Origin of the sequence: Streptomyces sp. NPDC087310 (assembly GCF_044744405.1) — a bacterium.
In the GTDB taxonomy this organism is placed as follows: Bacteria; Actinomycetota; Actinomycetes; order Streptomycetales; family Streptomycetaceae; genus Streptomyces.
On the sequence record NZ_JBIUYF010000001.1, the window covers coordinates 1,300,010 to 1,354,616 of the forward strand.

Annotated in this window: 53 protein-coding genes, 1 tRNA gene, 1 pseudogene and 1 riboswitch (2 of these 56 cut by a window edge); of the genes and pseudogenes, 20 read left to right on the forward strand and 35 right to left on the reverse strand. The window is 71.6% G+C overall.

Features of this window, described 5'->3' with window-relative positions; genetic code table 11:
• A protein-coding gene (locus ACIO3P_RS05290; protein ID WP_329826913.1) for a helix-turn-helix domain-containing protein crosses the window boundary here: on the reverse strand, window positions 1-603 show its 5' portion. The gene continues 42 nt to the left of window position 1, outside the view; 603 of the gene's 645 nt are visible here — the first part of the coding sequence; the start codon lies at window positions 601-603; its stop codon lies off the left edge, out of view.
• Window positions 604-729: 126 nt separating this feature from the next.
• Between ACIO3P_RS05290 and ACIO3P_RS05295 the strand changes: the two genes are divergently transcribed.
• Complete coding sequence (locus ACIO3P_RS05295; RefSeq protein ID WP_401855127.1) at window positions 730-1,689, forward strand: NAD(P)-dependent alcohol dehydrogenase; 960 nt, start codon at window positions 730-732, stop codon at window positions 1,687-1,689.
• A 20-nt stretch (window positions 1,690-1,709) separates the two neighbouring features.
• Here ACIO3P_RS05295 and ACIO3P_RS05300 read toward each other — a convergent pair whose 3' ends face one another.
• From ACIO3P_RS05300 to ACIO3P_RS05330, 7 genes are all read right to left on the reverse strand, one after another.
• Window positions 1,710-2,378: a nucleoside/nucleotide kinase family protein gene (locus tag ACIO3P_RS05300; protein ID WP_401855295.1), complete on the reverse strand. Its 669-nt coding sequence runs from the start codon at window positions 2,376-2,378 to the stop codon at window positions 1,710-1,712.
• Between the two features lie 152 nt (window positions 2,379-2,530).
• Complete coding sequence (locus ACIO3P_RS05305) at window positions 2,531-3,634, reverse strand: glycoside hydrolase family 6 protein (protein WP_401855130.1); 1,104 nt, start codon at window positions 3,632-3,634, stop codon at window positions 2,531-2,533.
• Between the two features lie 180 nt (window positions 3,635-3,814).
• The gene (locus tag ACIO3P_RS05310) at window positions 3,815-4,450 is read right to left on the reverse strand and encodes a class F sortase (protein ID WP_329827412.1); all 636 of its coding nucleotides are present in this window, start codon (window positions 4,448-4,450) and stop codon (window positions 3,815-3,817) included.
• A 181-nt stretch (window positions 4,451-4,631) separates the two neighbouring features.
• Window positions 4,632-5,477 carry a hypothetical protein gene (locus tag ACIO3P_RS05315; protein ID WP_401855131.1) on the reverse strand — a complete coding sequence of 282 codons (846 nt, stop codon included), beginning with the start codon at window positions 5,475-5,477 and terminating at the stop codon, window positions 4,632-4,634.
• 93 nt (window positions 5,478-5,570) lie between these two features.
• Window positions 5,571-6,350: an HAD-IIA family hydrolase gene (locus ACIO3P_RS05320; protein ID WP_329826909.1), complete on the reverse strand. Its 780-nt coding sequence runs from the start codon at window positions 6,348-6,350 to the stop codon at window positions 5,571-5,573.
• A gap of 209 nt (window positions 6,351-6,559) precedes the next feature.
• Entirely contained in the window at window positions 6,560-7,465 is a 906-nt protein-coding gene (locus tag ACIO3P_RS05325) for a hypothetical protein (RefSeq protein WP_401855133.1), read from the reverse strand.
• Between the two features lie 157 nt (window positions 7,466-7,622).
• Window positions 7,623-8,918, reverse strand: a complete 1,296-nt coding sequence (locus ACIO3P_RS05330) for an ROK family protein (RefSeq protein ID WP_401855135.1) — start codon at window positions 8,916-8,918, stop codon at window positions 7,623-7,625.
• Between the two features lie 150 nt (window positions 8,919-9,068).
• Here ACIO3P_RS05330 and ACIO3P_RS05335 point away from each other — a divergent pair, with 150 nt between their 5' ends.
• Together ACIO3P_RS05335 and ACIO3P_RS05340 are read left to right on the forward strand one after the other, a co-directional pair.
• Window positions 9,069-10,166 (forward strand): Gfo/Idh/MocA family oxidoreductase, encoded by a 1,098-nt coding sequence (locus ACIO3P_RS05335; RefSeq protein ID WP_329826906.1) that lies wholly within the window; start codon window positions 9,069-9,071, stop codon window positions 10,164-10,166.
• The gene (locus ACIO3P_RS05340) at window positions 10,163-10,639 is read left to right on the forward strand and encodes a heme-degrading domain-containing protein (RefSeq protein ID WP_329826905.1); all 477 of its coding nucleotides are present in this window, start codon (window positions 10,163-10,165) and stop codon (window positions 10,637-10,639) included. Before ACIO3P_RS05335 ends, ACIO3P_RS05340 begins: the two co-directional genes overlap by 4 nt.
• Before the next feature lie 175 nt (window positions 10,640-10,814).
• Here ACIO3P_RS05340 and ACIO3P_RS05345 read toward each other — a convergent pair whose 3' ends face one another.
• From ACIO3P_RS05345 to ACIO3P_RS05355, 3 genes are all read right to left on the reverse strand, one after another.
• Window positions 10,815-11,675 carry a fumarylacetoacetate hydrolase family protein gene (locus ACIO3P_RS05345; RefSeq protein WP_401855138.1) on the reverse strand — a complete coding sequence of 287 codons (861 nt, stop codon included), beginning with the start codon at window positions 11,673-11,675 and terminating at the stop codon, window positions 10,815-10,817.
• 113 nt (window positions 11,676-11,788) lie between these two features.
• A complete protein-coding gene (locus ACIO3P_RS05350; RefSeq protein ID WP_401855140.1) occupies window positions 11,789-12,568 on the reverse strand; it encodes a YidC/Oxa1 family membrane protein insertase in 780 nt (259 codons plus the stop codon).
• 155 nt (window positions 12,569-12,723) lie between these two features.
• The gene (locus tag ACIO3P_RS05355; RefSeq protein ID WP_384996219.1) at window positions 12,724-13,044 is read right to left on the reverse strand and encodes a DUF6412 domain-containing protein; all 321 of its coding nucleotides are present in this window, start codon (window positions 13,042-13,044) and stop codon (window positions 12,724-12,726) included.
• A 239-nt stretch (window positions 13,045-13,283) separates the two neighbouring features.
• On the opposite strand from ACIO3P_RS05355, the pseudogene ACIO3P_RS05360 reads away from it, so the two are divergent.
• The 4 genes and pseudogenes from ACIO3P_RS05360 to ACIO3P_RS05375 form a co-directional block, all read left to right on the forward strand.
• Window positions 13,284-13,373 (forward strand): annotated as a pseudogene (locus tag ACIO3P_RS05360) (methyltransferase); the annotation flags it as partial.
• A gap of 45 nt (window positions 13,374-13,418) precedes the next feature.
• Window positions 13,419-13,544 carry a methyltransferase gene (locus tag ACIO3P_RS05365; protein WP_401855142.1) on the forward strand — a complete coding sequence of 42 codons (126 nt, stop codon included), beginning with the start codon at window positions 13,419-13,421 and terminating at the stop codon, window positions 13,542-13,544.
• Window positions 13,545-13,816: 272 nt separating this feature from the next.
• Window positions 13,817-14,821, forward strand: a complete 1,005-nt coding sequence (locus ACIO3P_RS05370; protein WP_401855144.1) for an SEC-C metal-binding domain-containing protein — start codon at window positions 13,817-13,819, stop codon at window positions 14,819-14,821.
• Between the two features lie 90 nt (window positions 14,822-14,911).
• Complete coding sequence (locus tag ACIO3P_RS05375; RefSeq protein WP_401855146.1) at window positions 14,912-15,838, forward strand: YDG/SRA domain-containing protein; 927 nt, start codon at window positions 14,912-14,914, stop codon at window positions 15,836-15,838.
• Between the two features lie 15 nt (window positions 15,839-15,853).
• On the opposite strand, the gene ACIO3P_RS05380 is transcribed toward ACIO3P_RS05375, so the two are convergent.
• Complete coding sequence (locus ACIO3P_RS05380; RefSeq protein ID WP_401855147.1) at window positions 15,854-16,513, reverse strand: ATP-binding protein; 660 nt, start codon at window positions 16,511-16,513, stop codon at window positions 15,854-15,856.
• Window positions 16,514-16,682: 169 nt separating this feature from the next.
• On the opposite strand from ACIO3P_RS05380, the gene ACIO3P_RS05385 reads away from it, so the two are divergent.
• Together ACIO3P_RS05385 and ACIO3P_RS05390 are read left to right on the forward strand one after the other, a co-directional pair.
• Window positions 16,683-17,531 (forward strand): helix-turn-helix domain-containing protein, encoded by an 849-nt coding sequence (locus ACIO3P_RS05385; RefSeq protein ID WP_401855150.1) that lies wholly within the window; start codon window positions 16,683-16,685, stop codon window positions 17,529-17,531.
• Entirely contained in the window at window positions 17,528-17,746 is a 219-nt protein-coding gene (locus ACIO3P_RS05390; RefSeq protein WP_401855152.1) for a DUF397 domain-containing protein, read from the forward strand. Before ACIO3P_RS05385 ends, ACIO3P_RS05390 begins: the two co-directional genes overlap by 4 nt.
• A gap of 900 nt (window positions 17,747-18,646) precedes the next feature.
• Here ACIO3P_RS05390 and ACIO3P_RS05395 read toward each other — a convergent pair.
• The 4 genes from ACIO3P_RS05395 to ACIO3P_RS05410 form a co-directional block, all read right to left on the reverse strand.
• Window positions 18,647-19,873 carry a hypothetical protein gene (locus ACIO3P_RS05395; protein WP_401855154.1) on the reverse strand — a complete coding sequence of 409 codons (1,227 nt, stop codon included), beginning with the start codon at window positions 19,871-19,873 and terminating at the stop codon, window positions 18,647-18,649.
• A gap of 67 nt (window positions 19,874-19,940) precedes the next feature.
• On the reverse strand, window positions 19,941-20,981 hold the full coding sequence (locus ACIO3P_RS05400; RefSeq protein ID WP_401855157.1) for an ABC transporter ATP-binding protein: 1,041 nt from the start codon (window positions 20,979-20,981) through the stop codon (window positions 19,941-19,943).
• Window positions 20,978-23,818 (reverse strand): ABC transporter permease, encoded by a 2,841-nt coding sequence (locus ACIO3P_RS05405; protein WP_401855159.1) that lies wholly within the window; start codon window positions 23,816-23,818, stop codon window positions 20,978-20,980. The genes ACIO3P_RS05400 and ACIO3P_RS05405 overlap by 4 nt, the downstream gene beginning before the upstream one ends.
• Window positions 23,819-23,966: 148 nt before the next feature.
• On the reverse strand, window positions 23,967-27,521 hold the full coding sequence (locus tag ACIO3P_RS05410) for an FtsX-like permease family protein (protein ID WP_401855161.1): 3,555 nt from the start codon (window positions 27,519-27,521) through the stop codon (window positions 23,967-23,969).
• Window positions 27,522-27,808: 287 nt separating this feature from the next.
• On the opposite strand from ACIO3P_RS05410, the gene ACIO3P_RS05415 reads away from it, so the two are divergent.
• Together ACIO3P_RS05415 and ACIO3P_RS05420 are read left to right on the forward strand one after the other, a co-directional pair.
• Window positions 27,809-28,477, forward strand: coding sequence for an ABC transporter ATP-binding protein (locus ACIO3P_RS05415; RefSeq protein WP_401794675.1), 669 nt, complete (start codon window positions 27,809-27,811; stop codon window positions 28,475-28,477).
• Window positions 28,478-28,564: 87 nt separating this feature from the next.
• Window positions 28,565-28,882: a hypothetical protein gene (locus ACIO3P_RS05420; RefSeq protein WP_329826890.1), complete on the forward strand. Its 318-nt coding sequence runs from the start codon at window positions 28,565-28,567 to the stop codon at window positions 28,880-28,882.
• Window positions 28,883-29,068: 186 nt separating this feature from the next.
• Here ACIO3P_RS05420 and ACIO3P_RS05425 read toward each other — a convergent pair whose 3' ends face one another.
• Window positions 29,069-30,529 carry a DUF445 domain-containing protein gene (locus tag ACIO3P_RS05425; protein WP_401855163.1) on the reverse strand — a complete coding sequence of 487 codons (1,461 nt, stop codon included), beginning with the start codon at window positions 30,527-30,529 and terminating at the stop codon, window positions 29,069-29,071.
• A gap of 143 nt (window positions 30,530-30,672) precedes the next feature.
• On the opposite strand from ACIO3P_RS05425, the gene ACIO3P_RS05430 reads away from it, so the two are divergent.
• Window positions 30,673-32,022: a GDSL-type esterase/lipase family protein gene (locus ACIO3P_RS05430; protein WP_401855166.1), complete on the forward strand. Its 1,350-nt coding sequence runs from the start codon at window positions 30,673-30,675 to the stop codon at window positions 32,020-32,022.
• 153 nt (window positions 32,023-32,175) lie between these two features.
• Here ACIO3P_RS05430 and ACIO3P_RS05435 read toward each other — a convergent pair whose 3' ends face one another.
• From ACIO3P_RS05435 to ACIO3P_RS05450, 4 genes are read right to left on the reverse strand one after another with little or no spacing between them, the layout of a single operon-like run.
• Window positions 32,176-32,889: a DUF1707 domain-containing protein gene (locus ACIO3P_RS05435; protein ID WP_329826886.1), complete on the reverse strand. Its 714-nt coding sequence runs from the start codon at window positions 32,887-32,889 to the stop codon at window positions 32,176-32,178.
• A gap of 49 nt (window positions 32,890-32,938) precedes the next feature.
• Complete coding sequence (locus ACIO3P_RS05440) at window positions 32,939-33,973, reverse strand: ATP-binding cassette domain-containing protein (RefSeq protein ID WP_401794437.1); 1,035 nt, start codon at window positions 33,971-33,973, stop codon at window positions 32,939-32,941.
• 58 nt (window positions 33,974-34,031) lie between these two features.
• A complete protein-coding gene (locus tag ACIO3P_RS05445) occupies window positions 34,032-34,868 on the reverse strand; it encodes an ABC transporter permease (RefSeq protein ID WP_329827409.1) in 837 nt (278 codons plus the stop codon).
• 49 nt (window positions 34,869-34,917) lie between these two features.
• On the reverse strand, window positions 34,918-35,718 hold the full coding sequence (locus ACIO3P_RS05450; RefSeq protein ID WP_329826884.1) for an ABC-2 family transporter protein: 801 nt from the start codon (window positions 35,716-35,718) through the stop codon (window positions 34,918-34,920).
• 344 nt (window positions 35,719-36,062) lie between these two features.
• Between ACIO3P_RS05450 and ACIO3P_RS05455 the strand changes: the two genes are divergently transcribed.
• The gene (locus tag ACIO3P_RS05455) at window positions 36,063-38,603 is read left to right on the forward strand and encodes a transglycosylase domain-containing protein (protein WP_401855169.1); all 2,541 of its coding nucleotides are present in this window, start codon (window positions 36,063-36,065) and stop codon (window positions 38,601-38,603) included.
• 16 nt (window positions 38,604-38,619) lie between these two features.
• On the opposite strand, the gene sugE is transcribed toward ACIO3P_RS05455, so the two are convergent.
• From sugE to ACIO3P_RS05470, 3 genes are all read right to left on the reverse strand, one after another.
• Window positions 38,620-38,940 (reverse strand): quaternary ammonium compound efflux SMR transporter SugE, encoded by a 321-nt coding sequence (sugE, locus tag ACIO3P_RS05460; protein ID WP_329826881.1) that lies wholly within the window; start codon window positions 38,938-38,940, stop codon window positions 38,620-38,622.
• A 34-nt stretch (window positions 38,941-38,974) separates the two neighbouring features.
• A riboswitch (guanidine-III (ykkC-III) riboswitch) is annotated at window positions 38,975-39,041 on the reverse strand.
• Window positions 39,042-39,073: 32 nt separating this feature from the next.
• Window positions 39,074-39,376 carry a co-chaperone GroES gene (locus ACIO3P_RS05465; protein WP_329827408.1) on the reverse strand — a complete coding sequence of 101 codons (303 nt, stop codon included), beginning with the start codon at window positions 39,374-39,376 and terminating at the stop codon, window positions 39,074-39,076.
• Window positions 39,377-39,491: 115 nt separating this feature from the next.
• Complete coding sequence (locus tag ACIO3P_RS05470) at window positions 39,492-39,839, reverse strand: DUF3618 domain-containing protein (protein WP_329826880.1); 348 nt, start codon at window positions 39,837-39,839, stop codon at window positions 39,492-39,494.
• A 135-nt stretch (window positions 39,840-39,974) separates the two neighbouring features.
• Between ACIO3P_RS05470 and bcp the strand changes: the two genes are divergently transcribed.
• The 4 genes from bcp (at window position 39,975) to ACIO3P_RS05490 (ending at window position 43,313) form a co-directional block, all read left to right on the forward strand.
• A complete protein-coding gene (bcp, locus tag ACIO3P_RS05475) occupies window positions 39,975-40,442 on the forward strand; it encodes a thioredoxin-dependent thiol peroxidase (RefSeq protein ID WP_401794448.1) in 468 nt (155 codons plus the stop codon).
• Window positions 40,443-40,560: 118 nt separating this feature from the next.
• Window positions 40,561-42,057 (forward strand): glycine betaine/L-proline transporter ProP, encoded by a 1,497-nt coding sequence (gene proP, locus ACIO3P_RS05480; protein ID WP_329826877.1) that lies wholly within the window; start codon window positions 40,561-40,563, stop codon window positions 42,055-42,057.
• Between the two features lie 116 nt (window positions 42,058-42,173).
• Window positions 42,174-43,214, forward strand: coding sequence for an HNH endonuclease signature motif containing protein (locus ACIO3P_RS05485; RefSeq protein WP_329826875.1), 1,041 nt, complete (start codon window positions 42,174-42,176; stop codon window positions 43,212-43,214).
• Between the two features lie 15 nt (window positions 43,215-43,229).
• Window positions 43,230-43,313 (forward strand) — tRNA-Leu (locus ACIO3P_RS05490).
• A 48-nt stretch (window positions 43,314-43,361) separates the two neighbouring features.
• On the opposite strand, the gene rdgB is transcribed toward ACIO3P_RS05490, so the two are convergent.
• The 3 genes from rdgB to ACIO3P_RS05505 all read right to left on the reverse strand — a co-directional run bounded on the left by rdgB (window position 43,362) and on the right by ACIO3P_RS05505 (window position 45,176).
• Complete coding sequence (gene rdgB, locus ACIO3P_RS05495) at window positions 43,362-43,964, reverse strand: RdgB/HAM1 family non-canonical purine NTP pyrophosphatase (protein ID WP_399299520.1); 603 nt, start codon at window positions 43,962-43,964, stop codon at window positions 43,362-43,364.
• Between the two features lie 59 nt (window positions 43,965-44,023).
• Window positions 44,024-44,755 (reverse strand): ribonuclease PH, encoded by a 732-nt coding sequence (rph, locus tag ACIO3P_RS05500; protein WP_329826873.1) that lies wholly within the window; start codon window positions 44,753-44,755, stop codon window positions 44,024-44,026.
• Window positions 44,756-44,915: 160 nt separating this feature from the next.
• Entirely contained in the window at window positions 44,916-45,176 is a 261-nt protein-coding gene (locus ACIO3P_RS05505; protein ID WP_329827407.1) for a PTS glucose/sucrose transporter subunit IIB, read from the reverse strand.
• A gap of 140 nt (window positions 45,177-45,316) precedes the next feature.
• Between ACIO3P_RS05505 and ACIO3P_RS05510 the strand changes: the two genes are divergently transcribed.
• Window positions 45,317-46,594 (forward strand): PTS transporter subunit EIIC, encoded by a 1,278-nt coding sequence (locus ACIO3P_RS05510; protein WP_329826871.1) that lies wholly within the window; start codon window positions 45,317-45,319, stop codon window positions 46,592-46,594.
• Window positions 46,595-46,720: 126 nt separating this feature from the next.
• Window positions 46,721-48,007, forward strand: a complete 1,287-nt coding sequence (locus ACIO3P_RS05515; protein WP_401794460.1) for a PTS transporter subunit EIIC — start codon at window positions 46,721-46,723, stop codon at window positions 48,005-48,007.
• A gap of 95 nt (window positions 48,008-48,102) precedes the next feature.
• On the opposite strand, the gene ACIO3P_RS05520 is transcribed toward ACIO3P_RS05515, so the two are convergent.
• From ACIO3P_RS05520 to clpS, 8 genes are all read right to left on the reverse strand, one after another.
• Window positions 48,103-48,861, reverse strand: a complete 759-nt coding sequence (locus ACIO3P_RS05520) for an MBL fold metallo-hydrolase (RefSeq protein WP_329826869.1) — start codon at window positions 48,859-48,861, stop codon at window positions 48,103-48,105.
• A gap of 232 nt (window positions 48,862-49,093) precedes the next feature.
• Window positions 49,094-50,044 carry a cysteine synthase gene (locus ACIO3P_RS05525; RefSeq protein WP_329826868.1) on the reverse strand — a complete coding sequence of 317 codons (951 nt, stop codon included), beginning with the start codon at window positions 50,042-50,044 and terminating at the stop codon, window positions 49,094-49,096.
• Window positions 50,044-50,349, reverse strand: a complete 306-nt coding sequence (locus ACIO3P_RS05530) for a MoaD/ThiS family protein (protein WP_329826867.1) — start codon at window positions 50,347-50,349, stop codon at window positions 50,044-50,046. The genes ACIO3P_RS05525 and ACIO3P_RS05530 overlap by 1 nt, the downstream gene beginning before the upstream one ends.
• Window positions 50,350-50,475: 126 nt before the next feature.
• Window positions 50,476-50,592 (reverse strand): putative leader peptide, encoded by a 117-nt coding sequence (locus ACIO3P_RS05535; protein ID WP_329826866.1) that lies wholly within the window; start codon window positions 50,590-50,592, stop codon window positions 50,476-50,478.
• Between the two features lie 111 nt (window positions 50,593-50,703).
• A complete protein-coding gene (locus tag ACIO3P_RS05540; RefSeq protein ID WP_329826865.1) occupies window positions 50,704-51,117 on the reverse strand; it encodes a M67 family metallopeptidase in 414 nt (137 codons plus the stop codon).
• 143 nt (window positions 51,118-51,260) lie between these two features.
• Complete coding sequence (locus tag ACIO3P_RS05545) at window positions 51,261-52,739, reverse strand: amino acid permease (RefSeq protein ID WP_401794682.1); 1,479 nt, start codon at window positions 52,737-52,739, stop codon at window positions 51,261-51,263.
• A 415-nt stretch (window positions 52,740-53,154) separates the two neighbouring features.
• Window positions 53,155-53,751, reverse strand: coding sequence for a DUF2017 domain-containing protein (locus ACIO3P_RS05550; protein ID WP_329826864.1), 597 nt, complete (start codon window positions 53,749-53,751; stop codon window positions 53,155-53,157).
• Entirely contained in the window at window positions 53,751-54,056 is a 306-nt protein-coding gene (gene clpS / locus ACIO3P_RS05555; RefSeq protein WP_329826863.1) for an ATP-dependent Clp protease adapter ClpS, read from the reverse strand. The genes ACIO3P_RS05550 and clpS overlap by 1 nt, the downstream gene beginning before the upstream one ends.
• A 144-nt stretch (window positions 54,057-54,200) precedes the next feature.
• On the opposite strand from clpS, the gene ACIO3P_RS05560 reads away from it, so the two are divergent.
• Window positions 54,201-54,607: the 5' portion of a nicotinate phosphoribosyltransferase gene (locus tag ACIO3P_RS05560; protein WP_329826861.1), read on the forward strand. The gene runs 922 nt beyond the window's last position; the window shows 407 of its 1,329 coding nt (coding positions 1-407); it begins with the start codon at window positions 54,201-54,203; its stop codon lies off the right edge, out of view.

Sequence of the window (54,607 nt, forward strand, 5' to 3'; positions counted from 1 at the left end):
GAGCGGGGGCGCCGGCGGCAGGGGCTCGGCGCCCTCGGCGCGGAACGCCTGGAGCAGATAGGCCACGAGCCGGCGGGACGCGGCCGGCGCGACCTGGTTCGACGGGGGGACGACCCCGCGGTTGGCCATGAGCAGCAGCGTGAGGTCTTCCATGGCGAAGTCGGCACGTAGCCGCCCCGTCTCCTTGGCCCGCCGCATCAGCTCGCCGAATCCCCGCTCGGCGCGCGCCCGTTCCCGGTCGAAGGCGACCGCGCCGGGGAAGGCCGAGAGGAACGCCGCGGAGAACCCCCTGTCGACGGCGTGCATGGCGCACACCTTCTCGATGACCGCGCAGAACCCGCGCCAGGGATCCGGGTCCGCGACGGCGTCGTCGACGACCGCCACACACGCCGCGAGCTGGTCGGCGAACACCTCGGTGACCAGCGATTCCTTGGTGGGAAAGCGGCGGTAGAGCGTCGCGGCCCCGACGCCGGCGCGCCGGGCGATCACGGACATCGGCACATCGAGCCCGAGCGTCGCGAAGGTCTCGCGGGCGGCCTCGACAATGCGTTCGCGATTGTGCAGCGCGTCGGCACGCAGTATCCGAGAGTCCTCTGCTGGCATGTCTCTCACTTTAAGCCAAGTGGAAGACCTCGTTCAGGTAGCGCGTTAGGGTCCACAAGTGGAAGACATCAACCACTTAGTGGTCGATGGACCGACGGACTGATGGGCAGCAGGACATTGAGCGAGATGCGCATGGCTCGGTACGACCGGTACGGGCCGCCGGAAGTGCTGTACGAGGGAACGGGCCCGATTCCGGTCGCCAAGCCGGGGGAGGTGCTGGTACGCGTCCACGGCAGCAGCGTGAACGGAGGCGAGCTCGCCCTGCGGTCGGGGAAGGCCCGACTGCTGGCCGGCCGGCGGTTCCCCAAGCGCATGGGCGTGGACTTCGCCGGGGAGGTCGCCGCGCTGGACTCCCGCGCAGCCGGTCTGTCCGGCCTGTCCGTGGGCGACCGGGTATGGGGGTTGCCGGGGAGGACGGCCCTCGGGAGCGCGGCCGAGTACGTGACGGTCGCCCCCGATCGGCTGGCGCTCGCCCCGGCCGGTCTCGATCCCGTCCGGGCGGCGGCGCTGCCCGGCGTGGGCACGACCGCGATCACCGCTCTGCGCGACAAGGCCCGCCTCCGGCCGGGCGAGAGACTGCTGGTGCGCGGCGCGAGCGGCGGCGTCGGCACGGTCGCCGTCCAGCTCGGCCGGGCGTACGGCGCGCGTGTCACGGCGCTCGCCGGCGCGAAGAACCTCGACTTCGTACGGGAACTCGGGGCCCACGATGCCTTCGACTACGCGACGACGGGCCCGGCCGGCCTCGGCTCGTTCGATGTCGTCCTCGACACCGTCGGCACCGGGACCGGCGCCTACCGCCGGCTCCTGGCGCCGGGCGGGCGCATGGTGTCGATCAGCTTCGACGCCGATCATCCGCTCGCCTCGCTCTCGTACATCCTGGCGACCACGGTGTTCGGTTCACGGCGGGTACGGTTCTTCAGCGGGAACCCCCGGCACGAGCTCTTCGCCGAGCTGACCCGCCAGGTGGAGAGCGGCGCGGTCCGCCCGGTCGTGGACACGGTGTTCCCGCTCGCCGACATCGCGGGCGCCCACCGCGCGCTGGAAGCGGGCGGCGTACGGGGCAAACACGTGGTCCAGGTGATCTGACACGACCGGCTTCGCGCCGGCTAGCCCGTGGCGCCCGTCTCGCCCGTCTCACTCGTCTCGCCCGTGGCGCTCAGCCGTACGACGAGATCGGCGTGCCCCCGGGTGCCCGCGATCACCACGGCGTTGTCCTGGTCGGTGCCGTGCGCCCACGCGTGGGCCTCGTCCGGGGACTTGCCGAACTCCCGGTGCCGGTCGACCAGTCGGCGCAGCCGGAGCGCCTCGTCCGGCGCCACGTACCAGGACTCGTCCAGCAGCGGCCGTACCCCGGCCCAGGGGCCGTCCGGCAGCAGCAGGTAGTTGCCCTCGGTGATGACGAGCCGGGCCTCGGGGGCGATGACGATCTCCCCGGCGATGGACTCCTCGATCTCCCGGTGGAAGCGGGGCGCGTAGACGGTCTCCCCTCCGGCCGCGTCCCGCAGGCGGCGCAGGAGGGCGACGTACCCCGCGGCGTCGAAGGTGTCGGGGGCACCCTTGCGGTCCCGGCGGCCGAGGGCGCGGAGTACGGAGTCGGCCAGGTGGTAGCCGTCCATCGGCACCAGGCAGGCGCCCGGCCCCAGTTCCCGGACGAGCAGTCCGGCCAGGGTGCTCTTGCCGGCCGCCGGGGCGCCGGTGATGCCGAGGACGGTGCGGCCGGGCCGGTCCAGGAGTCCGCGGGCCCGGTCGAGGAGGGCGGCGAGGTCGGTCTCCATGGCGGTGTCCACGGGGGTCTCCACAGGGATCTCCAGTAAGGGGTACGGGGCGAAGGAGGCGGCAGGGGCGGCGGGGGCAGCAGGGGCTCGGCGGCGGCTCGGCAGGCCGAAGGCCCTGGCCAGGAGGGCAGGGCCTTCGGTACCCGACCTGTCTACTTCGCGTTGCGCGCCAGGTCCAGGGCGTACTTCGCGTACCACTCCCCCGCCTTGGGGCCGCCCTTGCAGTCGCCGTCCGACTCGCCGGGGCGCTTGATCCACAGGTACGCCTTGACCAGCGGGTCACCGGTCCGCACCGTCGGCCGCTCGCCGAGGGCGCGCCCCGGGGGGTTGCACCAGTTCTCCCCGGGATCGCCGCCCTTGTACGGGCCGTTCCCGTTGCGGCTGGTGTCGATCACGAAGGGCTTGTTCCCGACCTTCGCGGAGAGCCGCTTGCCGAAGTCCTTGCTCGCGTCGGTCGGGTAGAAGTTGGAGACGTTGACCGAGAAGCCGTCGGCGGCGCCGATGCCCGCCCACTGGAGCGGTTCGAAGAGCGCGTCGGGGCTCTGCCAGCCCGCGTTGCCCGCGTCCAGGTAGACCGTGGTGGCGGGCTGTTGCTTGAGCCGTTCGATCGCGCCCTTGAGGAGGTGGTACCGCTCCTCGTGGAACTCCTCCGGCGTACAGCCGTCCACCAGGTGCAGTACGGCGTCGGGCTCCAGGACCACCGTCGCCCTGCGGTCCCCGATGCCCCGCGCGACCTGGTCGACCCAGGCCCGGTAGGAGTCGCCGTCGGAGGCGCCGCCCTTGGAGAACTGGCCGCAGTCGCGGTGCGGGATGTTGTAGAGGACGAGCAGGGCGTCCCGGTCGGCCTTCGCCGCCGCTTCCGTGAACCCCTTCGTCTGCGCCTCCGCGTTGTCGGGGAGGATCCACTCGGCGGCCGGCTGCTCCGCGATCTTCCGGATCAGCGCGGCGTTCCCGCTGTCGCCCTTCTCGGTGTACGCGGCGGCCTGCCGGGCGGCGCCGCCCTCGGGGTTGACCCAGTACGGGTCCTCCGCCTTGGGGCGCTGGCTGATCGGCGCCGCCTTCTTGTCGCCGTCGCCGTCGCCGTCTCCGTCCCCGCCGCCGGACGTGCAGCCCGCCAGCAGCAGCGCCGTCGCCCCCACGACGGCGAGCGCGGCGACCGCCCCGCCCCTGCGGCCCCCCGGTTCCGTCCGGGGTCCCGGGCCCGTCCGGACACCTCCCGTACCGCTGTGTCCGCGACGGGAATAACTGCCGTACATCCACTCCCCCTTGGTGCGCTGCCCCTGTGATCGCCGCTTCGCGGGCCCCCTCCCCGGTTCCTCGTCCGGGGCCGCCAATCCTGGCATACCGGTCCCGGCGTCCGGCGCGTTACGCCGGTGGCGCACACCCTCGTACGGTCAGCTCACGTCGGTCAGCTCACCTCGGTCAGCTCACGTTGGTCAGCTCACGTTGGTCAGATAGGCCGAGACCACCACGTTCGCCGTATATGCCTGTTCGGCGCGGTCGAAGGTGCCGCCGCAGGTGATGAGGCGCAGTTCGGCACGGGACTTCTCGTGGGCGCCGTAGACCTTCTTCGCGTCGAACCGGTCCCGGTCGACGACCTGTACGTCGTCGATGGTGAACTCGGCGGTCCTCCCGTCGGCGCGGGCGACGCGGACCTTCTCGCCCGGCTTGGCGGAGCTGAGTCCGTAGAAGACGGCCGGTTCGGTCTTGGTGTCGACGTGGCCGACGAGGATCGCGGCGCCCTCCGCGCCCGGCCGGACCCCGGCGCCGTACCAGCCGACCGTGCCCGGCGTCGCGTACGGCGGCGGGTCGACCGCCCCGGCGGCGTCGAGCCCGCGGGCCACGACGGGCGCCTCGATGCCGAGGGAGGGGAGCTCGATCCGCTGCGGAGTGCCCGCCTCCGGTGGGGAGTCCAGCGGGGTACGGGACGGTGGCAGCGGCACGCCCAGCGGGCGGCCGACCGCGGCCACGTCGCCGGTGGTGGGGCCCGAGACCGTACCGGGTACGTGGCCGTCCCGCCCCCAGATCCACAGGCTCAGCAGCAGTACGGCCCAGGCCACGCCGGTCAGCATCCGGCCCGACCCGTAGCCGTACCCGTATCCGTAGCCGTAGCCGCCGCGGTGCCAGCGGGAACGGCGCCCCCAGGAGCAGTGGTCCACGGGACAGTGGCCTGGCGGACAGGGTCCATGGGAGCAGTGCCCTATGAGGCGTCGATCCGACGCACGCCCTGAGAAACGGTGCCCTGAGAACATGTCAGTCCGTGTCCCGCCCTGCCGCCGTACGCTGCCTGCGTACGCTCCTGAAGGCCACGGCGACCGCCGCGACCCCGGCCAGGATCAGACCGATCACCGCGTGCGGGGTGCCGGGGCCGGCCGTTCCGGCGGACTTGTGCTCCGCCGCCGGGCTCGCGGGCGCGGCCTCCGCGGCGAGTCGCGCCGTACCGCCGCCGCCGGCCCTGACCGGGGACCAGGGCTCGCGGTGGTGGCCGGGCCGGTCGTGGTCCCCACGCCCGTTGTCGCGACGGTCGTCGTCCCGGCGGTCATGGTCCCCGCGCTCGTGGTCCCTGCGGTCGCCGTCGCCGCGCTCATGGTCCCGGTGGTCGCCGTTCCCGCGGTTGCCGTCGCCTCGGTCGTGGCGGGCCGGGTCGTGGCGGGCCGGGTCGTGGCGGGCCGGGTCGGGGCGGCTCTTGCCGACGACGTCGAAGCTGCCCGAGCCGGCGTGGCTGTGGCCGTCGCACCTGATGTCGATCTCGTACCGCCCCCCGGTGACGGACGCCTTCACCCGTGCGTGGCCGGTGAGCGGCACGGGCTTCTCCGGGTTCCTGGCCGCCTCGGCCTGGTCCCGGTTCCAGTCCTCGCCGAAGGCGCTGGGGATCAGCTTCGCGTCGTTGGTGAAGACCCGGGACACAGCCACGGCCTCGCGGCTCCTGCATCCCTCGGCGCGGATCTCCACCTGGTCGCCGGGGGCGGCGGTGGACGGGATGACGGTGACCCGGACGGCGTCATGGGCCTGGGCGGTGGTGGCGGTGCCGAGGACGGGTGTGGTCACCAGGACGGTGACCACACCCGTGGCACGGAGAGCGAGCAGAGCAGTACGCATCGTGAACCTCCTGGTACTGGCCAGGCTCACCCGTGCGCGGGGTTTTCGCATCCTCAACGGCGCGTCGTCACCCCGTACACCGCTCTGACGTGCTCAGACGCGGTCGACGAGATCGGCGATCGAGTCAACGACCGTCGAGGGGCGGAAGGGGTACCGGTCGACGTCGTCCGGAGTGGTGACCCCGGTCAGTACGAGGAAGGTCTCCATCCCCGCCTCCAGACCGGCCAGGACGTCGGTGTCCATCCGGTCGCCGATCATCGCGCTGGTCTCGGAGTGCGCGCCGATGGCGTTGAGCCCGGTCCGCATCATCAGCGGGTTCGGCTTGCCCGCGAAGTACGGGTCCTTGCCGGTGGCCTTGGTGATCAGCGCGGCGACGGCGCCGGTGGCGGGCAGCGGGCCCTCGGTCGACGGGCCGGTCTCGTCGGGGTTGGTGCAGATGAACCGCGCTCCGCCGTTGATCAGCCGGATCGCCCTGGTCAGGGCCTCGAAGCTGTACGTACGGGTCTCGCCGAGGACGACGTAGTCCGGCTCGTGGTCGGTGAGGATGTACCCGATGTCGTGCAGCGCGGTGGTCAGTCCGGCCTCGCCGATGACATACGCCGTACCGCCGGGCCGCTGATCGTCCAGGAACTTGGCGGTGGCGAGCGCCGACGTCCAGATGTTCTCCACGGGCACGTCGAGACCCATCCGGGCGAGCCGGGCCTGGAGGTCGCGCGGGGTGTAGATCGAGTTGTTGGTGAGGACGAGGAACGGCTTGCCCGATTCCCGCAGCCGCTTGATGAACTCGGCGGCGCCGGGGATCGGAACGCCCTCGTGGATGAGGACGCCATCCATGTCGGTGAGCCAGGACTCGATCGGCTTGCGCTCTGCCACTGGACTGTTCTCCGCTCTGCGGGGCCGAATATCTGTGGGCCGGATGGCCGGATACCTGCCGTCGACTCGCCTCCCAGCCTAACCAGGGCGCTCTAGGGACGGCACGGGGCTCGGCCTCCACAGGTCGGTCGCGGTGCGCCCGGTGGTGGTGCGTCCGCTCGTGGTGCGTCCGCTCGTGGTGCGTTCGCTCGTGGTGCGTTCGCTCGTGGTCAGGGCCGGTGGTCGCGGAGACGGCGGACGCCGAGGACGAGGACGGTGCCGGCGGTGAGCAGGGCCAGGGCGGCGACGACCCGGCCGAGGAGGTCGCCGCGGGTTCCCGCGGTTCCCGCGGTTGCTGCGGTGGCGAGTTCGGGATCGCCGTTCGAAGCGCCGGCCGATGGGCCGGGGGACGCGGCGACCGGGGCGACCGGCGCGGAGGAGGCAGGCGCGGTGGCGGAGGCAGTGGCAGTGGCAGTGGCGGAGACAGAGGAGCGACCGGTGTCCCGCTCCCGGCCGCCGGGCGCGGCGACGGCGAAGCGGTAGGTGTTGGACGCGCCGACCCAGTCGCCGCCGTCCCCCCTGCGCTGCACCGTCGCGGCGGTGGCCGAGATCTCGTTCGGGCGGGCCGTCGCCGCGAAGGCCAGCCGGGCGCGGACGGTGACGGTCCGGTGCGCTGGCACGGTGAAGCCGGGCGACCTGTCGTCCGGTACGGCGACGATCTCGTCCTGGTCGGTCCGCTCCAGCGGCAGGGCGCGCATGCGCCCCTGGTCGTCGGCCATCTCCAGCGTCACGTGCGAGACGTCGAGCACCCGCTCGCGGTCGTAGAGGATCACCACGGGGTGGAGGTGGCGGCACTCCGCGCCGGTGGTGTTGGTCAGGTCGAGCGACCACTCCCCGGCCGCGCCACCGGCCCGGTACGCGCCGGGGCCGCCGCGCAGCTCGGTCCTGATCGGGAAGTCGGGGTCGGCCACCCTGCCGCAGCTCCGCCCCGGTCCCGCGGCGGCCGGGGAGGCGGAGGTCAGGGCGGCCGGCGGGGCCAGGGCGAGCGTGACGAGGGCGACGATCGCGGCCACCGCGGCGACCGCGGTGGCTCCGGCGCGTACCGGGCCGGCGGCGAGGAGAGGAAGCGGTCGCACGGGGCGCATGGCAGACACGGCCTTCGCTGGTCGCTGGGCGGTCGGGGCACCTCGACCGCCCAGCGAGGCGGTCGGGGCGCCCCGACGCTGTCATGGGCCCGCGTCCCGTCCGGTGCGCCACACCCCCGGGAAAGTCACAAAGTCACATAAGTGCACCTCATCGGCCCAGCGCGCCCGCCCCGGCCGCCTCAGCCCCACCGGTCACCCCCGTACCGGCCCCGCGCCGTCGGCCGAACACCGGCGCGAGCACCAACTGCGCCGCGCCCTCCGCGACCGCGTTCGTGCCTCCCCCGGCGAGCTCCACGGGGATCCCCACGCCCCCGGCGCGCTCGGCGATGACGGCGCGTACGCCCCGTACGAAACGCTCCTCGTGCGCGGCGATCGTCCGGCCGCCGAGCAGGACGCGGTCGATGTCGAGGAGCGCGACCAGGTTCGCCGCACCCGCGCCGAGGACCCGCGCCGCCTCCGCCACGTCGCCGCGCGCGACGGCGGCCAGGCAGAGCGCCTCGACGCAGCCGCGGTTGCCGCAGCAGCACAGCGGCCCGTCGAGCTGGATGACCTGGTGCCCGAACTCGCCCGCGCCGGTGCGCGCGCCCCGGTGCAGTACGCCGTCGAGAACGAGCCCGGAGCCCAGCCCCGTACCGAGGTGGAGATACGCGAACGAGTTCCCGGCGCCGCCGACTCCCCCGGAACCGCGCAGGGCGAGTCCGAGTGCGGCGGCGTTGGTGTCCCTGTCGAGGACGACGGGCAGCCGGAGCCGGGCGGCGAGGGCGTCGCGCAGCGGGAACCCCTCCCACCCCGGGAAGCCGGTGACCCGGCCGGGCACGCCGGTCGTGTGGTCGAGCGGCCCCGGCATCGCGACCCCGACCCCCAGCGGCTCACCGTCACGCCCGCATCCGTCACCCCCGTCACCCCCGGACCCGTCACCCCCGGATCCGCCCACACCGGCCACGCACGCGTCCGCCCGTATCGTGTCGGCCCGTACCGCACCCGCCCGTACCGCGTCGTCGCGTACCGCTTCGACCTGTGCCGCCGCCGTCGCGACGACCTGCTCCGCGCCCGCCCCCAGGTCGAACGGGACCTTCCGTACCGCGATGGGCGTGCCGGCCAGGTCCACCAGCACCGCCGTCAGCTCGTCCCGGTCGAGGTGCAGCCCCACGGCGTACGCGGCCGACGGAACCAGCCGCAGTACGGTCCTGGGCTTGCCGCCCGTGGAGGCGCGGCGCCCTGCCTCGGCCGCGAGGCCCTCCCTGCGGAGCCTGGCCGTGATCTTGCTGACCGCCTGCGGGGTGAGCCCGGTGCGCTCGGCCAGCTCCAGCCGGCTGATGCCGCCCGCGCCCGCCGTACGGAGCAGGTCGAGCACGAGCGCGGCGTTGTACCCGCGCAGCACCGGCAGATTCGCCCCGGAGCCGCCCGCGCCCCCACCGGAGCCCGCGCCCGCCCTCGCGCTCATGCCCACCCCGCCCTCATCCCCGCCCTCGTCCTCGTCCCCGTGTCCATCCTCGTCTCCCTGCCCCTGCCCGCACCGGTCCCCGTACTTCTGCTCACACCGCCATTGTCCACCGGTCTTGCACTTTGGAAACACCGTTGCTTAAGTGGATGCATGACTGGTACCGGCACCCCTCCGCGCGTCGGACTCGTGGGCTACGGCCTCGCGGGCTCCGTCTTCCACGCCCCGCTGATCGCCGCCACCGAAGGACTCGTCCTCGACACGGTCGTGACCGCCGCCCAGGAGCGCCGGGTCCAGGCGCGCGCCGAGTTCCCGGACGTACGGTTCGCGGCGACGCCGGAAGAGCTGTGGCAGCGGGCGGACGAGCTGGACCTGATCGTCATCGCCTCCCCCAACCGGACGCATGTCCCGATCGCGACGGCCGCGCTCAAGGCCGGTCTGCCGGTCGTCGTGGACAAGCCGCTCGCGGGCACCGCCGCCGAGGCGCGCGGACTCGCGGCGCTGGCCGAGGAGCGCGGGCTGCTGCTCTCCGTCTTCCAGAACCGCCGCTGGGACAACGACTTCCTCACCCTCACCCGCCTCCTCGGCACCGGCCGGCTCGGCGACGTACAGCGCTTCGAGTCCCGCTTCGAGCGGTGGCGGCCCCAGCTCAAGGGCGGCTGGCGCGAGTCGGGCGCCCCGGAGGAGATCGGCGGACTGCTGTACGACCTGGGCAGCCATGTGGTCGACCAGGCGCTGGTGCTCTTCGGTCCGGCGGTACGGGTCTACGCGGAGGCGGACGTACGGCGTCCGGGCGCCGAGACCGACGACGACACGTTCATCGCGCTCACGCACGCCAGCGGCGTCCGCTCGCATCTGTACGCCAGCGCCACCACGGCCCAACTCGGCCCGCGCTTCCGGGTGCTGGGCTCGAAGGCGGGCTATGTGAAGTACGGCCTCGACCCCCAGGAGGCGGATCTGCGCGCCGGCCGGCGGCCGGGCTGCGGCCGGGCGGGCTGGGGCCTGGAGCCGGAGTCGCTGTGGGGCCGGCTCGGCGCGGGCGACTCGCCGCTGACCGGCGGCGGCCACCCGGTGGAGACCGAACCGGGCGACTACCCGGCGTACTACGCGGCGATCGCCGCCGCGCTGCGCGACGGCACACCGCCGCCGGTGACCGCGTACGAGGCGGCGGCGACGCTCGATGTCCTGGAGGCGGCGGTGCGTTCGGCGCACGAGGGCACCGCGATCACCCTGGAGGCTCCCCACTCATGAACACCCCCGCGAACACCGCGCCCACGGTCGCCGAACTGGAGGCCCAGGAAGCCCGCCTGACGCTCCCCCACTTCACCTACCACGATGCCTGGGCGCTCGGCACGCTGCTGGTCGAGCTGGCGCGCGCCCGGAGCGCGCCGGTGGCGATCGACATCCGCCGGGGCGCACAGCAGCTCTTCCACTGCGCGCTGCCGGGCTCGACGGCGGACAACGACGCGTGGATCGACCGCAAGCGCCGGGTCGTGGAGCGGTACGGAGCCGCCTCGCTCCTGGTCGGCGCGCGCTTCCGCGCCAAGGGCACCACGTTCGAGGAGTCCTCGCGCCTGGACCCGGACCGGTACGCGGCACACGGCGGCTCGTTCCCGATCGCGGTGAAGGGCGCGGGCGTCATCGGCACGGTGACGGTCTCGGGCCTGCCGCAGGTCGAGGACCACGCGCTGGTGGTGGAGGCGCTGGAGAAGCTGCGCGGCTGAGGCGGGGTACGGGTAGGGCACCGTACAGGGGGACGCGGGTAGGACGGCGTACTGCGGGACGCGGCCAGGACGGCGTACCGCCATACCTGCACCCGCACCCGCCCCACCCGCGCCCGCGCCCCCACTCGCCCTACCCGTACTACCCGTACTACCCGTCCCCCGGCCACCGCGCCCGTCAGGCGTCCTTCAGCTCCTGCCGCTGCCGCCCCAGCCCGTCGATCTCCAGCTCCACCACGTCCCCCGCCCGCAGATACGGCTTGGGCTCCGGCCGGCCCATCGCCACGCCCGCCGGGGTCCCGGTGTTGATCACGTCGCCGGGGTAGAGGGTCATGAACTGGCTGACGTACCGTACGACCTCCCCGACGCCGAAGATCTGCTCGGCGGTCGTCCCGTTCTGCTTCAGCTCCCCGTTGACCCAGAGCCTGAGGCCGAGCGCCTGCGGGTCGCCCACCTCGTCGGCAGTCACCAGCCAGGGCCCGAGCGGGTTGAACGTCTCGCAGTTCTTGCCCTTGTCCCACGTACCGCCGCGCTCGATCTGGAACGCGCGCTCGGACACGTCGTGCGCGACGGCGTACCCGCCGACGTGCGCGAGCCCGTCCTCCGCCGAGTCCAGATAGCGCGCGGTGCGGCCGATGACGACGGCGAGTTCGACCTCCCAGTCGGTCTTCAGGCTGCCCCGGGGAACGAGAACGGTGTCGTCAGGTCCGATCACTGTGTCCGGCGCCTTGAAGAAGATGATCGGTTCGGCGGGGATCTGGGCACCGGTCTCGGCGGCGTGGTCGTGGTAGTTCAGCCCGATGCACACGATCTTGCCGATCCGCCCGAGCGGCGGCCCGACGCGCGTCCCGGCGCCGTCGAGCACGGGCAGCTCGCCGGATGCGGCGGCCCGCCGGATCCTTTCCAGCGCGGCTTCGTCGGCGAGGAGCGCCCCGTCGACGTCCGTGACCAGCCCGGACAGGTCCCGGAGGGTCGCCCCGTCCTGGTCGAGCAGCGCCGGGCGCTCCGCCCCCGCCGTACCGACACGCAGCAGCTTCATGGTCTCTGATCTCCTTCTGGTCGGCCCGGTCTGCGAGACATCCGATCATTACGCGGGAGCCGGGGCAAGACCCCGACCACCCCGTGGACGCCCCGGCCCGACCCTTGGGGCCCCTACATCGCGGTGCCGGGGGCGAGGGCGCCCGCGACCGGCGCGTCCCGGTAGAGGAAGTACCGCTCGGCGGCCGTCCAGGTCGTACTGGTCACCACGTACAGCGCGGCGGCCAGCGGTACGACGGCGACGGTGAAGAGCGTCGCGAAGGACATCAGCGGCATCATCTTCGTCATCGCGGTCATCGCGCCGGCCCCGGGGACCTGCTGTCCGTCCGGGCCCGCAGGCATCGCGGGCGCGTTCGCCATCTGGATCTTCGTACGCCGGTAGTTGAAGGTGGCGACACCGGCGACGATCGCGAAGAGCCCCAGGTAGACGAGCCCGGCGCCGCCGAGGACCCCACCGTCGGCGAGCGCGTGCGTCCAGCGGTCACCGAGGGGCGCGGCGAAGAGGGAGTGGCCGAGGAGTTCGTTGGCCTCGCCGCCGATCTCCCGGCTGGAGAAGAGGTGGTACATCAGGAAGAACGCGGGCATCTGCGCCAGGCTCGGCAGGCAGCCGGAGAGCGGCGAGACCTTCTCCTTGGTGTGCAGTTCCATGAGCGCCTTCTGCATGCGCTCGGGGTTCTTGCCGTGCTTCTTGCGCAGTTCGGCGATCTGCGGCGCCAGCTTCGTACGGGCCTTCTGCCCTCGGGCGGCGGCCCGCGACAGGGGATGGACCGCGAGCCGTACGCACGCGGTGAACAGGACGATCGCCGCGGCGGCGGCGCCCGCGTGGAACAGCGGCTGGAGCAGATCGGCGAGCTGCCCGACGAGGTGGGCGAATACGGACATGAACGCGGACAAGGTGAGCCCTCCGGGGGTCTCGGCGTGCCGGACGAATGGCAGACGCTGCGGCTCGGCTCGGCATCAAGGCATCGAGATATCGAGGCGCGGCGGCGCAACGGGGCGTGACGACCGGCGCGGGGTACCCGGAGAGAGAACGGTGGCGGGGTGTGCCCCTACGCGAAGGCCGTCGGCAGAGAACGGCCGGGGGCTCGGGGCCTGGTGCGGCCCGAGGCGTCGGGATCGCGCTGGGGCAGGAAGGCGGTGCGCTGCTCGCGGTCGCGGATGGCCGTCCGTACCCGGTGCGGAGGGTGCGCGGGCACCGAGCGCGCGGTGATCACGGCGCAGACGACGAGGGCGGAGCCCGCGGCGGCGGTGGCGGTCGCGGCGAGCGCGACGGCGGCGGAGAGGCTGCTCGCGTCGAGGAGCAGGAACTCGGCGAGGAGGAAGACCAGGAGAAGGGCCGGGCGCAACAGGCGCAGCGCACTGCGGACCATATGCCTGCCTCCTCCGTCGCTCGCTCCGTCCATCACTTCCCCTTCGTTATACACGATGGGCGGCGGGCGCCGGATCGTACAGAAGAACGACAAAGCCGGGCGGGATCAGCCGACGGGGGCGGCCGGCGGGGTCAGCCCGTGCCGGCGGAGGAACGCGTCGACGAGCCCGTCGGCGAAGGCGGGTCCGACCGGCTCGTCGCACCTTCGTCGAGACCGGCCTGGACGACCTGATCACCCTGCTGGAGGGCGACGCCCGCACCACCCTCACCGACCTGGCAGGCCCCACGGACTTCGTCCTGCCGGACGGCTGGAAGAACCTGTGCCTGCCGGTCCCGCGCCTCCTCGAACCGCACCTGCGCCCCGGCACACTCGTCGTGGCCGACGACATCGACCTGCCCGACCTCGCCCCGTACCTCGCCTACGTACACGACCCCGCGAACGGCTACCGGAGCGTGCCCTTCCCCGCCGAGGACGGCATGGAGATCAGTTGCCGCCTCTGACGGCCGGCCCCGGCTGCCCCGGACCGGCCGGGGAGGACGGGACGGGCGCGGTGGCAGGACCGGCCGGGGGAGCACAGGACCGGCCCGGTGGCAGGACCGGCCGGGGAGCACAGGACGGGCCCGGGGCCTGCCGCGCCCGCCCCGCGCCCGCCTCACGCCCGCCCCGCCCCACGCCCCACCCACCCCCGCCCGCTCCCCTCTCCCTCCCCCTTCTCCCCTCCCTCTTCCCCTTCCCCTCCACCCCTGCGCGGTACGGCAGTACGGTGTGGACCATGCGCCCCGACATGCTGCCTGCCGACCACACCACGGAAGCCGAGCGCCTGCTGCGCACCGCTGCCCGGTACCCCGAGGACCACGAGCCTCTGCTCCTCCGCGCCGCGGCCCACCTGGAACTGGCCGGCGACCGCGACCGTGCCACCGGCCTCTACGACTCGCTCCTCGCGGCGTCCCCCGACCACCCCCACCTCGTGAAGGCGCTCCAGGCCGCGAACCTCTGGGAGTACGGTCACGAGGCGGAGGCCCGCGCGATCATCGACGGCCTGCGCACCGCGGCCCCGCTGGACCCGGCGCCGTGGGAGATCGTGGCGGAGACCCTGGAGTCCCACGACGAGCTGGAAGCGGCCCACGACTCGTTCACCACGGCCCTGGAACTGCTCCTCTCCCCGGGCGAGGAAGTCCCGTACCCCACCCAGTCCCTCCTGATCGGCCGCCACCGCGTCCGCCGCCTGCTGGGCCTGCACCACGACGACTGGGACGCCCTGGCCGACCGCGTCAACCCGGCCGCCGTCCCCCTCGACGAACTCCACGACCCGAAGCGCCTCTGGGCCCTGGGCTCCGACAACCCGGACGAACTCCAGGCCGAGATCACCCGCCTCCGCGCCGAACTGGGCTCCTACCGCACCGCCCTGTCCCGACCCTTCCCGGTGGCACTCCTGCACTGGCCGGCCCAGGAACTCTCCGAACTCCTGGCCGCGTACCCCTCGCTCACCGCCGAGTACCCCTCGCACGAAGCCCACCTGGCCCAGATCGAATCCGCCCTCCGCGACCTCGCCGCCGCGGGCACCCCCAACCTGGGCATCGTCACGGCCACGGTCCCCTCGTACGAAGCCTTCGCAGCCTCGGAACAGTCATCCCCCACCCACCCGGTCCTGCTCCCCCAATACGCCACCACCCTGGCAGCCCGAGGCCGAGCCACCCCGTGGCCCCCGTCCCGCAACGCGGCCTGCTGGTGCGGCTCGACGAAGGCTTACCGGGAGTGCCACGGGGTGGCTTCCTGAAGGCCACAGGGCCGGGCCATCCTTTTTGCCCGAATCGCTCGACCAAGAAACAACATGGAACCCTGGAACCACATAGTGAGACCATGACCTATGCCGAGTGAGTCGAAGCAAGCTGAGTTTGGTACCCCAGATGGTGTTGCCGAAGGAGATTGGTTCAAAGGCCACAGAGATCTTCACAAACATGGGCTGCATCGCTTCAGTGGCCGAGGAATCTCCGGAACAGCGAAAACAGGTGCCGACTCCATCGTCCTATCCGGTGGGTACATTGACGACGCCGACGAAGGCGACGAGATCAAATACACCGGCGAGGGGGGACGCGATCGAGAAACTGGCCGAATGGTATCCGACCAATCAATCACCGAGGACGGCAATGCCGCCCTGGTCGTCTCCCAGGCCCGCGGTCTCCCCGTTCGGGTGATTGAAGGTCTCGACATCAGAGGAAAAACACGACGTCGAGCCATGGGCGGATATCGCTACCGCGGGCTCTATCGCGTGGCAGACCACTGGATGACCTTCGGTCAAGAAGGTTTCAGCATCTGCCAGTTTCGACTCCTCAAGATCACTCAAGACGAGAAAATCCCACCTCAGCCGGTAGATCCCGCAGCAGACGAAGACACTGGCTTCGAAGAGCAAGCACGTCGATACATCCAACAAAATCGACTTGTGCGTGATTCTAGTGTGGCACGCAACATCAAGAGCCTCCATAACAATACGTGCCAGATCTGCGCCAACCGCCTCGTCGTCTCGCCCACAGGTGAGGCATATAGCGAAGCAGCACATATCCAGGCAGTGGGGAAGCCCCACTTCGGGAAAGACATTTCTGAGAACGTCCTATGCCTCTGCCCAAATTGCCATGCCAGGTTCGACCGGGGCGCTCTCCTCATCACCGACTCGTTCGAGGTGATCGACAGCCTTACGCAAAGGTTCGTTTCAGAACTGAAGCGCGTAAGAGGGCACGAAATAGGTGTCGAATTCATTAGAAAGCATCGCGCGCGCTGGGGGGACCGGCTCGCGTAGCCTTTTCGGTCAACATCAACACAAATCTGCCAACTCGGCTTCGTAGTGCGCCTGGGCGCGGTCGAGGGCTTCGTCCGGGTCACAGCCGTGGGCTCGCAGCCAGTGGAGGAGGTCGATGATCACGTCGATCGCGCCCTCCTCCGCCACGGCGACCGAGAGCGGGCTGCTCGCCTCGGCGCCCAGGGGTCGTTTTGCCGCGCAAGACATCAGGAGAGCCTCGCTTCGGGTAACTCGGGGGCCACCTGTGTGGCCTGACGGTGACGTCAGCGTGGTAGCTAGTTCGCACCAGACGATCTTTACGTCTGGGCGAAGCACGACTCCCCATCGGTCCGCGAGTTCGTCCACTAACAACATCCCGCGCCCCGACTCGGCGTCATCGTCGGGTGCGAGAAGAGTGGGAAAAGCGCGAGTGTCCGGGTCGCGGAGTTCGAGGCGCACATGGGTGCCCTGTATCGAAACCGCGAGCGTCGTCGGCGTCCCTTCGCCCACGTGCCTGATGACGTTGGTGACCATCTCACTGACACAGATCTGAGCCGGGGCGATGACCTCCGGCAATCCCCAGAACCCCATGTGCATGCGGAGCACCCGACGCAGGCCGGCGACCTCGCTCGGTTCAGCCAGGAACGGGACCTCCCAAGGCTTTCTCTGCATGCAGTCGTGATGGTCAGTGGACATGAGCCTCACCTTCCGCCGTCTGTGTGCGCCCAGTTACGCGCTGTGTGTGAGGATGGCACTCGCACGTCCCGTTATGCAATGTGCACGGGGGGATTCCCTCCAACGAGTGATTGGCGGGCCACCCTCATTCAGATGGGATGGAACCTCCCCTGTCTCACGAGGAGTTGAAGTGGCCGGATCACCTACTGCGCGGCGTCGACGGCTGGCGATCGAACTCAAGAAGTTGCGTGAAGAGCACGCCTTGACCTGCAATCAAGTCGGGAAGGAGCTCGACTGGAGCGGTTCCAAGGTCAACCGGCTGGAGACAGGACAGGGGCGGGTGCAACCGTCCGACATCGATGCGCTGTGCCGCTTCTACGGGACGACGGACGAGTTGCGTGAGCTACTGAAGTCTCTTGCCAAGCAGTCGAAGACCAAGGGGTGGTGGCACGCGCACGGCAGTGCCGTTCCCTCATGGTTCTCCGTGTACGTGGGACTCGAACAGGCTGCCAGCAGTCTGCGCACCTACCAGGGCGAGTTTGTCCCTGGCCTCATGCAGACGGCTGAGTACACCTCTGAACTGAGCCGCGTCACACCCGACCTCCCGCACAGCGAGATCCCACGCCTCGTTGACGTCCGCATGCGACGCCAAGAACTTCTCACCCAGGCGAATCCGCCTGATGTCTGGGCTGTTGTGCACCAGAGCGTGGTCATGCAAGTCATCGGAAACCACCAGGTAATGGCCCGCCAACTCGAACGTATGCTGGAAGTGGTGAAGCTGCCGAACGTAACGGTGCAGGTGCTGCCCTACGACGCGGGGGCCTATCCGAGCACCGGCCCCTTCACTGTGCTCGGCTTCCCGGAGCAAGAGGATCCTGACGTGGTGTATCGGGAGGGGCTGACAGACTCGGTCTATCTCGAACTCCCCTCGGATGTAAGCATCTACACCAAGGCGTTCGACCACCTCAGAGCGCTCGCCCTGAGCCCGCAGCGATCAGCTTCGCTGATCCACTCAGCCATGGAGGATCACGCTCGATGACCTCGCCCCTCATACGAGACCAGTGGCGGAAGAGCAGCTACAGCAACGGTGCTGGTGGCGAGTGCGTAGAGGTAGCCGCTGCTGGAGCAGCCAAGGTGGGAATCCGCGACTCGAAGGTACCGCAGGGCCCCCACGTCGCTGTGCAACTTGGTGCGTGGGATCTGTTCGTCGGCGCGTTGCGGCACCACGGGGTCGGCGGGCGGCTCGGGGCTTGAGCTTCGTCTGATCGGGCGCCCGTACATCGGGGGTTAGCTGGGTGTTTGGGGGCGCCGGTGGGGCCGGGGCCCAAGCTTCGGGAGTCGAGCTCTGTTTGTGAGGATGGGTTGGTTCTAGTTCCCCACCCACCCGCCCTTCCCCGGGTGTTGACTTCTTGCGATTGAGTTGCCACTCAGGGTGAGCAGCGTCTAGCGTGCCCCCTGGACGTAAACAGCCTCCGCCTGGTGTTGGTAGCACCGGACGGAGGCCTGACCGACGAGATCGAAGTAGGCGATCCCCTTGGCTGATGCGCAGTTTAGTGATGCGCCGACCCGCTCGCACACCGCTTCCCACCCGATGGCCAGTGCCGGGTACGGCAAGCGTTCGGTTGCCGGGCAACCGGGCCCCTCCTCCGATGACTTCGCGCTGCTGCCGGGGCGTGAGGCCGCCATCGCCGGGTTCATCGACCGGCTGCCCGACGGGGCTGATATCTCGGTGAAGGCCCTGGCCAAGGTGATGGAGTACGGGCAGTGCGCCTTACGTACCGCCCTGAACTTCCTTGAGCGGGCCGGGCATCTCCTCCGGCGGCGGGAGATGGTGGTCGGGCCTGCCGGGGGGCGGTGGGTCACTCGTACGTGGTTCTCCCGGGTCGCCCGGGACAGTGAGTCCTGGACGCCACAACGTTCCGATGAGGCATCGGAATCGGTCGCGGAGCCCGTGGTGCGTCGGCCGGCTCGGCTGCCCGCGCGGTCGCGGGGGTATGCCGTGCTCGCCTCCGTCGGGCGCCGGTGTGCCGTGCTGTCGTTGTCCGCCGCCGAGTGCGCGGAGTTGGAGCCGCTGGCCGCCGAGTGGTTCGTACGCGGGGCCGGTGAGGAGGAGCTGCTGCGGGCCCTCACCGGTGGGCTGCCCGTGCCCGTACATCATCCGGCCGGGCTTGTACGGTCTCGGCTTGTGGCCAAGTTGCCGCCCGAGGTGATCGCCGTGCTGCCGTCGGATCCGGTGGTGGGCGTGGGGGAGTGTGCCACGTGTCGGGCGCCGGGGCGGCCGGAGGCCCTTCGTGACGGGGAGTGCGGGGTCTGCCGGGGGGAGGTCGCGTCGGTGCGGCCGGTCGGAGCGTTGGCGCCTGAGCGGGTGCGGGCGCGGGCTGCCGAGGCCAGGGCTGCCGCTCTGGGGCGGGCCATGGCCTGAGGGCGCCGTACCGTACGCGCGGGGAGGTCGGCGGCTCGGGCCAGGGTGGTGCGGAGCAGGGTCAGGAAAGCGGCCGGGTCGGCGCGGAGTTGGGGCGGCGAGACGGACAGGACCAGCAGGCCCTGGCTGGTCATGAGGTTGCGACGGGTCATGGTGCGCTCCCAGTCCCCCGGGCTCAGGTGCCAGGCGCGGGAATCGATCTCCAGGACCACGGCCGCGTACGGCCAGTGGGCGTCGGGACAGGCCAGGAAAGTGCCGTCGGGGTAGTAGAGGGGCTCGTTCCAGAGCGGGTCGGGGATGCCCGCCTCGCGCAGGAGGCGGCGGGCCTCGGCCTCCTCCACCGAGCGGACTCCGGCCGTCAGGCCCTCCAACGCCGCCACCACCCGGGGGTCGCTCGCGCGGTGGCTGTCGCGCAGCGCGGCCGTCAGCTCCTGGAGGGTGCACCGGCCACGCTGGACCACCTCGGCCAACAGGGCCGTGACCGCCGGTCCGTCCGGCAGATACGGCACCGCGTCGGAGACCGCTCGGGGCAGTTTCACGCAGGGCAGGCGCCGCACCGGCAGGGCGGGGGCGGGGCGCCGGGCCGTGCGGATACGGACGTACGAACGGCTGCCCGGGGCGCGCCCCTTCGGCACCAGCACATCGACCGGCCCCGGGCGCGAGGGCGGGCCCGCCGCCCTGACCTCGTACAGCGTGAGGGCCACCACGCCGGTCAGCAGCGCCCCCTCCCCCGCGTACAACAACGCCGCGCGCAGTCGTTGACGGGGGCTCGGCGCTCCGGTCTGGAGGAGGATCACCCGGGGCAGGACGCGCTGCCAGGGACCGCCGGGCGCGCAGCGGCGGCTGATCGTGGAGCCGGCCAGACCCAGCGCGACGAGCCGGGACGTGGTCAGCAGGCCGTCCTGCGCCACGGACAGCGGATCGGGTGAGGTACGTGCGGTGCGTGCGGTACGGGTCATGGGGTGGGCATGCCCACCAGCACCGCTCTTGTCACGCTGAGTAATCGAATTGGCGACTGTACGCCAATCAGCCCTGCGGACCGTCCGGCCATACCTGGATGTGGTCCTGTTCCAGCTCCAGCATCACCCGCTGCTCCATGCCCAGCGCCGCCGTGTACTCCGTGGGCAACTGGAGCCTCCCGGCCCGGTCCAGCATCGCGAACTCCCGGGCCACCACGGACTCCTGGCCCTCCGCGTCGATCTCCGTACGCCGCAGGACCTCGGACGAGGTGCGGCCGTCCCGGATCGCGACCGTACGGCGGACCTCGTTCTCGACCGCCTGGTCGTGCGTGACGATCACGATCGTCGTCCCCAGCTCCTCGTTGGCCCGGCGGAACGCGGCGAAGACCTCCTCGCCCGTCACCGAGTCCAGTTCGCCGGTCGGTTCGTCGGCGAGGAGTACGGAGGGGGAGTTGGCGAGGGCGACGGCGATCGCGACGCGCTGCTGCTGGCCGCCGGAGAGCTGGTGCGGGCGGCGGTCGGCGCAGTCGGTGACGCCGAGCATCGCCAGCAGGTCCCTGGTCCGCTCGGCCTTCGCCCTCGTCTTCGGCTTCGCCCCTGTCTTCGCCCTCGACGAATTCGCCTTGCTTGGGGCGGCGCGGCCCCTCAGTTGCATGGGGAGGGCGATGTTCTGGGCGGCCGTCAGATAGGGGAGGAGGTTGCGGCTCGTCTGCTGCCAGACGAAACCGACCACCTCACGGCGGTAGTTCAGCCGGACCTTCGCGTTCATCGTGAGCAGGTCGCGGCCCGCGACCCTGGCCGCGCCGGCCGTGGGGACGTCCAGGCCCGCGAGGACGTTCATCAGCGTCGACTTGCCGCTGCCGGACGCGCCGACCAGGGCCATCAGCTCGCCCTCCTGGACGGTGAGGTCGAGCCCCTGGAGGGCCTGCACCTCCACGCCGTCCGTGGTGAAGACGCGGACCAGCCGGTCGCAGGTGATCAGCGCGTCGTGCCCGTACGAGGGGCGGTCGCGGTGGGCCGTCGCCTGCCGTTCCAGGTCGGTCAGGGTGGGAGTGAGGGTGGGGGTGGGGGTAGGGGTGGGGGTGGGGGGCAGGGCTGGTTCCTTCATCGTGTGTCTCCCGCTCTCAGCTCCGTGATCGATCCGCGTCTGCCCGCCCACCATGCCTGCCCGGTGGCCACCACCCCCGCGAGGAGGAGTACCGCGCCGGCCGGGAGCAGCAGCGACCAGCCGTCCGTGCTCAGTGACACGCCGTCGGCCTGGGCCGCGGAGCCCACGGCGAGTTGGGCCAGGTCGATGCCGGGGGCCAGCAGCCGGATCGTGGCCCAGCCCGCGAGGATGCCGCCCCCGGCGGCGAGCAGCGCCTGCGGCAGGGACTCCAGGCCCAGCAGCAGACGGCCCTGGCGGCCGGTGAGGCCCATGGTGCGCAACCGGGCCAGCAGGGCGGTCCGTTCGGGCGCCGAGTGCAGGAGGGAGAGGAGGAGGGCGATGACCGCGTAGACCGCGCCGGCCAGGACGGCCACGGCGTAGATCCGCTCGGCGCCCGACTGGAGCGGCGACGGGGTGAACGCCGCCCGTTCCTCGGTCAGCAGGGTCACCTGGGTGGCTTGGGTGGTCTGGGTGGCTTGGGTGGTCTGGGTGGTCTGGGTGGCTTGGGTGGTCTGGGTGGCCCTGCTCGCCTCGCTCAGCTCTTTCCCGTTCAGCCGCTCCCCCGTGATCAGCAGCGTCGTCGGTTCCGACGCCGCCAGGGCCGCCGCGTCCACCAGCAGGAATTCGGTGCGGGGAGCGGCCGGGGTGTGGGACCGGACCAGGGTGATCCGTACGGTGATCTCGCCCGCCGCCGAGACGATCCGGCGCGGCCCGGTGCCCAGCCGTTCCGCGGTGCCGGGCGACGCCACCGCGTTCAGCGCCCCGCCCTCGCCGCGCGCCGTCAACTCCCCGGCCGGGAACGCCCCGAGGCCCCGCTGCCGGGCCAGCCGGCTGTACGCGTCGGGCTCCACGCCGATCAGGGTGACCGGCTTCTCGGACAGGGACCGGGCCCCGTCCGGCGACGCCGGGTCCGCCGCCGTGTCGATCCGTACCGGCGTCACGTCCCGTACGCCGTCCACCTGCCGCACCGCCCGTTCCGCGCCCGCCGGCAGCGGTACGGCGTCGCCCTGCGTGGAGATCCGGGCGTCCGCCCCGACCGCCAGCAGCGCGGCCCGGTCGCGCGCGTCCGTGATGCCCGCCAGTACGGACCCGCCGAACGCCGCCGTCGTCAGGGCGATGAGCAGCGCCAGCAGCGGCGCCGCCGTCGCCGTGGACGACGACCGGCCCGCGCGCGCCAGTGCCAGGAAACCGACGATCCCGCGCAGCCGCGCCGCCGGGCGGGCCGCGTAGCGCAGGGGCAGCGGGTACAGCCGTACGAGGACGAGCGCGGCGATCAGCGCCACCAGGACGGGGGCCGCGCTCACCAGCAGGTCGCCCACACCGCCCGCACCCGCGGAAGAGCCGGAGGAGCCGGAAGAGCCGGAGACGGCGGACGATGTGCCTCTGCGGCGCAGCGCCGCCACCGAGGCCACGGCCAGCACCAGCAGGGTCAGTTCGGCGACGGTACGGCGACGGCTGGGCCGCGCCGCCGCGAGGTCGTCGCGGTCCCCGTACGCGCGCGGCCTGCGCAGCGGCAGGACGCCCCGGAGCGGCAGCGTCACGCAGGCGATCAGCGCCACGGCGGACGCGCCGTACACGGCGGGCGCCAGGCGCACATCGCTCCCGTTGCCGTCCACCACCAGCACCGCCAGCAGCAGGGCGGCCCCGGCGGCGGGCAGCGCGATCACCGCGGTCTCGGCGAGCAGCCGTCCGCCGATGCCGGGCAGGGAGCCGCCGCGCGAGCGCAGCAGGGCGAGTTCGGCGGCGCGGCCCGCGGCGAGCAGACCGCCGGCCATCGCGAGGACGACGACGGCGACGGCGCCCATCCCGAAGGCCGCGACGACGACGATGCGCGAGATCGCCTCGCGGGTCGCGAGATGGTGACCGGCGATCGCGCCGAGGCCGGTCTCCACGACCGTGTTCCCGCCCGCGATCTCCCGCATCCGCAGCAGGCCGGGGCCGTCTTCGAGGGAAGCGGTGAGCCGTGCGAGTTCCGGGGCGTCCGCCGCGGTCAGCTCTCCGATGGCGGGGGCGAAGCGCCAGTACTTCTGCGTGTCCGTCCGCGTACCGAGGAGGGCGGGCGCCGCCTCGGGCGCCAGCAGGAGCCCCGCCTCCCAGCGGAGCTGCGGTGGCTTGGACGGCAGGGCGGTCAGCCCCGGGGTGCGCAGGAGCGGTTCGGCCGACCAGTAACTGCCGTTCGGGCTACGGGGGTCGACCACCCCCGTGATCGTTACGGTGAGCGCCGGCGTCCCGACGGAATCGCTGAGGTTGAGTACGGTGCCGACGCGCAGCCGCAGGTCACGGGCGGTCGCCGTGGTCACGGCCGCCTCCAGCTTCTTCGTACGCGCGTCCGCGCCGTCCGCGCCCGCGGTCGGCAGCCGTCCGCTCCGTACGGTGGCGTGGGCGGCCAGCTCCGACTGTGTGGCCAGGGTGAAGCGGGGCGGGATCGCGTCGGGGCGCGGCAGCCAGCGGTCCGTGCCGGTCAGGGCCTCGCCGGTCCGTACCCCGTACGCCGACTGGGCGAGGTCGGCCCGCAGCGGGCTCGGCAGCCTCGCCGCGACCTCCCGGTGGACGGCTTCCAACGCGTCGGGGCGCATCGCCGCGACCCGGGCGGCCTCCGGCAACTCCAGGCCCGCCTGGGGAGCGGTCAGTCGCAGCACGGTGTCGGTCACGGGCGCGGCGGCGATCTCGCGGCGCAGCCCCTCGCTCTCGTACGCGTCGACGGCCCTCGGGAACGCGGCGGCGAGGAAGGCCGTGAGCAGGACGAGCACGCCGAAGGCTGCGGCGGCCCCGGGGGCCGTACGCAGCCGGGTCCGCACCCAGGGCGCTACGGGGCGCGCGGTTCCGGCCGACCCTGCGGTTCCGGAGGTTCCGGAGGTTCCGGAGGTTCCGACCGGTCCTGCCGACCCTGCCGGTCCGGCCGACCCTGTCGGGCCTGTCGTGGCCTGTGTGTCCTTACGGGTCATGTCAGTGGTCCCCCTGGTGGCGGAGCGCGACCGCGGGGTCGGTGCCGCGCCGGGCGGCCAGGGCCGCGGTGATCAGCAGGGGCACGGCCGCGACCCCCGCGAGGAACAGGGCCGCCTGGGGCAGCGGGAGTTCCACGAGGACTTGGGGCACGGGCCGGTCGGCGCGCGAGGTCAGCACGGTCAGCGGGACGAGCGCCCGCGTCAGCAGGGCCCCGAGCCCCGCGCCGACGGCCAGGCCGATACCGATCAGCACCCCCTGTTCCGTCACGACCAGCCGGGCGAGGCTCCGGCGGGGCGCTCCGAGGGCGCGCAGCACGGCGAGTTCGGCGGTCCGTTCGCGCAGGGACGCGGCGGCGGCGACCGCGAACCCCACGGCGGCGAGCGCGGCGGCCACCAGAGCGACGGCGATCAGCGCGGCGCGCGGCCCGTCGCCGAGCGGATCGCCGAGCAGTCCGGCCGCCGTCTCGTCGCGTACGAGCACCCGGCCGGGGCCGGTCCCGTCCGCCGGGTCGCGCAGCGCGGACGCGACCTGCGCGGCGGCGCCGGGTTCGGTGCTCAGCCACCACTCGTTGGGGGCGAGGGCGCGGTCGGTGCGGGCGGTGAGGGCGGCGTTGACGGCCCGCAGGTCGACGAGGAGCGCACCGGCGTTCTGTGACGTACTCGTTGTGCCGCCCTCCGCGCTCGCGCCCGCTTCCCCGCCCGCTTCACCACTGACGTCCGCGACCGCCTCCACGTCCTCGGTCGTCCCGGTAGTCCCGGTCGTCGGCAGCTCTCGTACCGTCTTCACGATGGTCACCCGCACCTGCTCCCCCGCCAGCGTCAGATCGACGCTGTCCCCGCGCCCGGCCCCGGTGGCCCGCAGGAAGCCGTCGGTGGCGACGGCCGCGATCCGCTCCGGGGCGGCGGCGCCCACGACATCGAGCCGGACGGCGAAGTAGCCGACGACGTCACGCTCCACCTGCCCGGTCGGGTACGAGACGGTCAGCGGCGCCGACGTCCCCGAGGCGGGCGAGGCGGCCGAGGCGGGCGCGGTCGGTTGCAGGGCTTTCGGCGCGCTCTCCGCGGAGCCCTCCGTCACCGTGGCGCTGCCGCGCCAGCGCACCTCGTCCGGTACGGAGACGGGTACCGGGCGCGCGTCGTCCCCTGCTCCCATGGCGAGCAACCGCCCGACGGTCAGCCGGTGTTGCTGGGACTCCCGCTCCGGGGCCGCCCCGCCGAGCCGCAGCCCGGTCACGCGGAGCGGCCCGGCGGGGGCGCTCCGGGTGCCCGCCGCGGTCAGGTCCAGGTCGAGGGAGGCGCGGTGGAACCGGCCGTCGGCGGGCACCTGTCCGGCGCTGAGCCGGTACGGGATGCCGTAGCGGTCCTCGACCACCACCAGGAGGGTGGCGGCGGGGGCGCCCGACGCGCCCTTCCCCGCCGCGATCCGTACGTCGAGGGTCAGCCGGCGGGTGTCGTCGGGCAACGCGATCCCGGTACGGGCCTGAGGTTTCGGAGACGACGCGTTCCCTTGCACCGGACCGTTCGCCGCCCCGTCCAGCAGGCTCCGCGCCGGCTCGTCGGCGAGGTCCGGGCGCAGCAGCATCCCCTCCTCGGCGTGGGCGGTGTCCAGCGCGAGTACGGTCGCCGTCTGGCCGCCGGACAGACCCGCGTCCGTACGGTGGGCGGGTGCGGCCTGCCGTACCCCCGGCTGCGCGGCGTAGAGGCCGGCCTGACCGGGGTCGGCGGGCCTGCCGTCCAGGACCCGTACCGAGGCGCCCGTGGCGAAGTCCGCCTGGTCGTGCTGGGACCGGTCCCACGACGCGCTCTGGCCGAGGGCGAGGAGGCCGGTCGCCACGGCGAGGACCAGCAGCAGGACGGGCCCGGCGCCGCGCAGCGACCGGCGGCCGAGGCGGTGGGCGGCCAGCGCGCCGGGCAGGCCACGGCTCCTCGCGGCGCGGCGCTCGGCGAGCAGCGCCAGGGGAGGCAGCAGCCGCAGCGTCAGCACCGTACCGGCGAGCAGCGCCAGCGCGGGCGCGGCGACGAGCAGCGGGTCGATACCGAGGCGGCCTTCGCGGTCGCTGCCGAGCGCGCCGGTCCCCGCCCCCGTGCCGGTCTGGCGGTCCAACTGCCAGTAGGCCAGGGCCGCGATGAGCAGCAGGCCGAGGTCGGCGCCCGCGCGTACGGGGGCGGGCAGCGCGGCGGCCCGGCCGCGCGCCCCGGCCGACTCGCCCGCGCCGGCCGCCCCGGCCAGGGCGGGCAGGACGACCAGGGCCGCGCAGCAGAGCGCGACCGCCGCCGAGACGGACCACACCGGCCAGTCCGGCAGGTCACCGAGGCTCGCGCCAGAGCCGTCGGCGCCGGGCGCGGACCGGCGCGCGAGCAGTCCGGTCAGCGGGGCCGCCAGCGGCGGGGCGCAGAGGGCCGCCGGGAGGGCGAGCAGCGCCGCTTCCGTGGCGGCGAGGGCGGCGAGCCGGCCGCGCGAGGCGCCGCGCGCCCGCAACAGGCCCGTCTCGCCCGCCCGTTCCGTGGCGAGGGACCGGGCCACCAGCAGCAGGGTGTACCCGGCCAGGAGCAGCAGTTGCAGCGCGACGATCACCAGGGTGGACCGGGACACCAGCAGCGCCCGCTCGGTCCGGTCCAGCAGGGACGGCAGCGCGGTGCTCACCGTCGCGTTCCCGCCGAGCGCCGGCTCCTCCCGCAGCCGCTCGGGGACCCGGGTGGACGCGGTGCGCAGGGCGTCGATCCGGTCGGTGGTGACGCCCCGGTAGTCGGCGGTGGCCAGCCAGCCGGTGGTGAGTGAGGTGACGGGGCCGGGGCCGGTGGTGAGGAAGGACGTGTCCGTGAGAAGCGGGCCGTAGGTGGTGAAGTCGACCTCGCGCACACCGCGTCCGCCGAGTGCGTCCAGCCGCCAGTACGGCTCGGTGGGGTCGGTGGCCCGGTACACACCGGTGATCCGGACGATCAACCGGTCGTCGGTCAGCCGGTCGGTGAGGACGATCCGGGCGCCCGGCGCCAACTCCAGCCGCCGGGCGGCCTCTTCGGGCAGGGCCACCGGTATGGGTACAGGCGCGGATTCAGATTCGGGGTCGGGGTCGGGGTCGGATTCGGGGTCGGGGTCGGGGTCGGGGTCACCGGTGCCGCCCGCCGGTGCCCGTCCCGGCAACTCGCCCGCCACCAGGGTGATCCGGGAGCGGTCCAGGGCGGCGAAGTGGGTCAGGTCCGGCTTGTTCTCGTCGAGCGGGGGTGCGGCGGCCCCGAGCGACGCGGGCAGCGCGTACGGTCCCGAGCGCTCCAGCTTCCGTACGGTCACGGGCAGCCCGTCGAACGCCTCCCGCACACCCCGGACCACGGCCTGCTCCGCCGCGTCCCGCCCCGTCACCGGAACGTCCGCGCCGACGACGAGCGCGGCGGCAGCGGCGTCCCGGCCGCGCAGGGTCTCGCGCAGCGCCGTGTCCCCGACGGAGCCGGAGAACGCGGTGAGGGAGGCGAGGACACAGGTGGTCAGCACCACGGCGAGCAGCGCGGCGGCCAGCAGCAGCCGATGCCCCGCCGCACGCAGAAGAACGAACCCCGTCACGCGTCCCCCGACAACCCGCACGCCGTTCGGCCGGAACCGCCACGGCTCTCTTCCAGGTCTCCCCGTTGATCCATGCCCAGCCAAACACAGAACGGGCTCATCTCCTACCCTGTGCCCGCACATACTGTGGCCGGGCCGGCCATCACAGGCGACGACGTTCGGGGGATGCGCCCATGACGGAACACACCAGCACGCACGGGACCACCGCCCACCCGGCCACCACGCACCCGGCCGCCGCACACCCGGAGGGCACCGGCCCGCCGGACGGCCGGCGGTCCGGCGGTCCGATGGTCAGCGCCGAGGACCTGCACCGCTCGTACGGCACGGGCGCCACCGCCGTCCACGCGCTGCGCGGCACCTCGCTCGACATCGCACGGGGTGAACTGGTCGCCCTCAAAGGGCGCTCCGGGGCCGGGAAGACCACGCTGCTCAACCTGGTCGGCGGCCTGGACGCGCCGGACCGGGGGCGGATCGTCGTCGACGGCGCCGACCTCTCGGACCTCGGCGAGGACGGGCTGCTGGAGCTCCGCCGCGACCGGGTCGGGTTCGTCTTCCAGTCCTTCGGTCTGATCCCGCTCCTCACCGCGGCCGAGAACGTGGGGGTCCCGCTGCGGCTGCGCGGGGCGGATCCGCGCGAGCGCGAGGAGCGGGTGGCGCTGCTGCTGGCCCTCGTCGGCCTCACCGACCACGCGGCGCAGCGCCCCGGCGAACTCTCCGGCGGCCAGCAGCAGCGCGTGGCCCTCGCCCGCGCCCTCGCGAACCGGCCGGCCCTGCTGATCGCGGACGAACCCACCGCCCAACTGGACGCCCACACCGGGCTCATGGTGATGGAGCTGCTGCGGACGGTCGTACGGAGCGAGGGCGTGACGGCCCTGGTCGCGACGCACGACCCGCAGTTGCTCGATCTGGCGGACCGGGTGGTGGAGCTGAGCGACGGCCGGATCGTCGAAAGCTGAGATCCGGATCTGGCCTCGGATCCCTCGCCCCTTCTCGTCTCGTTACGCTCGACCCTCGACCGGACAGGACGACGAAAGGTGGCGGCCATGGCGGCGGCAACAGCGAGGATCCCGGCGGCGGCCGTGGCGGCGGGCGGGCTCGTCGGCGGGTACGGGGTCGCCCGGTGGACGAAGAAGCGCCCCCTCGGCGGGGTCGCGCTCGCCGCCGCCGGGGCCGTCGCCGCGCGCGAGTGGCACCGTACCGGCGGGACGGCGGCCGCGGTGGGGCTGACCACGCTGTACGTCGCGGCCTTCGCCGGATCGCACCCCCTGGCCAAGAAGGTCGGGGCCTGGCCCGCGGTCTTCACGGTGGCGGGCGCGGTGGCGGCCACGTCCTGGGCGGTCACGCGGCGCGGCGGCGCGTGACCCGGACGCGGACCCGGACACGGATGCGGACCCGGCCTCAGACCCGGACTCAGCCCCGGCAGAAAAGTTTTTTCGGACGCGTTGAACACCCCGGGGCCGGGCCGCGTACTTAACGGCAACTCCCCCATGGTGGCTGGGCGCGTGAACGGACGACAGGGTCCGGTACACGCGCCCAGCACTTTTTCCTCAGGCGCCCAGCGCGTGCGACACCGTGTAGATCAGCAGACCGGCCAGCGCGCCGACCACCGTGCCGTTGATCCGGATGAACTGAAGGTCCCGGCCGATGTTCGCCTCGATCTTCTTCGACGTGTCGGCGGCGTCCCAGCTCGCGACGGTGTCCGAGATCAGCGAGGTGATCTCGCCCCGGTAGGTGGAGACGACGTACGCCGCCGCGTCCTCGATCCACCCGTCGAGCTTTCCCTGGAGCCGGTCGTCCGTCACCAGCCGGCCGCCCAGCGAGAGCAGCGAGGCACGGGCGCGCAGGCGCAGCTCGCTGCGGTCGTCCTCGGCCGCCGAGATGATCATTCCGCGTACGGAGGACCAGGCCGAGGCGATGATGTCCTGCACCTCCGGGCGCGCCAGCAGTTCCGACTTCAGCCGCTCGACCCGCGCCCGGGTCTCCGTGTCGGACTGGAGGTCGGCGGCGAAGTCCCGCAGGAAGCGGTCGATCGCGCCGCGCGCCGGATGCGTCGGCATGTCGCGCATCTCGGTGACGAAGCGCACCAGTTCCTTGTAGACGCGGTCCCCGATCCTGCGGTCCACGAACCGCGGCGTCCACCCCGGCGCCCCGCCCTGGACCGCGTCCATGACCGAGTCGCCGTGCTCCGCCAGCCAGTCGTGCGCCCGCGCGCAGATCAGGTCGACGGCCCGGTGGTGGGCACCGTCCGCGACGATCTTGTCCAGCGTCTTCCCGATGCCCGGCGCGATCTCCGCCGCGTCCGCGCGGCGGGTGATCGCCTCACCGACGACGGCCTGGACGTCCGAGTCCCGCAGCACGGTGAGGGCGCCGCGCAGCGCCGTGGACAGCTCGGCGGTGACCCGGTCGGCGTGGTCGGGCTGGGCGAGCCAGGTACCGAGCCGGCCGCCGATGCCGAGGGCGCGCAGCCGGGTCCTCACGACATCGGCGGAGAGGAAGTTCTCCCCGACGAAGGAGCCCAGCGAGGCGCCGAGCTGGTCCTTCTTGTTCGGGATGATCGCGGTGTGCGGGATGGGCAGACCGAGGGGGTGCCGGAAGAGCGCCGTCACCGCGAACCAGTCGGCCAGCGCGCCGACCATGCCGGCCTCGGCCGCCGCGGCGACGTAACCGGCCCAGGGGCCGGCGCCGGAGTTCTTCGCCCAGGTGGCGAGGACGAAGACCAGGGCGACGAGGACGAGCAGGCCGGTGGCGGTGGTCTTCATACGGCGTACGCCGCGCCGCTTCTCCTCGTCGGCGGCCGTGTAGGAGAACCCGGGCAGCCCCGAACGGCGCCCCGCCGACCCTCCGGGAGCTCTGGGGGCCCCGGAGGCCCCACCGGCGGACGCCCCGGAGGGTCCGGACGCCCCGGACGCCCCGGACGCCCCGGACGCCCCGGAGGGCCCGGAGGTCCCGGAGGTCCCCGCCGTCAGCTCCTTGCCCGGAGCCGATTTATCCGGATCCGTACGTTCCATCCGCTCCACCCGTCCACGTACGCCACACGACTGACCCACTCGTACACATTGTCCCTTCCTCTCGTACTCCCGGGGCGCACGTCGAGTTCCCGGCGCGATGCCGGATGATTGTTCTGTACGCAGGGGTGAGGGGATACGGGGCCATGAACAGACATCGCGGATTTGCCCTGCTCGGGGGGCTCATAGGGGTGGTGGCGCTGGTGTGCGCCGCCATATTCGGCGGGTTCGGCCTGCTGGCCACCGGCTCGGACACCGGCGCCGGTGCCGACAGCGCGAACGGCACGGCCGCCACGAGCGGTACGGGTACGGGAGGGGCGCGCGGCCAGAACCCGCCGCCCGGCCGGGCGGCGCCCGCCTCCGCCGACGCCTGGACCGGAACATGGGCCACGGCTCCGGCCGGGGTCGAGACGGGGATGCCGCACGGCCACCCCGGGCGTTCCATCCGTAACGTCGTGCACACCAGCATCGGCGGCACCAGCGCCCGGGTCACCCTCTCCAACCTCTACAGCCCGCGCCCCCTCGTGATCGGCCATGCCTCCGTCGCGGTCGGCGCGGGCGGCCCGCGCGCGGTCGACGGGACGCTGCGGCAGCTCTCCTTCAACGGGCGCGCGGCCGTGACCGTACCGGCCGGCGGGCAGATCATCAGCGATCCGGTGGCGCTGCGCGTCCCGTACGACGGCGATCTGCTGGTCACGCTCTTCACGCCGGTCGCGGGCGGGCCCGTCACGTACCACCCGTCCGCGCTCCAGACCTCGTACCTCGCCGACGGCGACCGTACTCAGGACTCCTCCGGGGCCCCGTACACCGAGCCGAGCAAGGTCTGGCGCTACCTGACCGCCGTCGACGTGCAGAACCGCGAGTCGCGCGGGGCGGTGGTCGCCTTCGGCGACTCGATCACCGACGGCGTGGGCTCCCGCACCGACGCGAACAGCCGCTGGCCGGACATCCTCGCCGACCGGCTGAGCGGCCGGCACATCGGCGTGCTCAACGAGGGCATCGGCGGCAACACGGTCCTCCAGGACTCCGTACAGGACCGCAAGGGCGCGAGCGGCATCTCCCGCTTCCAGCGCGACGTCCTCGACCGCGCGGGGGTACGGACCGTCGTCATCGACCTCGGCGTCAACGACATCCTGCGCGGCCAGGAGCGCGACCCGGGCAGGATCACCGCCGGGCTCAGGGAGCTGACCCGGCAGGCGCACGCGCGCGGGCTGCGCGTCATCGGCTCGACGCTGACGCCGTTCGGCGGGCACCGCGGCTACACCGCGGAGAACGAGTCCGTACGGGAACGGGTCAACGCGGAGATCAGGGCGGGCGGTGTCTTCGACGACGTCGTGGACTTCGACCGGGTGGTGCGCGACCCGTACGCCCCCCACCGGATCAGGCCGCTGTACGACGCGGGCGACGGCCTGCACCCCAGCGACGCCGGGTACCGGGCGATGGGCCGCGCGCTCGACCTGGAACTGCTGGAGACGAAGGCGCCCGCGGCGCTGTAGAGGAAAGCCACGTGGGGGGGGAGGCAGCAGGAGGGAGCGTCAGGAGAGGGCGAACAGGAGGGAGCGGTACGGAACCGTCCCCTCCGCCGGCTCACGGGCGCCTACGGATGCCTACGGACGCCTACGGGCACCCCGCCTCACGGGCGCCCCGCCTCACTCCAGCTCCCCGCGGTCCGGCTTCTTCTCCAGCCGGTCCGTCTTCTTCTCCAGACGCTGGCGCTTGCGCTCCTCCTTGAGCCGGCGCTTCTCCGCCTCCCGGACCTTCCGCTCCACCCCGACCCCGCCCATCAGCGCGAACCCGGTGACGATCACGCGCGGTGAGCCGGGGCTCACCGCCGCCTCGTCGCGGCCCGCCTCGCCGAAGCCGCCCATCAGGCCGAAGCCCCTGACCTCGACGTCCAGCTCCGGCGGGACGGTGACATGGACCCCGCCCATGATCGTGAAGCAGCGGATCACCACGTCGCGGTCAGCGAACCGCGCCTCGCGCAGATCGATCTCGCCGCCCGCCTGGAAGACGACCGCCGTGAACTTCCGGCCCACCGTCCACGTCCCCTTGCGGCCGAAGCCGCCCCAGAACGCGAACGCGCCCTTGGACGTGGCCGGCTCGCGGCCGACGCGGTCGGCCCAGACGCCCGGGGCGGTCTCCCGGTCGGCGGTGCGCGCCACGTCCGTGGTCGTCCCGGGCGCGGGCAGGTCCCGTACCAGCGGCACCAACTCGCCGTGCGTACGCGCCTGGTAGGCCACGCCGAGGCGCTCGTCGAACTCCTCCATCGTGAGCCGGCCCTCGGCCATCGCCTCCCGCAGCCGCTCCGCCACCTGCTCGCGCTCGGCGTCGGAGGCACGCGTCTCAGGCCGTTCACTCGTCATGGGAGCAGAGTAGCCACCCCCTGAGGCCCACGTCACACAGGCGTTCGGTTCACACGGCCGTTCGGTCCGCGTACATCGTGGCGATCACCGACTCGATGTCCGGCTCCCGCACCGAGAGGTCCACGAGGGGATACTCCGCCGCGATCCGCGCCACCAGCGGCGCCGCCGACTCCGTCGCCGGGAACGCCAGCCACTGCCGCGGCCCCTCCACCTTCACCACCCGCGCGCCCGCCGCCACCACGTCGATCGGCGGCAGCTCCCGCTCCAGGTCGACGACGAGCGTCCGCTCGCTCTCCCCCACCTCGTGCAGCCCGGCCAGCGCCCCGTCGTACAGCAGCCGCCCGTGGTCGATGACCATCACGCGCCGGCAGAGCTGCTCGATGTCGGTCAGGTCGTGGGTCGTCAGCAGCACCGTCGTCCCGCGCTCCGCGTTCAGGTCGCGCAGGAACTGCCGCACCTTCGCCTTCGAGACCACGTCGAGCCCGATCGTCGGCTCGTCCAGGTAGAGCACCTCCGGGTCGTGCAGCAGCGCCGCCGCGATGTCGCCGCGCATCCGCTGGCCGAGCGAGAGCTGCCGTACCGGTACGTCCAGCAGCTCCCCCAGGTCCAGCAGCTCCACGCACCGCTCCAGATTGGTCCGGAACCGCGCGTCCGGGACCCGGTACATCCGGTGCATCAGCCGGTACGAGTCGATCAGCGGCAGGTCCCACCAGAGCGTGGTGCGCTGCCCGAAGACCACCCCGATCCGGTGCGCCAGCCGCGTACGCTCACGCGACGGGTCGATGCCCGCGACCCGCAGCCTGCCGCCGCTCGGGGTGAGGATGCCCGTGAGCATCTTGATGGTGGTGGACTTCCCGGCGCCGTTCGGGCCGATGTAGCCGACCATCTCGCCGCGCGACACCCGGAAGCTGATGCCGTCGACCGCCCGCACCTGGTACTTCTCGCGGCGCAGCCGGCCCGTTTTGCGGCGGACGTCGAAGACCTTCTCCACGCCGTCCAGCTCGATGAAACGCGACGCGTCGTCGTCGTTGTCGGCGCCGTCGCCGTCGTTGTCGCCGTCGCCGTCGCCTTGGTCCGTCGTCATCCGTGCGCCCTCTTCCTTCTCTTCCTTCTCTTCCGGCCCGGTTCGACCGGTTCGACCCTCAGCTCCCCGTACTGCGGTACGCCCGCAGCCCCAACCGCCACACCACCCCCGCCAGCGCGCAGCACCCGCACGCCACCACCGGCGGCAGGAACGCCACCGCGTCCGGCAGCCCCAGCGGGCTCTCCCGGCCCAGCACGTACAGCGCCGGGATCCAGTTGACGAAGGCCAGCGGCACCACGAACGTCACCCCGCGCACCAGGTCCCTCGCGAAGACCGTCGGCGGATACTGAAGCAGCGTCGTCCCGCCGTAGGTGAACGAGCTCTGCACCTCGGCGGCGTCCAGCGCCCAGAACTGGAACGCCGCGCCCGCCACGAACACCGAAGCGAAGATCGCCGCGCCGCTGATCAGCATCATCGGCATCATCAGCACCCGTACGACCGTCCAGTCGATGTCCAGCGCGAGCAGCGCGTAGCCCAGCACCAGCAGCCCCTGGAGGACCCGGCCGAGCCGGCGCAGCGCGAACCGGTCGGCCGCCACCTGCGCCAGTACGGGGACGGGCCGCACCAGCAGCGTGTCGAGCGTCCCGTCGCGCACCCGGCGGCCCAGCCGGTCCATCGAGCCGAGGAGCAGATCGGCGAGGCCGAAGGCCGTGGCGGACGTCCCGTACAGGAAGGCCACTTCGGGCAGCGCGTAGCCGCCCAGGGCGTCCACGTGCGTGAACATCAGCAGGATCGCCACGAAGTCGAAGGCGGTCACCGCGAAGTTGGCGAGCGCCGTCATCGCGAAGGACGCGCGGTACGCCATCGTGGAACGCATCCACATGGCGACGATCAGGCCGTACGCCCGCAGCCCGTCCCGCAGGGCCGCCGCGCGCGAGGTCCGCGGAATCCACAGCTCCGCGTGTCCCCCTCCCTCCGCCACGGATCCCTCCGCGAGCGTCTCGTCAGCCACCCTGGACCACCACCCTCCTCGTCGCCACGGTCTGGAGCAGCCGCCCGGCCACCAGCAGCCCCGCCGCCCAGCACGCCTGGAACGCGTACGCCTCCATCAGGTCCCACCCGGTGCGCCGGCCGAGGAAGACGTCCGCCGGGATCTGGAGCAGCGAGGACCAGGGCAGCGCCCGCGCGATCTCCCCCAGCGCCCCGGGGAAGAGGGTGAGCGGCAGCAGCAGCCCGGAGAAGAACGTCCCCGCCAGGAACGAGATCTGCGCCACGCCCGCGCCGTCCATCAGCCAGAACGCGGAGAGCGCGACGAGATAGCGGAGCGCGAAGCTGACGACCACCCCGAGCAGTACGGACAGCAGGAAGGCCGCCCAAACCAGCGGTGAACCCGGCATCGCCAGGTCGAAGGCGAGCGAGCCGATCGCCATCGGCACGATGCCGCGCCCCAGCAGATGGAAGAGCGCGCGGCCCAGGTCCCCGGCGAGCCACCAGAGCTGGAGGTCGGCGGGGCGGTAGAGGTCGACGGCGATGTCGCCGGTACGGATGCGCTCGATCAGCTCGTCCTCGAAGCCGCCGCCCATCATGGCGCAGGTCATCAGCAGCGCCTGGCCGAGCCAGACGAAGGTGACGGCCTGGGAGAGGTCGTAACCGCCGAGCTGCGGCCGTTCGTCCCAGAGCGCGGTGTACGTGTACGCGATGATGAAGCCGAACACGGTGTTGGTGAACGTCCCGGCCACGGTGGCCACCCGGTACGTCGCGTGACGCCGGAACCCTCCCGCGGCCACCGCTGAGTAGAGCCGCACGAAGGCCCCTTCCTCTCTCTTCGAATGCCGGTCGGACGCCGGTCGGACGCCGGTCGTCCGTCGGTCGTCCGTCGACGGGACGCCTGCCGGACGCCGGACAACGGCTGCGGGCGCCAGGGCCGACGGCCGCAGGCACCAAAGCGCACGACCCTAGTCCTGTCCGACGGGCCGCCGCGACCGAATAATCCGGCCCGCCCGGGCGCCCTCTCGTCCCCGTGCCACCGTTCTGGCCGTGTTTCATAGGACTGCGCAGCGTTTCTTATGCCTGCGTTACGAATGGCCTGATACGACACCGTTATGCCGGAGAGTCAACCTTCGGCCACGGCCGAGGAGTCTCCACGCACATGAACGACGAGCCGCAGCGGCAGGGCTGGGCCCCGCGAGACACCTCGGCACCCACCCCGCCGGGCCCCGCCGACCGCACCGGCGGCACCGGCGGCAAGAAAGCGGACAGGAAGGCGGACAAGCGGGCCGGCAGGCAGGCGAGGAAGCGCGCCCGGAAAGAGGCCGAGCTGCGCCGCCGTACCGGCCCGCGCGGGCTCCTCCCGACCTGGCGCATGACGCTCGGCGCGCTCCTGTTCTGCGCGCTCCTCGTCATCGGCGGCTTCGCCCTCGGCTACAAGCTCGTCGACATCCCGGCCGCCAACGCCACGGCCACCGCCCAGTCGAACGTGTACCTGTACGCGGACGGCACGGAGATCGCCCGCGACGGCGAGATCAACCGCGAGAACGTCCAACTCGCCCAGGTGCCCAGGACCGTACAGCGGACCGTGCTCGCCGCCGAGGACCGCGGCTTCTACAACGAACCCGCCGTCGACCCGCAGGGCATGATCCGCGCCGCCTGGAACACCGCCACCGGCAAGGGCACCCAGGGCGGTTCCACCATCACCCAGCAGTACGTCAAGAACTACTACCTCGGCCAGGAACAGACGATCGCCCGCAAGGCCAAGGAGTTCTTCATCGCGATCAAACTCAACCGCGAGCAGACCAAGGAGCAGATCCTCCAGGGCTATCTGAACACCAGCTTCTTCGGCCGGAACGCGTACGGCATCCAGGCCGCCGCACAGGCGTACTACGGCAAGGACGTCGAGGGCCTCACCACGGCGGAGGGCGCCTATCTGGCATCGCTCCTCAACGCGCCCAGCGAGTTCGACGTCGTCCTCCACCCCGAGAACAAGCCCGCCGCCGAGGCCCGCTGGAACTACGTCCTCGACGGCATGGTCAAGGAGAAGTGGCTCGACGCCCGCACCCGCGCCACCCTGAAGTTCCCCACACCGGGCCCCATCAGGTCCGCCGCCACCGGCCTCTCCGGACAGCGCGGCTACCTCGTCCAGGCCGTCGGCGACTACCTCACCGGCCACCACATCATCGCCGCGAACACACTGGCCACCGGCGGCTACCGGATCACCACCACCCTGGAACGCAAGAAGCAGAACGCCCTGGTCAAGGCCGTCGACAACCAGGTCACCTCGCAGCTCGACAGCTCCCGCGCGGCCGACCGCAACGTCCGCGTCGGCGGCGCCTCCATCGCCCCGGGGACCGGCCATGTGGTCGCCATGTACGGCGGCATCGACTACACGAAGCAGTACGTCAACAACGCGACCCGCCGCGACTACCAGGTCGGCTCCACCTTCAAACCGTTCGTCTTCGCCGCCGCCGTCCAGAACGGCTCCGAGACCCAGGACGGCCGGCCCATCACCCCCAACACCGTCTACGACGGCGACACCGGACGCATGGTCGAAGGCCCCGGCGGGCCCACCGGCTACGCCCCGGACAACGAGGACGACGTCGACTACGGCCCCATCACCGTCAGGACCGCCACCGACAAGTCCGTCAACGCCGTGTACGCGCAACTCGCCGAGGACGTCGGCCCCGCCACCGTCAGGAACACCGCCGTCGCGCTCGGCATCCCCGCCGACACCCCCGACCTCACCGCCTCCCCCTCCATCGCCCTCGGCCCGGCCACCGCGAGCGTCCTCGACCTGACCCAGGCGTACGCGACCCTCGCCCACCACGGCGAACGCACCCCGTACACCCTCGTCGCCAAGGTCACCAAGAACGGCACGGACATCACCCTGCCCGCGCGGGCCACCACCCGGGCCGTCAGCCGTGAGGCCGCCGACACCACCACCGCCATGCTGCGCGGCGTCGTCGACGGCGGGACCGGCACCGCCGCCCAGTCCGCCGGCCGCCCGGCCGCCGGCAAGACCGGCACGGCGGAGGAGGACCGGGCCGCCTGGTTCGCCGGATACACCCCGAACCTGGCCACGGTCGTCGCGGTCCTGGGCGCCGACCCGCGCACCGCACGGCAGGAGCCGCTGTACGGGGCCCTCGGGCTGGCCCGCATCAACGGCGGGGGCGCGCCCGCCCAGATCTGGGGCGAGTACACCGCGAACGCCCTGCGCTCCACCCCCGTACAGGACTTCGACCTCCAGGTGGAGGCCGGCTCGACCGAGACGGCCTCCCCCGACCAGCAGGAGTCCCCGGAACCCAGCACACCGGGCAGCGCCTCGCCACGGCCCAGCACCCAGGGGCAGAGTCAGGGACAGAACCAGGGACAGACTCAGGGTCAGTCACAGGGCCGAACGGGTGGCGCCACCACCACAGGATCCACCGGCGGAGGCCAGAGCCCACCCCCCGGCCAGGGCCGGACACCGGGCGGCACGGACGGGAGCGGCGGCGGTACGACGACCACGGGAGGCGGCGCGACGACCGGCGGCACCGCCGACGAGGGGCCGTTCACCGGCGGCGCGGGAGACAGCGCGGGCGGCGACGGCACCGGCGGTACGGGAGACACCGGGGCCACGGACGGCACGCCCACCACAGGCGGCACGGCGGGACAGGGCCCACCACCCACCCCGCAGCAGGACCCGGGCAACCTCTAGGGGTCTCGTTCGGGCATCAGTGGCCGGACGTGACCTTCAACCCCACCACGGCCACCACCAGCAGCGAGACGAAGAAGATCCGGGCGGCGGACGCCGGCTCCCCCAGCACCACCATGCCCAGCACCGCCGCACCGGCCGCGCCGATACCGACCCACACGCCGTACGCCGTACCGATCGGCAGCGTCTTGGCGGCCTGCGCCAGCAACACCATGCTCACCACGATCCCGGCGCCCGTGAAGAGGCTCGGCCACAGCCGCGTGAACCCCTCGGTGTACTTCATCCCGATCGACCAGGCGACCTCGACCAGACCCGCGACGACCAACAGAACCCACGCCATGACGGCACCTCCGGCACAGAAAGCACGGACAACAGGTGCGTCGTCTTTCGATTACCCCGGTACGGCGCGTCTCGTCGGGTTACAACCCAACGTAGCAAACGCCGAAGCGCCGATGCCTCCTGCGATCCGGTCGCTACAGATAGAGCCCGGTGGAGTCCTGGGAACCCTCGAACCGGTCGGCGGCGACCGCGTGCAGATCGCGCTCCCGCATCAGGACGTACGCCACCCCGCGCACCTCGACCTCGGCCCGGTCCTCGGGGTCGTACAGCACCCGGTCCCCCGGCGTCACCGTACGGACGTTCTGCCCCACGGCCACCACCTCGGCCCAGGCCAGCCGCCGGCCGACCTCCGCCGTCGCCGGAATGAGGATGCCGCCGGACGAACGCCGCTCACCCTCCGGAATGTCGGTCCTGACCAGCACGCGGTCGTGCAGCATCCGGATGGGCAGTTTGTCGTGTTGGCTGGGGGAGTTCTCGCTCACGCCCCAGAACCTACCTGCCCGCGGCGCTCCCGTACGCCAGAGGGGTGACACGGGCCCGCCGCGGGAACGCTCACCTCTTCCGGCGCCTACCCACCTTCGCCGCCTTCGCCGGCCTGCCCGCCATCACGAGCAGCCCGACCACACCCACCGCGAGCAGCGCCACCGGCACCACCCGCTCCAGCCGGGGCCCGCCGTCCTCACCGACGAACGACGCGCGCACACCCGCCACCGTCCTGTTCACGGCGACGAACGCCCGCCCGGCCGTCTGATCCACCGTGGAGGCCACCTTGGCCTTCGCGTCGCCGACGATCGTCTTCGGGTGCACCCGCACCCCGATCTCGTCCAGCGTCTCGGCGAGCTGCCCGCGCCTGCGGACGATGTCCGCCTCGATCTGCGCCGGGGTCCTGGAATCCGACACCGCGCTGCCTCCGTCGTCGTGTCCGGTAGTCCTTGAGCGACAGTGTGTCAGCTCCACCTCGACCTCACCCGACGGCACCCCCGATTACGCTCAGGCGCGTACCACCGGCACCCCGCCCGACCTCGGAGGAGAACCATGAGCGAGCGACTCACCCCCGGCGACACCGCCCCCGCCTTCACCCTGCCCGACGCGGACGGCAAGGACGTCTCGCTCGCCGACCACCAGGGCCGCAAGGTCATCGTCTACTTCTACCCCGCCGCGCTCACCCCCGGCTGCACCAAGCAGGCGTGCGACTTCACCGACAACCTCGACCTGCTCGCCGGGGCCGGGTACGACGTCATCGGCGTGTCCCCGGACAAGCCGGAGAAGCTGGCGAAGTTCCGCGAGCAGGAGAACTTGAAGGTCACGCTGGTCGGCGACCCGTCCAAGGAGGTCCTGGAGCGCTACGGCGCCTTCGGCGAGAAGAAGATGTACGGCAAGACCGTGACCGGCGTGATCCGCTCCACGATCGTCGTCGACGAGAACGGCAAGGTCGAGCACGCGTTCTACAACGTGCGGGCCACGGGCCACGTAGCGAAGATCATCAAGGATCTCGGCATCTGACGGAACTGTGACCGAAGTCCCACTTGCGTGGGACTTCGGTTTGCATCCCGCGCCACCGTGCAGAAGGTTCCCCTGGACTGCTTCACCCCGAATCACTCCGAGGGAAAGGAACCGCGCCATGGCCGGCCAGGAACACGAAGAGGTGGCCGACCCCGCAGCGGTCAAACGCCACCCCGCTCTCTTCCGCGCTGTCAAACAGCGGAAGAACCCCAAACTGCGCCGGTCCGACATCACCGTCACCGACGACCAAGCGGTCAAGCGTGCCGTGAAGGCCGCCTCCCTGGGTAACGCCATGGAGTGGTTCGACTTCGGTATCTACAGCTACCTCGCCGTCACCATCGGCCATGTCTTCTTCCCGTCCGGGAACCCCACGATCGAGCTGCTCTCGTCGTTCGCGACCTTCGCCGTCGCCTTCCTCGTCCGGCCACTCGGGGGAATGTTCTTCGGCCCACTGGGTGACAGGCTCGGCCGCAAGAAGATCCTGGCGCTGACCATGATGCTGATGGCCGTCGGCACCTTCGCCATCGGCCTGATCCCCTCGTACGACACGATCGGCCTCTGGGCCCCGGCGCTGCTGATCCTCTTCCGGCTGGTCCAGGGCTTCTCCACCGGCGGCGAGTACGGCGGCGCGTCCACCTTCATCGCCGAGTACGCCCCCGACAAGCGCCGCGGCTACTTCGGCAGCTTCCTCGAATTCGGCACCCTCGCCGGATACGTCGGCGCCGCCGGCCTGGTCACCGCGCTCACCGCGATCCTCGGCTCCGACTCGATGGAGGCATGGGGCTGGCGCGTACCGTTCCTCATCGGCGGCCCGCTCGGACTCGTCGGCCTCTACCTGCGACTGCGCCTCGACGAGACGCCCGCCTTCCAGAAGCTGGAGGCGGCGAGCGCGCACGCCTCCGAGGCCGCGGACACGGTCGAGGCCACGACGAAGGACGACCTCACCAAGATCTTCCGCCAGTACTGGCCGTCGCTGATCCTGTGCATCGCCCTCGTCGGCGCGTACAACATCACCGACTACATGCTGCTGTCGTACATGCCGACGTACCTCTCGGACCAGCTCGGCTACAGCGAGACACACGGCCTGCTGATCCTGCTGGGCGTGATGGTCGCGCTGATGCTGGTCATCAGCCAGATCGGCAAGCTCAGCGACCGATACGGCCGTAAACCGCTGCTGATGACCGGCATGCTCGGCTTCTTCTTCCTCTCCCTGCCGGCCTTCCTGCTGATCAAACAGGGCAGCATCCCCGCGATCGTGGCAGGCATGCTGATGCTCGGCCTCTCCCTGGTCTGCCTCCTGGGCACCATGTCGGCCGCGCTCCCGGCCCTCTTCCCCACGAACGTCCGGTACGGCTCGCTCTCGGTCGGCTACAACCTCTCCGCCTCCCTCTTCGGCGGCACGACCCCCCTGGTCATCACCGGCCTGATCAGCCTGACGGGCGACGACCTGATGCCGGCGTACTACGCGATGGCGGCGGCACTGGTCGGCGTGATCGCGGTGGCCTGCATGAAGGAAACGGCCCAGCAGCCGCTGACGGGCTCACCCCCGTCGGTGGAGACCCGCGAAGAAGCCGTCGAACTGGTCCAGTCCCAGACCCCGGAACCCAAGTTCTGACGCCTCCACCGCTTCGCTCTGATATCGGACGGCTGCGCCGGACGGCGTAACCGTCCGATATCCGGTTCGTTACTCAGTGCGACGCCGCGAACGCGCGGTCGAGCTGAGGAGGAGCCGTGCCCGAGCCCTACGACCGGGACCGTCTGACCGCCGCCGTCTCCGATGCGCGGAGCTGGGCCGATCTGATGCGGCGCCTCGGGCTCAGGAGCAGCGGCGGGCGGCGCCGCACCCTTCAGCGGAAGGTCGCCGACCTCGGCATCGACACCAGCCACTTCAAACAACGGAGCCCCTGGCGGAAGTACCCGGACGAGGTCATCGCCGCCGCTGTCGCCACGTCCACGACCCTGCGCGAGGTCGTCATCGCACTGGGCGCGCCACCCGCCACGGGAACGTTGTCGCACATCGCCCGCCGCATCAAAGCGGCGGGCATCGACATCAGCCACTTCCCGGGGATGAATCCCACCCGGACCGAACTGCCTTTCACCACCGCCGAACTGGCGGACGCGGCCGCCCGCGCCGACAGCGTCCGTGGCGTGGCCCGCATTCTCGGCGTACCCGACGACGGCCGGTCGCGCGCGGCGCTCGGCCGCATGCTCAAGGAGCGGGGCATCGGCACCGTTCATTTCCGTCACGCGCGCCTCGCGATCCCGGAGGCGGCGCTGCGCGCAGCGATATCCGACGCCTCCAGCTACGCGGATGTCATGCGCTCCCTGGGACTCCAGGTGAACGACACGAATCACCGGCGCGTTCGGCGGAAGGCGGCTCAACTCGGTCTCGAAACCAGCCACTTCAAGCGGCGCGGCTGGGGAACGGCGCAACCGCGCGCACCGAGACCCGTGGCCGACGACACGCTCGTCGTCCTGCCGCCAGGCTCCCCTCGCACCAACCGGCCCCGGCTGCACCGGGCACTGGACGAGATCGGTGTCCCGTACCGCTGCGCGTCCTGCGGGAACACCGGCGCATGGCTGGGTCGGCCGATCACCCTCCAGATCGACCACATCAGCGGCGACTGGCTGGACAACCGCGCCGAGAACCTGCGTTACCTGTGCCCGAACTGCCACGCGTTGACGGACACGTGGTGCCGTAGCCGCCGGAAGCGATACGGGCTCGGCGGGCAGGTCGGCTCCCGCTCACCTGAAGGGACATCGGCCCGATAGCATGAAGAGCAGCGCGCGGCCGTGTTGTAACTGGCAGCCAAGCTGGGTTTAGGTCCCAGTGGGAGAAATCCCGTGTGGGTTCGAATCCCACCGGCCGCACCGTGATCGTTGGCCCCGTCCGATGCCGGACGGGGCCGACGGCGTCTCTCAGCCCAGCAGCTCCCGTACCACCGGGACCAGCGCCCGGAATGCCTTGCCCCGGTGGCTGATCGCGTTCTTCTCCGCCGCCGTCAGCTCCGCGCAGGTCCTCGTGTCGCCCTCCGGCTGGAGGATCGGGTCGTAGCCGAAGCCGCCCGTGCCGGCCGGGGTGGGGCGGAGGGTGCCCAGGAGGCGGCCTTCCACGACGCGTTCCGTGCCGTCCGGGAGGGCCAGGGCTGCCGCGCAGGCGAAGTGGGCGGTGCGGTGGGGCGGGGCGATGTCGGCGAGTTGGGCCAGGAGGAGGTCCAGGTTGGCCTTGTCGTCGCCGTGGGTTCCTGCCCAGCGGGCGGAGAAGATGCCGGGGGCGCCGCCCAGGACGTCGACGCAGAGGCCGGAGTCGTCGGCCACGGCCGGGAGGCCGGTGGCGGAGGCGAGGGCGTGGGCCTTGAGGAGGGCGTTCTCGGCGAAGGTGACGCCGGTTTCCTTGACGTCGGGGATGTCGGGGTACGCCTCCGCCCCGACCAGTTCGTGCGGCAGGCCGGCGTCCGCGAGGATGGCCTTGAGTTCGGTGATTTTCCCGGCGTTGCGGGTGGCGAGGATCAGGCGGGTCATGCCCACCAGTATCCGTACCGTACGGGCGCGCCGGACGGGCGCCCGTACGGTGGCGGGCGTCAGGCCGTGCGGGCGAGGGCCTCGTTCTGGAGTGCGGCGAGGTCGACGCAGCCGGCCGTCGCGAGGTCCAGGAGGGCGTTCAGTTCCTTGCGGTCGAAGGGTTCGGCCTCCGCCGTGCCCTGGACCTCGACGAAGCGGCCGTCGCCGGTGCAGACGACGTTCATGTCGGTGTCGGCGCGGACGTCCTCCTCGTAACAGAGGTCCAGGAGCGGCGCGCCGTCGACGATGCCGACGCTGACGGCGGCGACGGTGCCGGTGAGCGGGCGCCGGCCGGCCTTGACGATCTTCTTGCCCTGGGCCCAGGTGACGGCGTCGGCGAGGGCGACGTACGCGCCGGTGATGGCGGCGGTGCGGGTGCCGCCGTCGGCCTGGAGGACGTCGCAGTCGAGGACGATGGTGTTCTCGCCGAGCGCCTTGTAGTCGATGACGGCGCGCAGGGAGCGGCCGATGAGGCGGCTGATCTCGTGGGTGCGTCCGCCGATCTTGCCGCGTACGGATTCGCGGTCGCCGCGGGAGTTGGTGGCGCGGGGCAGCATGGAGTATTCGGCGGTGACCCAGCCTTCGCCGCTGCCCTTGCGCCAGCGGGGGACGCCTTCGCTGACGGAGGCGGTGCAGAAGACCCTGGTGTCACCGAAGGAGATGAGGACGGAGCCCTCGGCGTGCTTGCTCCATCCGCGTTCGATGGTGACGGGGCGGAGCTGTTCGGGGGTGCGGCCGTCGATTCGAGACATGGTGATGAGCCTATCGGGACGTGGGAAGGGGCCTGATCCGGCGGTGGTGACCGTGGTCGGATTCAGGCCCCGCTCCTCCGCGTCGCGATTCCGCGTCGCGTTTTCCGCGTTGCGTCTTTCTCGTCGCGTCTTTCTCGTCGCGTTTTCCGCGTCGCGTCTTTTACATCATGTCTTCGATGTCCGCCGCGATGGGGTCGGCGTCCGTGCCGATGACCACCTGGACCGCGGTGCCCATCTTGACGACGCCGTGGGCTCCGGCCGCCTTGAGCGCGATCTCGTCGACGAGGTCGGGGTTGACGACTTCGGTGCGGAGGCGGGTGATGCAGCCCTCGATCTCCTCGATGTTGTCGAGCCCGCCGAGCCCGGCGACGATCTTTTCAGCCTTGGTGGCCATGTCTTTCTCCCTGACGTTCGAACACAGACCGTTTTGTCACCGTAACGCACGGTTGGCGCATCTTCGCGGGCGGGGCGTCACGTCGTACCGAATGATGGCGGGGAGAAGCCTAACTCAACTGGTCTACACCAGTCATGGAGGGATGGGAGAGGAATGGGGGAACGCCGATGAGCGCCGACGGCGCCGCCGTGCCGGGACAGTCGGCGCGGCGGCCGGGACGCTGGTGGAACGGCATGTTCCAGGGGCTCCAGAAGGTCGGCCGGAGCCTGCAGCTCCCGGTGGCCGTGCTGCCCGCCGCCGGTCTGCTGGTCAGCCTGGGCAACCTCTTCTCGGCGTATCTGCACGGCCCGTTCTGGGACAAGACCGCGAAGGTGTTCACCCAGGGCGGTACGGCGATCCTCGACGCGGCGTTCGGGCTGCCGCTGCTCTTCTGCATCGGGGTGGCGATCGGCTTCGCGAAGAAGGCGGACGGGTCGACGGCGCTCGCCGCGGTGGTCGGTTTTCTCGTCTACCACAATGTGCTGACCGCGTTCCCGGTCGGCGGCTCGGTGACGAAGACGGTGCCGGACGGGGTGCCGCAGAACCCGGGGGTGCTCGGGGGCATTCTGATCGGGCTGCTGACGGCGGTGGTCTGGCAGCGGTTCCACCGGACGCGGCTGGTGGACTGGCTGGGGTTCTTCAACGGGCGCCGCCTGGTGCCGATCCTGATGGCGTTCATCTGCGTGGTGCTCGGGGTGGCCTTCGGGCTGCTGTGGCAGCCGGTGGGTGACGCGCTGACGGCGTTCGCGAAGCAGCTCATCGGGCTGGGCGCCTGGGGCGCCGGGATCTTCGGTGTGGCCAACCGGTTGCTCATCCCGATCGGTATGCATCAGTTCCTGAACACGTTCTTCTGGTTCCAGGCGGGTTCGTTCACGAAGCCGGACGGCACGGTGGTCCAGGGCGATCTGACCCGGTTCTTCGCCGGGGATCCGTCGGCGGGGCAGTTCATGTCGGGGTTCTTCCCGATCATGATGTTCGGGCTGCCGGCCGCGGCCCTGGCCATCACGCACTGCGCGCGCCCCGAGCACCGTAAGCGGATCGCGGGGCTGATGCTCTCCGTGGCCCTCACCTCGTTCGTGACGGGGGTGACCGAGCCGCTGGAGTTCTCGTTCATGTTCGCGGCGCCGCTGCTGTACGGGGCGCACGCGCTGCTGACGGGGGCTTCGATGGCGATCACCTGGGCGCTGGGGGTGCACGCGGGGTTCAGCTTCTCGGCCGGGCTGATCGACTACGTGGTGAACTGGCATCTGGACACCAAGCCCTGGCTGATCATCCCGATCGGCCTCTGCTTCGCGGTGGTCTACTACGTGGTCTTCCGGGTCGCGATCACGGTGTTCGACATTCCGACTCCGGGGCGGGAGCCCGAGGAGCTGGAGTCGGAGATCGAGGACCAGAACACCAAGTAACCCAGGTCACATTTTTCGCCGAATTACGGCGGTTCCTTATCCGTTCCTCACCGTGTACAACTGGTCTAAACCATTGAGTGGTGTAGACCACGCGGCCGTGCGCCGCGTTCCCCCTGGAGGAAGTTGATGTCCACGGCCAGCGCCGCCCCCGCGGCGGAGAACAAGCCCGCGGCGGACAAGCCGAAAAAGGGCAGCGGCCTGATGTCCGTGATGCAGCGTATCGGGCGCAGCCTGATGCTGCCCGTCGCGGTCCTGCCCGCCGGGGCGCTGCTCGTACGGCTCGGGAACGCGGACATGCTCGGCCGTGACTCGTTCCCCGCGTTCGTCACGAAGATCGCGGGCTTCATGGCCGCGGGCGGCAACGCGATCCTGGACAACATGCCGCTGCTGTTCGCCGTGGGTATCGCGATCGGCTTCGCGAAGAAGGCGGACGGCTCGACCGCGCTCGCCGCCGTCACCGGCTATCTGGTCTTCAAGAACGTGCTGGCGACCTTCACCGACTCGAACCTGCCCAAGGTGGCGCAGGTGGTGGACGGCAAGATCGTGATGACGGACGCGCCGGTGGACGCGAAGGTCCTCGGCGGTGTGGTGATGGGCGTCGTGGTCGCCCTGCTGTACCAGAAGTTCTACCGGACGAAGCTGCCGGACTGGGCGGGCTTCTTCGGCGGCCGTCGTCTCGTACCGATCCTCTCCGCGTTCGCCGGGCTCGGCATCGGCATCGTCTTCGGCTACATATGGCCGGTTCTGGGTGCCGGGCTGCACAACCTCGGTGAGTGGCTGGTGGGTTCGGGCGCGGTCGGCGCGGGCATCTTCGGTGTCGCCAACCGTGCGCTGATCCCGGTCGGCATGCACCATCTCCTCAACTCGTTCCCGTGGTTCCAGGCCGGTACGTTCGACGGCAAGAGCGGCGACATCAACCGCTTCCTGGCGGGCGACCCGACCGCCGGGCAGTTCATGACCGGCTTCTTCCCGATCATGATGTTCGCCCTGCCCGCGGCCTGTCTGGCCATCACGCACTGCGCGCGCCCCGAGCGCCGCAAGGCCGTCGGCGGCATGATGCTCTCGCTCGCGCTGACCGCGTTCGTGACGGGTGTCACGGAGCCGATCGAGTTCACGTTCATGTTCATCGCGCCGGTGCTGTACGCGGTCCACGCCGTGCTGACCGGGGTGTCCATGGCGCTGACCTGGGCGCTCGGCATGAAGGACGGCTTCGGCTTCTCGGCGGGCGCGGTCGACTACTTCCTCAACCTGGGCATCGCGACCAACCCGTGGGGGCTCGCGCTGGTCGGGCTCTGTTTCGCGGCCCTCTACTACGCGATCTTCCGCTTCGCGATCGTCCGGTTCAACATCCCGACGCCGGGGCGTGAGTCGGACGAGGAGCTCGCCGAACTCCTCAAGGCCGAGGCGAAGTAGGCGCCTCTCCCCCTGGGTTCCGTGGGCCCGGCCGATGTCAGGACCGGCCGGGCCCACGGTCGTACCCGGCGCCCTCGGCGCGCGCGTACGCCGCGTCAGATCTCGTAGACCGCGCCGGGGACGGCCAGCTCGGCCGGGCCCCCGTACACGTCACGCGCGTCGGCCAGGTTGCGGTCCCCGTCGGTCCACGGCGGGACATGGGTGAGGACGAGCCTGCGGGCCTGGGCGCGGGCGGCGTGCGCGCCGGCCTCGCGGCCGTTGAGGTGCAGGCCCACGACGTCCTCCTTGCCGTACGTGAAGGCCGCCTCGCAGAGGAAGAGGTCCGTCCCGCCCGCCAGCTCGACCAGGGGTTCGCAGACGCCGGTGTCGCCGGAGTACGTGAGGGACCTGCCGCCGTGCTCGACGCGGATCGCGAAGGTGTCGACGGGGTGCGCGACCTTCTCCGTACGGACGGAGAACGGGCCGATGTCGAACGAGCCCGAGCCCGGCTTGAGGGTGTGGAAGTCGAAGACCTCGCTCATGGACTTGTCCGTGGGGGTGTCCGCGTACGCCGTGGTGAGGCGCTGTTCGGTGCCCTCGGGGCCGTAGACGGGGATCGGGTCGCACCGTCCGCCGTCGAAGCGGTAGTAGCGCGCGACGAAGTAGGCGCACATGTCGATGCAGTGGTCGGCGTGGAGATGGCTGAGGAAGATGGCGTCGAGGTCGTAGAGACCGATATGGCGCTGCAACTCGCCAAGGGCGCCATTACCCATGTCGAGGAGCAGCCGGAAGCCGTCGGCCTCTACGAGGTAACTGGAGCAGGCCGATCCCGCGGCGGGGAACGAGCCCGAACAGCCGACGACGGTGAGCTTCATGGAGCGGGAACCTCCGTGGCGTGGACGGCGGGGCGACGGGGGTCGTGCGGTTTGTCGAGCGTAAAGCGCGAAACGGCTGGTCGCTCCTCCACAGTGGTCCGTTGTGGGGGAACTCACCCAGGACGTCACTGGTTCGGATGGTCCGTACGGGCGCGGGCCCCGCTCCACGCCACGGGGCCCGCGCCCGTCCTGTGCCCCGTCCGCACTGCCCCCGTCCGGCCGCAGCGGAACGCTACGCCCAGAGCTGGCCGTGCAGCGCCTCGATCGCCTCTTCCGTGGTCGCCGCCGTGTAGACGCCGGTCGACAGGTACTTCCAGCCGCCGTCCGCCACGACGAACACGATGTCGGCGCTCTCCCCCGCCTTGACCGCCTTGCGGCCCACACCGATCGCCGCGTGCAGCGCGGCTCCGGTCGAGACGCCCGCGAAGATGCCCTCCTGCTGGAGGAGTTCGCGGGTACGGGTGACGGCGTCGGCCGAGCCGACGGAGAAGCGGGTGGTGAGGACCGAGGCGTCGTACAGCTCGGGGACGAAGCCCTCGTCGAGGTTGCGCAGCCCGTAGACGAGGTCGTCGTAGCGGGGCTCCGCGGCGACGATCTGGACGCCCTCGACGTGCTCGCGCAGGTAGCGGCCGACGCCCATGAGCGTGCCCGTGGTGCCGAGGCCCGCCACGAAGTGGGTGACGGAGGGCAGGTCGGCGAGGATCTCCGGGCCCGTGGTGGCGTAGTGGGCGCCCGCGTTGTCGGGGTTGCCGTACTGGTAGAGCATCACCCACGAGGGGTTCTCCGCCGCCAGTTCCTTCGCCACCCGTACGGCGGTGTTGGAGCCGCCCGCGGCGGGGGACGGGATGATCTGGGCCCCCCACATGGCGAGCAGGTCGCGCCGTTCCTGCGAGGTGTTCTCCGGCATCACGCAGACGATGCGGTAGCCCTTGAGCTTGGCCGCCATGGCGAGCGAGATGCCGGTGTTGCCGCTGGTGGGCTCCAGGATGGTGCAGCCGGGGGTGAGCCGGCCGTCCTTCTCCGCCTGCTCGACCATGTGGAGCGCGGGCCGGTCCTTGACGGAGCCGGTCGGGTTACGGTCCTCCAGCTTGGCCCAGATCCGTACGTCCGCCGAGGGGGACAGCCGGGGGAGCCGGACCAGGGGGGTGTTGCCGACCGCCGCGAGCGGGGAGTCGTACCGCATCAGACGGCGTGCGTCGCGTCGGGCGCGCCGCCGGCCACGGCCGGGAGGATGGTGACGCTGTCGCCGTCGGCGAGTTTGGTGGCGATGCCGTCCAGGAAGCGGACGTCCTCGTCGTTGAGGTAGACGTTGACGAAGCGGCGGAGCTGGTTGTCCTTGGCGGGGTCGATCAGCCGCTCCCGGATGCCGGTGTGGCGGGTGTCGAGGTCGGCGAAGAGCTCGGAGAGCGTGTTGCCGGTTCCCTCGACCGCCTTGGCGCCGTCGGTGTAGGTGCGGAGGATGGTCGGGATGCGGACCTCGATGGCCATGACATGGGCTCCTGTCGGGAGACTGCGTGACGGGCGCGCGGCTCGGGCCCCCGCGCGAGGGGGTGGTGCTGGGTACGTGCGACGTGCGTGCGGGTACGGAGGACCGCGCTCCGGGCGGGCCGTCGCTCAGCCGGCGGCGCGGCCGGTACAGATGGCACTGGCGAGGCGGCACAGATCGACGTGCAGCCGCGCCACGAGCAGCGGGGTGCTCGGCGTCTTGTCGCTCACGTCGGTGGAAACCATGCGCTCATCGTATCGATTCCCGTTCCGCGTCCCGGCATGCGTTCCCACTGGGTGGACGTTCGGCGTCCACCTGATGGACAAGCGGGGTGGTCGGAGGGCTGGACAGGGCGGTCAGACGATCTCTACGGGCTCTTCCTCGACCGTGCCGTCCACGATGCGGTACGAGCGGAACTGGAAGGGGCCCGCGCCGTCGCTGTCGGCGGTGGAGACCAGGACGTAGTGGGCGCCGGGTTCGTTGGCGTAGGTGATGTCCGTACGGGACGGGTACGCCTCGGTCGCGGTGTGGGAGTGGTAGATGATCACCGGCTCCTCGTCGCGGTCGTCCATCTCGCGGTAGAGCTTGAGCAGGTCGACCGAGTCGAACTCGTAGAAGGTGGGCGAGCGGGCGGCGTTCAGCATGGGGATGAACCGCTCGGCCCGGCCGGTGCCCTCGGGGCCCGCGACGACGCCGCACGCCTCGTCGGGGTGGTCGGCTCGCGCGTGCGCCACGATCCGGTCGTGCAGGTCCTGGGTGATGGTCAGCATGAAGAAAATATAGAGGGACCGCCACGAAGGCCCCCGGATCAGGGGCGTCTGCCGCGATCCGGGGGCCTCGCGACCCGGGTGCGTGACGAAGTCACGCGCGGGAGGTCACGTCACGCGCGGGAGGTCACGTCACGCGCGGGAGGTCACTCGGAGGCCGGGGCGTACTCCGGCTCGTCCGGGGTGCCGGAGGTCTTCGCGCGCTGCGGGGCGCGGTTCTTCACGTACTGCCAGCCGATGGCGAGGAACACCGCCCAGACCGCCCCCACGTAGAGGGAGATCCGCGCGTCGGTGTCGTACGCGATCAGGCAGGTGACCAGGGCGAGGAAGGCGACCGCGACCCAACTGAAGAGTGAGCCGCCGGGTGCCGGGAAGGACGAGGCGGGCAGCCGGCCGGCCTCGACCCCGCGCCGGTAGCGGATGTGGCTGATCAGGATCATCATCCAGGTCCAGATGCCGGCGGCGGTGGCGACCGAGGTCACATAGCCGAACGCCTTCTCGGGGACGATGTAGTTGAGGACCACGCCGATGCCCATGAGGGCGACGGAGACGCTGATGCCGATGGCCGGGGTCTTGCGGGAGTTGAGCCGGCCGAAGGCGCCCGGCGCCTCGCTGTTGGCCGCGAGGTCGCGCAGCATCCGGCCGGTGGAGTACATGCCGGAGTTGCAGGAGGAGAGCGCGGCGGTCAGTACGACGAAGTTGACGATGCCCGCGGCGAGCGGGATGCCCATCGTCTCGAAGGCGTGGACGAAGGGGCTGGTGCCCTCCGAGAACTCGGTCCACTTGACGACCGAGAGGATCACGAGGAGCGCGCCGACGTAGAAGACGATGATGCGCCAGGGCAGCGTGTTGATGGCCTTGGGGAGGGTCTTCTCGGGGTTCTCGGACTCGCCCGCCGTGACGCCGACGAGTTCGACGGCGAGGTAGGCGAACATGACGCCCTGGAGGGTCATCAGGCTGGAGCCGATGCCGTTGGGGAAGACGCCGTGGTGCGCCCAGAGGTTGCTGGCGGTGGCGGTGTCACCGGCGTCGGAGAAGCCGAGGGTGAGGACGCCCAGGCCGATGACGATCATGCCGATGATGGCGGTGACCTTGATCATCGAGAACCAGAACTCGACCTCGCCGAAGATCTTCACCGAGATCAGGTTCACCCCGAAGAGGACCACCAGGAAGACCAGCGCGCTGACCCACTGGGGGATCTGCGGGAACCAGAAGTGGATGTAGATCGCGGCGGCGGTGAGTTCCGCCATGCCGGTGACGACCCACATCAGCCAGTACGTCCAGCCGGTGGCGAAGCCGAAGAAGGGGCCGAGGAACTCACGGGCGTACTCGGCGAAGGAGCCCGAGACGGGCCGGTAGAGGAGCAGCTCGCCCAGGGCCCGCATGATGAAGAAGATCACGACGCCGGCGAGGGCGTACATGAGGATGATGCTGGGACCGGCCTTGGCGATGTTCGCCCCGGCGCCCATGAAGAGGCCGACGCCGATCGCTCCGCCGATGGCGATCATCTGGACCTGGCGGCTGCCGAGTCCGCGCTCGTACCCCTCTTCGTCCGCGCCGTTCCCGGCGGGACCCCTGGCGGGCCCGTCGCCGCCGTACTCCTTGTCGACCTGCGCAGAGGTCATGGTCATGCGCCCTTTCTCCATGCAGATCCGCGGACCGCTCGCGGCCACGGACCAGTTCCTGATCCCCCCGGATATGGATGGAGTGCCACCGGCGTTCGGCCGGTCGAGACACCCCCGGGGACAGGGGTGGCGTCCCCGGGGGGTCCGGCAGATCTATCACGGGAGGACGGGCTCCCGGCGCCCGCGATTGTGGCTCAGCCCACAGGAAAAAGGGGATGAATCGCACCGCGAACCGCAAAGAAGGCCGTGGTGGTGACGGGATCGTTATGTCAATTTGAGCGTCATTTGAGCGTACGGAGGGGACACGGGGTGCGGCGTTCGGGTGACCCCGACATGGCGCGGAGGCGTCACCGGAATCGGGTCGTCCGGACCCCCGGCCGGCCCCCACCGGGAACCCGCCGGGGTCACCGGAACGTCAAGGCATCAGGGTCTCGATGAGCGTCTCCTGGAGCGCGCCGAGCCAGAGGTACGCCATCACCATCGGCTTGCGCGGGTCGGAGTCCGGCAACCGGTACAGCTCGCCGCCCTCGTCCTCGTCGGAGACCTCCAGGCGCGTACCGATCGTCAGCCGCAGATCGTTGAGCGCGCCCAGCCAGTGCGCGCAGTCGTCGGGCGTCAGCTTCAGTACGGCGCCGCCCTCGCCCGTGGCGGTGAGCGCGTCCAGCGTGCGGACGAGCGCCACGCCGTCCTCGCGCTTGCGGTCGCGCAGGTCGTTCTCGGTGAACCGGCGGAACTCCGAGGAGTACTCCTTCAGTTCGTCGCCGTCCTCGCCGGAGGACTCCGGGTCGCCGTACGCGTCCGGGAAGAGCCGGGCCAGCGCCGGGTCGGCGGGCGGCTCGCTGGGGCCCGGGGCGAAGAGCGCGGCGAGCGGGTCCTCGCCCTGCGCGGGTTCGTCGGCGGGGCCGATCAGCTCCAGCAACTGCACGGCCAGCGACCGCAGGATCGAGATCTCGACCTCGTCGAGCGCGACGGCCGCGCCGCCGCCCGGGATCGCCTCGAAGCGCCCGGCCATCAGGTGCGGTCCTGCGAGAGGGTCGCCCAGAGCCCGAATCCGTGCATGGCCTGCACATCGCGCTCCATCTCCTCGCGGCTGCCGCTGGAGACGACCGCGCGGCCCTTGTGGTGGACGTCGAGCATCAGCTTGTGCGCCTTGTCCTTCGAATAGCCGAAATAGGTCTGGAAGACGTACGCCACGTAACTCATGAGGTTGACCGGGTCGTTGTGGACGATCGTCACCCACGGCACGTCCGGCTCAGGGACCGCGAAGGTCTCCTCGGCCGATTCGGGGCGTTCGATCTCAGTCGGAGCAACACTCACGGTTCGGGACGACCTTCTTCTCTGCAGGGGGCGCCGGCATGCCGCGGCCTCACGCGTCCCATGCTGCCACCACGTGAGCGGTGTCGCACAAACGGCCACCGAGAAATCGTCAGAGTGACGAGTATTGCGGGGTAGCATCGTCATATGAACACTGCGGACCTTGGGCTGCCGGTGGACATTCCGTCGACCGCGCTCTTCACCGATCAGTACGAGCTGACGATGCTCCAGGCAGCACTGCGGGCCGGTACGGCCGACCGGCGCTCCGTCTTCGAGGTCTTCACCCGGCGGCTGCCCGAGGGCCGCAGGTACGGGGTGGTGGCGGGCACCGGACGTGTCCTGGACGCCGTGGAGAACTTCCGCTTCGACCCCGACCTGCTCCGCTTCCTGCGCGAGAACGCGATCGTCGACGAGCCGACGCTCTCCTGGCTCGCCTCGTACCGCTTCCGCGGCGACATCTGGGGCTACCCGGAGGGCGAGGTCTACTTCCCCGGCTCCCCGGTGCTGCGGGTCGAGGGCTCCTTCGCTGAGTGCGTCCTGCTGGAGACCGTGAT

What these genes read in the sequence shown, in the direction of transcription:
- ACIO3P_RS05295 (WP_401855127.1), top strand. Translation starts at nt 730, where the DNA reads ATGCGCATGGCTCGGTACGACCGGTACGGGCCGCCGGAAGTGCTGTAC.
- ACIO3P_RS05300 (WP_401855295.1), bottom strand. Translation starts at nt 2,378, where the DNA reads ATGGAGACCGACCTCGCCGCCCTCCTCGACCGGGCCCGCGGACTCCTG.
- ACIO3P_RS05305 (WP_401855130.1), bottom strand. Translation starts at nt 3,634, where the DNA reads ATGTACGGCAGTTATTCCCGTCGCGGACACAGCGGTACGGGAGGTGTC.
- ACIO3P_RS05310 (WP_329827412.1), bottom strand. Translation starts at nt 4,450, where the DNA reads ATGCTGACCGGCGTGGCCTGGGCCGTACTGCTGCTGAGCCTGTGGATC.
- ACIO3P_RS05315 (WP_401855131.1), bottom strand. Translation starts at nt 5,477, where the DNA reads ATGCGTACTGCTCTGCTCGCTCTCCGTGCCACGGGTGTGGTCACCGTC.
- ACIO3P_RS05330 (WP_401855135.1), bottom strand. Translation starts at nt 8,918, where the DNA reads ATGAGCGCGAGGGCGGGCGCGGGCTCCGGTGGGGGCGCGGGCGGCTCC.
- ACIO3P_RS05335 (WP_329826906.1), top strand. Translation starts at nt 9,069, where the DNA reads ATGACTGGTACCGGCACCCCTCCGCGCGTCGGACTCGTGGGCTACGGC.
- ACIO3P_RS05340 (WP_329826905.1), top strand. Translation starts at nt 10,163, where the DNA reads ATGAACACCCCCGCGAACACCGCGCCCACGGTCGCCGAACTGGAGGCC.
- ACIO3P_RS05345 (WP_401855138.1), bottom strand. Translation starts at nt 11,675, where the DNA reads ATGAAGCTGCTGCGTGTCGGTACGGCGGGGGCGGAGCGCCCGGCGCTG.
- ACIO3P_RS05355 (WP_384996219.1), bottom strand. Translation starts at nt 13,044, where the DNA reads ATGGTCCGCAGTGCGCTGCGCCTGTTGCGCCCGGCCCTTCTCCTGGTC.
- ACIO3P_RS05370 (WP_401855144.1), top strand. Translation starts at nt 13,817, where the DNA reads ATGCGCCCCGACATGCTGCCTGCCGACCACACCACGGAAGCCGAGCGC.
- ACIO3P_RS05375 (WP_401855146.1), top strand. Translation starts at nt 14,912, where the DNA reads ATGCCGAGTGAGTCGAAGCAAGCTGAGTTTGGTACCCCAGATGGTGTT.
- ACIO3P_RS05380 (WP_401855147.1), bottom strand. Translation starts at nt 16,513, where the DNA reads ATGTCCACTGACCATCACGACTGCATGCAGAGAAAGCCTTGGGAGGTC.
- ACIO3P_RS05390 (WP_401855152.1), top strand. Translation starts at nt 17,528, where the DNA reads ATGACCTCGCCCCTCATACGAGACCAGTGGCGGAAGAGCAGCTACAGC.
- ACIO3P_RS05395 (WP_401855154.1), bottom strand. Translation starts at nt 19,873, where the DNA reads ATGACCCGTACCGCACGCACCGCACGTACCTCACCCGATCCGCTGTCC.
- ACIO3P_RS05400 (WP_401855157.1), bottom strand. Translation starts at nt 20,981, where the DNA reads ATGAAGGAACCAGCCCTGCCCCCCACCCCCACCCCTACCCCCACCCCC.
- ACIO3P_RS05415 (WP_401794675.1), top strand. Translation starts at nt 27,809, where the DNA reads ATGGTCAGCGCCGAGGACCTGCACCGCTCGTACGGCACGGGCGCCACC.
- ACIO3P_RS05420 (WP_329826890.1), top strand. Translation starts at nt 28,565, where the DNA reads ATGGCGGCGGCAACAGCGAGGATCCCGGCGGCGGCCGTGGCGGCGGGC.
- ACIO3P_RS05425 (WP_401855163.1), bottom strand. Translation starts at nt 30,529, where the DNA reads ATGGAACGTACGGATCCGGATAAATCGGCTCCGGGCAAGGAGCTGACG.
- ACIO3P_RS05430 (WP_401855166.1), top strand. Translation starts at nt 30,673, where the DNA reads ATGAACAGACATCGCGGATTTGCCCTGCTCGGGGGGCTCATAGGGGTG.
- ACIO3P_RS05435 (WP_329826886.1), bottom strand. Translation starts at nt 32,889, where the DNA reads ATGACGAGTGAACGGCCTGAGACGCGTGCCTCCGACGCCGAGCGCGAG.
- ACIO3P_RS05440 (WP_401794437.1), bottom strand. Translation starts at nt 33,973, where the DNA reads ATGACGACGGACCAAGGCGACGGCGACGGCGACAACGACGGCGACGGC.
- ACIO3P_RS05455 (WP_401855169.1), top strand. Translation starts at nt 36,063, where the DNA reads ATGAACGACGAGCCGCAGCGGCAGGGCTGGGCCCCGCGAGACACCTCG.
- sugE (WP_329826881.1), bottom strand. Translation starts at nt 38,940, where the DNA reads ATGGCGTGGGTTCTGTTGGTCGTCGCGGGTCTGGTCGAGGTCGCCTGG.
- ACIO3P_RS05465 (WP_329827408.1), bottom strand. Translation starts at nt 39,376, where the DNA reads ATGCTGCACGACCGCGTGCTGGTCAGGACCGACATTCCGGAGGGTGAG.
- bcp (WP_401794448.1), top strand. Translation starts at nt 39,975, where the DNA reads ATGAGCGAGCGACTCACCCCCGGCGACACCGCCCCCGCCTTCACCCTG.
- proP (WP_329826877.1), top strand. Translation starts at nt 40,561, where the DNA reads ATGGCCGGCCAGGAACACGAAGAGGTGGCCGACCCCGCAGCGGTCAAA.
- rdgB (WP_399299520.1), bottom strand. Translation starts at nt 43,964, where the DNA reads ATGACCCGCCTGATCCTCGCCACCCGCAACGCCGGGAAAATCACCGAA.
- rph (WP_329826873.1), bottom strand. Translation starts at nt 44,755, where the DNA reads ATGTCTCGAATCGACGGCCGCACCCCCGAACAGCTCCGCCCCGTCACC.
- ACIO3P_RS05510 (WP_329826871.1), top strand. Translation starts at nt 45,317, where the DNA reads ATGAGCGCCGACGGCGCCGCCGTGCCGGGACAGTCGGCGCGGCGGCCG.
- ACIO3P_RS05515 (WP_401794460.1), top strand. Translation starts at nt 46,721, where the DNA reads ATGTCCACGGCCAGCGCCGCCCCCGCGGCGGAGAACAAGCCCGCGGCG.
- ACIO3P_RS05520 (WP_329826869.1), bottom strand. Translation starts at nt 48,861, where the DNA reads ATGAAGCTCACCGTCGTCGGCTGTTCGGGCTCGTTCCCCGCCGCGGGA.
- ACIO3P_RS05525 (WP_329826868.1), bottom strand. Translation starts at nt 50,044, where the DNA reads ATGCGGTACGACTCCCCGCTCGCGGCGGTCGGCAACACCCCCCTGGTC.
- ACIO3P_RS05530 (WP_329826867.1), bottom strand. Translation starts at nt 50,349, where the DNA reads ATGGCCATCGAGGTCCGCATCCCGACCATCCTCCGCACCTACACCGAC.
- ACIO3P_RS05535 (WP_329826866.1), bottom strand. Translation starts at nt 50,592, where the DNA reads ATGGTTTCCACCGACGTGAGCGACAAGACGCCGAGCACCCCGCTGCTC.
- ACIO3P_RS05540 (WP_329826865.1), bottom strand. Translation starts at nt 51,117, where the DNA reads ATGCTGACCATCACCCAGGACCTGCACGACCGGATCGTGGCGCACGCG.
- ACIO3P_RS05545 (WP_401794682.1), bottom strand. Translation starts at nt 52,739, where the DNA reads ATGACCTCTGCGCAGGTCGACAAGGAGTACGGCGGCGACGGGCCCGCC.
- ACIO3P_RS05550 (WP_329826864.1), bottom strand. Translation starts at nt 53,751, where the DNA reads ATGGCCGGGCGCTTCGAGGCGATCCCGGGCGGCGGCGCGGCCGTCGCG.